This is a genomic window from Candidatus Hepatobacter penaei (assembly GCF_000742475.1).
Taxonomy (GTDB): Bacteria; Pseudomonadota; Alphaproteobacteria; order Holosporales; family Hepatobacteraceae; genus Hepatobacter; species Hepatobacter penaei.
Genome location: NZ_JQAJ01000002.1, coordinates 192692 through 249950 on the forward strand (window position 1 = coordinate 192692; position 57259 = coordinate 249950).

Sequence of the window (57259 nt, forward strand, 5' to 3'; positions counted from 1 at the left end):
ACAACACAAAATTCACACGATCATTAAATTCTTGCACAAAGACGGGGCGATCCCCAACCACAAACACAATGCGGCTCTCAAGGGGCTCTTCCCTGACCTCGTCTTCGCCCTCACTCACAAGTTTCTCTTCTTTGATCTCTGGGGACGCCATCTGTGGGGATTCAGCATGAACCTGCTGCTGAGCTTCCGCGTAAGCGGGCTGGAAAGAAGGCCCCTCCAAGTTCAACACAAGCATCAGGCAAAAGCATAGAATGGACACAAAGAAAGACATAAATGGCAAGCAAGATATGGTGAATAGAGTAGGGAATCATTATAGCGTCATATGGCAACCATATGAAATTAAATATTCTTCAAAGAAAAACCCATAGACTTTCATCCAATCCTGCCATGAGCTTTGCACATGCGTCCTTCAAGATTTTTTCTTGGTGGGGTTTGGATGATCACCGCCCTCAGCGGCTGCCACCAAACACCGAAGCACACAGATGATATTCTCAACAGTGCATGGAGCCCCATCACAGACAGCGCACGAGAAAAGCTTCATACATCCAAACCTCTTTATTGCTATGCAACGCTTGGTGAGCCGGAATGCTACCACATTAAGCAGTATCCCCTTGCGGGTCGCTTACAAGGCGCTTTTGTGCCCCTGACACCATCCTCTACCCCTCAAAAGAATGAGAAGCACCCAAGCGGCGAACATAACAATCACCACACCTCAGACGATCATGATCACAAGGATGTAGGTGCTGCGCAAAATTAAGAAAGTTAAGAGAGGCGTGCGTTGCTGAGAAGCAGGGTTGACCAAAAAGACTCAAGATAACGCCCCTGCTTGAGCAGTTTGGCGATCTCTTCTTCTGAAAAATTCTTTTTTACAAGCTCATCCATATGTTTTTTAAAAATCGTCTCGAGCTGTTTAAAACGCTTTTTTCCTTCATCGGAAAGAGAGATGTAGACCGAGCGCTTATCGCTGGCTGAGGGCTTTTGCTTCACATAACCACTTTTCACCATTTTTTTCAGATTGTAAGAAACGTTGGAGCCAAGATAATATCCACGATTACTGATCTCACCCACGGTGATTTGACGATTACCGATATGACACAAAATAAGGGCCTGCACATTGCTGAGACTATCTTTGCCGGCCTTTGTTTCCTTCTCAAGATTATCTAGCTCTGCCTTTACCACTTCAAGAAATAGGCGGTGCAGCCTCTCGAAGAGCATCACAAGCTCGAGATAAACACTTTGCATAAAAGACCCTTTCTTGGGAGAAGACGTACTCGTACGTTTATCATTCGGACTCATCTGTTTCCTAGTCTAATTTGGAGCATTTAATTTTAGCTTAAATCGTAACAAATAATTTAGATAAGGCTGCGCTGCAGGCTATTGCTTTTTAAAAGCTCTGTTGCTAGGATGAGCTTAGCTTGTTCTTCTTGCGGATCGTAATGGACCAGTCTCGCGCTTGGCGCACTTATTTGTCTGTCCCCTTCAATGTGTGGGTGATTGGCGTTGTTACGTTTCTGAAAAATACATCTTCTGTTGTTTTGGTGATCTTTTGCCCGGTTTACCTTTCTGATGTCTTGTGCGTCACCATGGAAAAGCTAGGTATTCTTGAAGGATTACTTGAGGCCACCTCATTTTTTTCCAGAATTGCCTCAGGTGTTCTGAGCGACATGATCAGAAAACGCAAGCCTGTGCTTATTTTTGGCTATGCCCTCAGCCTGTTGGGTCGCGTGTTTTTGACCCTCTCTTCCTCAAGTATGGGTATCATTTTTTCCAGAGCTTTTGAGCGCCTCGGCAACGGCATTCAGGGAAGCCCCCGAGACGCGCTGGTGGGGGATTTCACCACAGCCAAAAACAGGGGGGCTTGCTTTGGGTTGAGAAACAGCCTCACCGTTTCAGGCTCTATTGTCGGCGCCCTGTTGGCCATGTGGTTTATGTATTGGAGCCACAACAACTATCCTATGCTTTTTTTGCTCACCCTGATCCCCAGCATTTTGGCCATTGTGCTGTTGGCTATGTTTGTTCAAGACTCAAAACTGCCACCACGGGAAGCTAAGAAAGCACCCTTTTCCCTTTATGATGTGATCCGCAACCTGATGGACCTTCCACGCATGTTCTGGTTGTTGATGGGCCTCAGCTCTCTCATCATGCTGGCGAATGTGGGCATGGTTTTTTTGGTGATGACCGCCAAAAAGTTGGGGCTTTCTTCGGCCTATACGCCTGTTGTGATGATCTTACAAAGCTTATCCACATTTATCTTTGCCTTTCCTTTAGGCAAACTGGCGGATGTGTGGCCCAAGCGCTATTTATTGCAACTCGGCATTGTGGTGTTTTTCTTTGCCAACATGGGGATGGCTCTGACAGAAAGCCTTTATGGCGTTCTGTTTTGCGCCCTTTTGTGGGGCATTCAAATGGCAGCCATTCAAAACACCATTCTGGCCATGATGACCGGTGTGATTCCTCAACGTATCCGGGGCACAGGGTTTGGAACCCTTCAACTCTCTAATGGCGTGGCCACCTTGCTTGCCAACACCTTTGGGGGGCTTTTATGGCACAATATTTCTTATAAGATGACGTTTTTCTCGGGGGCTTTTTTGTGCTTTATTGCCCTTATCCTCTCGGCCCTTTTGCTTCCGAAGGAAGCCTAGCTGCATAGGTGCGCAGCACACAGGTAAACGACAATCCATCCACTGTGCGTGATGTCTTAAGAGGCACCCCCCGCCGGGTCATCAAAAACTGACGCCGCTCTGTCGGGGCCAGACGCTCACCTTCTGTTTTTTCCATATAAAACGCTTGAAAAACCGGCCACACTGTCATATTCCGAGGGGAGGGTCGATCTCGCTCAAACCAACGCACCACCCGCGGTTGGCTGGTAAAGCACGATACTGAGGGCAAAAACTTTTGTGTTTTGCCATCAAACATATGGGCTGACAGCGTGTGGGGAAGGCTGTCCATGTCTTGGGTAATTTTGGTAAGCAACCCCATGGGAAACAAAATGTCGTTCACAATATCTACACGACTCTGGCGCGGCTGCTCCCACACCACCGTACCTTTTTTTGACAAAGGATCATACGTGACATGCCCCTGATGATGGCACACCGTCTTTTTTCCCCGCGTCACAATATAATCAAAACGAAAGGATGTACCGTCTTTGGCTTCACGGGTTTGATAGGCCCACCGAAACGGCACCACGCGCCCCGTAGAAGAAGCGAGATAACCCGTCACTTCCTCAGCATAAGACCAGCTATCTTCTTCTTCTTCCAAGATCACCGACATATCTCCATCAAACTGGAAGGCTTGCCCCCCCTCTTCGGGGATGGTCACGCGGTAATTGGCTTCATAAGGTTGAATCACAAACAAGGGAGAGGGTCGCAAATGGGTAGCCAGCTCATCCAAAGCCTTAGCTGCCTCTTTTTCTTGCATCTTGAGGCTGGCACATAAAAACGAAGGCCACAACAGGGCCATCAAAAAAACACAGGCTGCTTGATGCATAAAAATCACGGGTCTCCGCCAATAGGGCTCAATTTGCTTTGTGAGCGCGTTTCTCAAAAAAAGATAACAGCGTTAACCCAGTCACAATAGAAAAAAAACCTAAAAAAATAAAGAAATCGAGATGCTGTGCAAAGAAAAAAAAGCCAATCAGCGCTGTGAATACAAAACGCAGCGAGCCAATAGGCAATAAAAACAATACATCGCTACACACAAGCGAGCGTGTGATGGCCATGTGCGCCAGGGCCGTGAGGCCACCTAAGATAAAAAAGATCCCCACATCGGCCCATGAAGGCATGACCCACACAGGCAAAGAGAGCACACCAAAAAAAGGCGTCATCAACACAATCAATGAAGTCACAATGGCCAAGGGCGCATCAAAAGAGGTGAGACGCTTGTTCAACAGTGTAGAACATGAAAAAGCCAACGCAGAGCCCACCGGTAAAAACACAGCCCAACCACAAGAGGAAAAAGACACGTTTTGAAAAGAGTGAGAAATCAGCATGCCGCCCACAAGCCCCAGCGCAAGGGCCACGAACCGGGTAGACGTAAAGGGCTCTTTCAAAATAAACACAGCCCCCAAAGACGTGGCCATCGGCCCTAAAAACCCCAAAGCCACAGCATGAGCCATGGGCAAATAGTGAAGTGCCTGATACCACAGCATCACCCCCAAGGCAGACAACAACACGCGCCACAGGTGCCAAAGCGGTTTTTCAAGAAACAAACACCGGCGCATATCGAAAAAGACAAAGGGCAAGAGCCACACCATGGCAAAAAGGTGTTCAAAAAAAGCCACCTCTGCAAAGGGAAAGTGCCCGATTAATGACTTGACGATGCCGTTGATGGCTGAAAAACACAAACCCGCCAGCGCCTTCCACGCAGCGCCACGCCAAGACTGATCAGGCAAAGAAAGGCGCATCCACCATCCCACCCTTATTGGTCACCATCATCAGGTTGTGTTTTTTGCAACTCTTGCTGGCGCCACAGTTTGGCATAGGCCCCGTCTTTTTTCAGCAAATCTTCGTGGGTGCCCTGCTCCACCAATTTGCCTTTGTCCAGCACCACAATAGTGTCTGCCTGCACCACCGTCGACAAACGGTGCGCCACCATGATGGTGGTGTGCCCCTTCGCGCAGGAAAACAGGCTTTGTTGAATGTGCTTTTCCGTCCGCGTGTCAAGGGACGATGTCGCTTCATCAAAAATAAAAATTTTAGGATCCTTCAGCACAGCTCGGGCAATGGCCACGCGTTGTTTTTCACCGCCCGAAAGCTTCAGCCCACGCTCGCCCACCATGGTGTCATACCCTTCAGGCAACGCGCGAATAAAGCTATCCAGGGCTGCCCCTTTGCTGGCCTTTTGAATGTCTGTGAACGAAGCTTCAGGGTCACCATAACCAATATTATAGGCCAACGTATCGTTAAACAGCACCGTGTCTTGCGGCACCACGCCAATCAGGGCACGTAAGGTATGCTGGGACAGTGTTGCAATGTTTTGCCCGTCAATCAAAATCTCACCTTCAGAGGGGTCAAAAAAGCGCATCAACAAGCTGACGGTGGTGGACTTTCCGGACCCACTCGCCCCCACAATGGCAAGAAACGAGCCCGCCGGCACCGTGAAAGACAGGTTTTTCAAAAGCGCGCGCTCTGCGTCATAAGAAAAAGACACGTTTTTAAACACAATCTCCCCCCCTTTAAACGTGAAGGGCCGCGTTTTCGGCGCATCCACAATCGCAGGCTTCGCCTCAAGAAGCGTGAAAAAACCTTCCATATCCACCAAGGCTTGCTTTAGCTCACGATAGGCAAACCCCAGGATATAAAGCGGCGCATACACCTGCAGCAAATAGGTGTTAAGTAACACAAAATCCCCCACATTCATGACGCCCGTCTCTAGGCTTGGCAAGGCCACCAACATCACCACCACAATACCCAGCGTTAAAATCACGGCTTGACCAAAATTGAGCAATGCCAGCGATTGCCGGTTGTATATGTTCTCTTTTTCATAGGTGGCTAAAAAGGTGTCATAGCGATTGACTTCAAGTTGCTCGTTCCCAAATTGCTTCACAGTGGCATAATTGAGCAAGCTGTCCACCATGCGGCTGCCCAAGGTATTTTGAGCTTTGTTCATCCGGCGCATAAACTGAAGACGCCACGACGATATTTTGAACGTGAAGGCAATATAAGCAAAAAGCGTCACAAGCACCACAAAACTGAACGTCCACGCATAGAGATAGAACAAAACAACCACAATCATGGTCAGCTCAAAAAACGTGGGCAGCAACGTGAAAACAAAATAGCGAAAAAAGTTTTCAATCGCCCGCCCCCCGCGCTCAAGAATGCGAGTCAATTCCCCCGTTTTACGATTGAGGTGAAAAGACACGTCCATCTTATGCAAATGGGCAAAAATAGCCCGCGACAAGGTGCGAATGGCGCGCTGCTCCACAGGGGCAAAAAACAAGTCACGCACCTCATTAAAAAGCGTAGACGACAAACGCACAAGGCCATAGGCGCCAATCAGCAGCAGCAATACATGATGAACCCGAGGCTCCATACCAATGTGGTCAATAATGCGTTTATAAATGATGGGCACACCCAAGGCCGCCACACGCGCCAGCACAAGACACCCAAAACTGATACACAAAAGCAGGCGCGAGGGAAGCGCACATGACCAAAGGGCGCGCCACAAAGAACGCACGGCCGTACTTTCTGAAGACATAGGCTTTTCAACGCTTTTTTCTTAAGGTAACACGAATCGCCCAAAAGGTGGGCAAAAAAGAAGGGCTAAATTAGGCATTGACACAACATGGCAACCTTTCATACTGACACTGACTGGCAAAAGCGCCCTTAGCTCAGCTGGATAGAGCGTCGGCCTTCTAAGCCGAATGTCGCAGGTTCGAGTCCTGCAGGGCGTGCCATGGGTTGCTCCGTATGTTTTGATGGCGAGCCTTATGATCCAATTCGCTTGTTTTGAACCTGAAATTCCTCAAAATGTGGGCACCTTGATCCGCACAGCCGCGTGTTTAGGGTGTGGCATGCACCTGATTGCCCCTTTGGGTTTTGTGATGAGCGATAAACGCATGAAACGCGCCCACATGGATTATGCTCAAAATGCCCATGTTGTGTTGCATCCTCACTGGGAGGCGTTTATGTCCTATGTGCAGCAGGTGCGCCACCAAGGCGGGCGCCTCTTAGGCCTCAGCCCGCGCGCCAGCCAGCATTACCACGACCTTACTTATCAAAACAACGATATTCTTCTGCTGGGCTCTGAAAGTCAGGGGTTGGGAGAGCATCAAGAAACTAACTGTGACACACTTGTCTCCATTCCCATGAAACCTGGCTATCGTTCGCTGAATATGGCCATCTCAGCCTGTTTTGTGTTGGGAGAAGCCTTGCGTCAAACTCATCTCTTCCCTAAGATACAGTGATTTTTAGCGATGACGTTAAACGATTCTTCACGCCCCTTTGTTGTGATCACCCCTTGTGGAGGTTTTTATGAAGCAGCACACATCCCCCACCATTCAGCATGTCTTTACCGATGTTGCACCCGTTTATGATGCCATGAATGATTGGATGAGCCTTGGGTTTCACCACACCTGGAAGGATGTGTTTGTTCAGCAACTTCCGTGGGACATATTGAAGAAAAAACAAGACCTTCACATTCTCGACATGGCCACAGGCACGGGTGATATTCCTGATCGCCTCGAACGCTATCTTCGCTGCCACCATATCCAAGCCGCCATAACGGTGAGTGACCACAACGAGGATATGCTGGCCAAGGGAAAGCAAAAGCATCCAGACAAACCATGGACATGGCGCTTAGAAGATGCCACCGCACTTTCCTTCAAGGATTCATCGTTTGATCTGTACACCGTCTCCTTTGGTTTGAGAAATATGCCCCCGCTTGACAAAGCATTGAGCGAAGCTTATCGCGTACTGAAAAAGGGGGGAGTTTACTATGTCCTTGAATTTTCGCACCCGCCCTCTGCTTGCCTTCATGGTCTCTATGCGCTTTACACGCATCTGTGGCTCCCGGCTTTGGGTGCTTTTTATGCAAAAAAGCCACAAGCCTATGACTATCTCATCCAAAGCATTAAGAACTTTCCCAAGGCGCCCTTACTGGAAAGCATGATGAAGTATGCAGGCTTTCACAACACGGGGTTTACCCTTGTGTGGGGCGGCATTGTGGCCATCCATTGGGGACAAAAGGTTGATTGTTAACCGGCAAACCCCCTCGTTCCTCTTCTAGGCCCTGGATGCGTGCCTGTTTTCTTCGCATGCCTGTGAACGCTCATATTCGATCAAGGCTGCTTTCATGTCACCCCCCCAGCGATACCCACCCCTATGGCCATCAGACCTTATCACACGATGACACGGGATCAGCACGGGCAGCTCATTGCACCCCAGCGCATGGCCAATCGCGCGTTGTGCGTGCGGCTTGTTGATGTGCGCCGCCAACGCCTGATAGGTGGTGACCGTCCCAGGCGCAATTGACAAAAGAGCATGCCAGGCATGAAGACAAAAAGAGGTTTGCTGCAGAAAAACAGGCCCCTCAAACCTCTGCTCAAGAATAGCATGACCGCACGCGGCCACTGTTTGATCACATCGCCGGCCCCATAAAGCAGGTGCCTCGCCTTGGTGTGCGCCATGAAGCAGGGGGCGCACATGCACCACAACTTTGCCCATCATCACCACACACAGGTGCCCAAAAGGCGCACGAATCAGCCCATACACAGCCGTGGATGGCGTGAGTTTCAACGGTTGCCCCTCAGGCAACACCGGCCCCTCTCGCCATGCGCGCAGAGATGGCAGCAACAAAGAAAAATGGCTTGACGGCATGATGAAAACTTTTTACAGAGAAATAACGCAAGATATAGCATAACCCCCCCCCTCTCAAAGCACACCTTCATGAACACCTTGGATATTTTTGAGCAAGAGCCCTCCATTCAGCATGGGTTTTTTGGCGTGCCTCCCCACGCACCACGGCACTTTGCTTCGCCAGAGGAGGCCATTTCTTATCGGCAACGCAATATGGCCCATGCGCTTGAGATGGGGCATATGGCCAAGGCTCAACCCGTTTTGCTCAATCAAACCCACAGCGCCCACGTGCATGCCGTTGATGGGACCTTCTTGGCCTCTTATCAAGATGACCTGCCTCCTGACGGCGATGGATTGGTGACACACCTTCCCCATGTGGCCTTAGGGGTGCGAACGGCTGACTGTGGCCCCTTGTTGTGGATGGACCCTGTGTCAGGCATCATCGCTGCTTCTCATGCAGGATGGCGCGGCGCAGTGCACGGCATTGTGGAGGCTACGTTAGCAGCAATGATGAAGCTTGGCAGTCAAAAAGAAAACATCCATGTTGTGTTAGGCCCCACCATCAACAAAGCCCACTATGTGGTGGGTGAAGATTTTTATGACCAATGCCTGGCGCAAGATCCCCTCACAGCTGAATCTTTTTCACGCGCTCCCACGCTTGTGTTTGACCTTCCCGGATTTTTGATGAAAAAACTTCATGTCTTAGGCGTTCACAACTGCCATAACTTGGGGCAGGATACATTTTTGAATCCATCGTTTTATAGTCGCAGATCCAGCTTGGCTGTTTCTGGGCACTATGGATCGAACTATGCTTTCATCATGCTGAAAACTAAAAAAATTTGATGATAATTGCTTTTTTCATAAAATTAAGATAGAATCCTGTCATAAAAGACCTAGCAAAATGCCAACAATAAAGGAATATCACATGAACACGAAAAGCGGGTTATCTTTTCTTCTGGTCGGTACGTTGACACTTTTTATGGCGGCGTGTGAGCAAAAGGAAGAAAACACAGAAGATATGACATCTGCTGATGAAGCTACGGAAATTCTTTCTGACTCAGACATGTCGTCTTCTGATGACGCCACAGAAAGCGCCCCCAGTGACGATGCCGTGACAGATGCCTCCTCTGCACCTTCAGGAGAGTCGGAAGGCATGGCTGCCGAAGATTCTGGCGCAGCTGGAGCCGAAGGTGCTTCTACGGACGTGGCTTCAGATAACGGCAATCAAACCACATAAACCCTTTTTTACCACGTGTTAAGCGTGTTTTTCCTTTTTAGGCGAACCATGAGCGGGTTGGGCGCCATCAGCAATAGATGACCACCCTTCCCAAGTAGGCCCGTTGATTTTTTGTTGCGTTTCGTCGTGTCGTGCCTTTTCTTCCCTGCTGATGGTGAACAGGCGCGGCACGTGTTGTTTGGTTTTCTTTGGGTTGATGGGTGCGGCTGCGGCTTTTTCTCTTTCAGCGTGTAAAGAAAGCTGAGGTTGCTTCCCACCCAAAAGCTCAAGATACACAGCCGCCAACAATTGTGCATCTATCAATGCTCCGTGCTTATCTCGCCCTGTATTGTCAATCTGGAAACGACGACACAGCATATCAAGACTGGCCGGCGCGCCGGGATATTTTGTGCGTGCGAGCCTGAGTGTATCCACAACAGGATTAGACAAGGTTTGTTGCCCAACGCCTGCAAATTCTGCAGACAGAAATTTCATATCAAACCCTGCGTTGTGAATCACCAGTGGTGAATCTTCTAAAAAGGTGATCAGCTCTGCGGCAATATCTTCAAAAACGGGAAAATCAGCAAGAAATGTGGCGCTGAGCCCATGAACAGCAAAAGCCGGGTTAGGCATATCGCGCATGGGGTTGATATAGGTGTGATAGGTGCGACCTGTAGGTGTGGCATTGATCAACTCCACACACCCCACCTCTACAATACGGTGCCCTTGAGATGGATCAAGGCCGGTGGTTTCTGTATCTAAGACAATTTCACGTTTCATGATCGCCTTTCAGAGTGAGGTTAATTCGTGTAGCAGCTATCTGCCACAATGCTTACTGCTGAATCAAACACTTTTGATCCGGCAACGCAATGGGCTCTGTTTGCCAAGACAGCGTTTTCTGAGACCAAGACAACACCTCAGGAATGCTCGTGGACGCCAAAAAATCAATGTAGGTAATACTCAACGACCGATCCACCTTTAATAGGTTACCAGGGGTGACCCCACAGCCATAATCTTGATAACGCACCGCAAAATAGGGTTGCACAGCCACAGAAGGAATCACACGAATCAGGTCATCTAAACGCTGCATCTTTTGGCGATCCATGGCATGAATGCGGGCAAAAGATACTGCGGGCCCATTCACAGGAAAAGAAGGAAACACCCTATCAAAAACACTCCCTGGCGTCACCTTAGACACCATCAAAGACCCAAAGGGAATGTTATACAGTGCATAACAAAGCAGGTCTGTCTCATAGAAAAGCGCGCCCCCAAAAAGAACCATTTTTTCGATCACATACGACCACGCATCGTCCAGCATGACGTCCACGTTTATTTTTTTTCCACTCCGAAACACGGTAAGAGACAGCGGTTTTTTGATGGTGTGTGCGGCCATCATGCGCTGACAGGTGGCCAAACTGGGCCCCACCAAAATCCCATTCACTGCCCAGATCACATCCCCAGCTTTAAGGGGGGATTCAGGCATAGCCTGATGAACAATCAGACCCTGCGCCAAGGCTTGAGGATAGTGGGCGAGAAACGTTTGCAATTCCTTTTCAGGGAAATGAGTATATCTAACTGCATCGACAAGAGATGCGGAAATAATATCTACCCCCTTGATGAATACGCGTGCCGGCTTTTTACGTGCCTTCAGGGCCACACACACATCTTTCAGATAATCCACATGCAACACACGGGAGAACGTTTGCCCCGAATCGCAGACAAGCCCCACGCACGTGCCATCCTTGGCGATCACTACACCACCATCTGTGCCACCAGGTGTGCTCAAACTCACGCGAAAAGCCTGAAAGGTAAGAATGCCCCCCGTTTCATAAAGGCTGGCAATAGAACCCCCTTGGACCACCTCTTTTGCGCCATGCTTGCTGAGCAGCGTGACCTCCTCACTCAGCGACATCTGGTCGGCAAAATCAGAGATCTCTTCTAAGGGTTCAAAAACCTTTTGTGGGTCAAAAACCAAAATCTCAATGGGCAACAAAGGGTCACGATAAAGGCTTTTGGCCCCCACTTTTTGCCCCCCCGGAAGCGTGATTTCATAGGTCGCTACAGTGGGGCCTGCATCTTGAACGCCTATGATCGTCACAATCCACCCGCGCTTTTTGTCACACACGAAACCGCCGCGATATACCACATCAGGATTTCTGTAAGCGGCAAGGGAAATGCTTTTTTTCACACTGACCAACGCTTTTTTCGCGCGCTCCACCGGGGCAAGCGGGGTGGCCCCTTTTTCCTGGCTCACACACGGCGATCCCCATAGGCCAACCATAAGGATAAAGGTAATGATCTTAAACACGCGGCTCTCCATGACATAAAATTGATGACACTTTCCATGCTCTTTCTTTCAAAGAGTATTCAATCAGCTCAGGCAGGGTGTTTTGGGATATATGATAGGTGATCCCACACTGGTCCTGAGCATTATTATAAAAAAACAAGCCACTGTATCCCACAGGCAATGGCGGAAACCAACGTACATTGAGAATAAAGTTCTTTTGCTTCACCAGCGCTGGAATGCGACCCACAAGCAACGGGAATGTAAAATCTTCTATTTGGCAATGGCGGAAGCCCAAGTGTTTGGGCGTGTCTCGATAAGCGCTAAAAGAGGGTGTCAGCCCCACATCAAAGGACGAACCCGGGGCCATATACCCCACCAAAAGCGCGCCGGGAGCAACCCCAAACTGCCAACGCATAAAATCATTAGCTTCAAAAAAAGTGGCGCCACCAAACACAAGAAGCTTTTTAATCGTCACATCATGAAGATTATAGAGTGAGACCTTTTTCTGCATACGTTGGCCTTGTCGATAAAAATCAATCATCACAAAGGAACGCTCTGTCTCATTCATCACTTTTTCAAACTGGCTGAGATCTGCCCCCACATCTTTACCATCCACTTTCCATATCACATCCCCAGTCATGAAGATGCCCTCTGCGGGTGACCCCTTTAACGAGCCCACCACCATCAACATGCGGGCATTACTTTGCGGGTGCGCCTTCATATAGGCTCGGGCAACTGCCTCAGGAAATGCACGAAAGCGCATACACTCATCAAGAGACATAAGATGACACACAGCGCCCACATGCTTTCGAGGCGGCGTCTTTCCCTTCAATATGGAGGTAAGCGCTGTGGCAAATGTGCGCGCATGAAGAATAAAAGCTGTCCCCAGATTATCACCTGCATAGTTAAGACCCAAGACATGGAGGTTGTCGTTGACCAAAGGTGAGCCGCTGCTGCCGCCACGAGAGTTCATAATGGCACTAAAGGAAGGCTCGGGCAAAAACCCGGCAATTTGAAAAAGGCTGGTCACAAACCCTTTTTGAAAAGAAAAACCTTGCCCCTCATTATTGCCAACAATATACACAGATTCTCCCATACGTGGCTTCTTAAACACATTCAGGGCACGCACGTTAGGTGGGATATGTGATGGTTTTTCAATCTCCAAAAAAGCAAAATCATGCCAGGGGTCTCTGTAAAGAAGACGGGCAGGAAGCTTTTGTCCGTTGGCAAACGTAATGGTATATGTGGCCACAGACCCATACCCCACCACGTGTTGGTTGGTGAGAATAATGCCGCGACCTTTATGGCATACAAACCCTGTCCCGCTGTGTTTGCCCAAAGAGTCATAGGCCGAACGGGTCACATGCACATGAATGCTGACGACGGCATTTTTAAGGACTGTTTGTTGTTTTTGCGTCAAAGCACGGAGAGGGTGGGTCAGACAAAGCACAGCGCCTAAGGCCAAAAACCACACCAAAAACGAAACGGGGGAAAAACCGTTAAAGACCTTTTTTACCACGCCCTTGCTGCCCCAGGTTTCTGAAAACCTTCTCAAAAGAAATCTCATGATACTCACGGTCCATAGGTGTTATCTCCGCATTCATCACATGCATTTGATGTGCTTTCGTGTCAATCGTCTCAACATGACGCAATCTGTCTTTTTTGTCAAAAACAAGCAAAAAAGCCGTCGCCTCGCCCATCCGGGGCCTCAATAAGGAAACGGAAGATGTGGTTTGATAGTGCACATAATAGATCTGATGCGGGTCAAAGGAAGACACAAGGGTAGGCGCACCTAAGTCATGATCAAGGGACGCTTGTGTTGTTTTGCCCACGCGGACGGAGGTTTTAACATCCTCTGCAGACCCCATCCATCCATGGTCAAGGGATCGCCTTACGCACGCTGATAAAACAAGACAAGATAACGCAAGAAAAACAAACCGCATTGGTCATGGTGAAACACCCACCCCTTTTTGTCAACGTTAAATCCCACTCCCCCCGCTGCGTTTTTGAGAGGCGGCCATCCCCGTTCATGGATCTGGTGATGGCTCTTCCTAAGCGTGATAAAAAAGCCAACGCAAAGCCTGCTAACGAAGATACATCATCAAAAAATTAGCCGCGGAAGGCATTTGATTATCCCCTGTCTTCGGCGTTGCATGTCGTGGGTAAATGTCTTAAACTGGGGACGACCTTTTTGAGAGACTATTTTTTATGAAGAAAGATCTTCACCCCCCCTATCACGAAATCACTGTGATTACCACATCAGGGGAAAAGCGTGTGATGCATTCCACCATGGGCAAACCTGACGATGTTTTGCGTCTGGATATCGATCACCTTTCTCACCCTGCGTGGACAGGTCAGAAGCGCTTTGTGCAAAAAGGTGGGCGTATGGACCGCTTTAAAGATCGCTATGGTGATCTTGGCAAACTTTAACCAAGACAAAGGGGGAGCCTGTGTCTGATGCGCGCAAAGAAAGGCAATCGAAATTTGAAACGCTTGCGACACGTTTCAATGCCTATCCTGCCCGTCGCATTGAGAAAGATACGCACCAAGCCCTAGCCCAAAAGTATGGACATCTGAACCCGGGTGCCAAAACCCAAGACTCATCATGTGTTGCGGGCCGCATCATGGCCATACGTAATTCGGGAATGTTTATTGACCTGCACGATGAAAGTGGCAAGATCCAACTTTTTTGCACCGAAGAGAACCTTGCTGAGCAGGCGCGCGTTGTGCATGCCAACCTTGATTTAGGTGACTGGATCTCTGCACGCGGATGTATCCGCAAAACGCCCCGCGGTGAACTGACCCTAGATGCCTCAGACATCATGCTTTTGGCCAAATGTTTTCACCCCCTTCCTGACAAGTTTCATGGCATGAAGGATCCTGAGGTGCGTTATCGCCAGCGCTATCTTGATATGGTGGCCAATCCAGAAACTCAGCGCACCTTAAAAAGCCGGGCGCGCATTGTGTCTTATATTCGGCGGCATCTTGAAGAGCACGATTTTCTTGAGGTGGAAACACCCATGCTGCACCCCATTGCCGGTGGCGCCATTGCCAAACCGTTTCAAACCCACCACAATGCCCTTCATCGCGATCTTTTTCTGCGCATTGCCCCTGAACTTTATCTCAAACGCCTGGTGATTGGAGGGTTTGAGCGTGTTTTTGAGTTGAATCGATGTTTCCGCAATGAAGGGTTGTCGCCGAAACACAATCCAGAGTTCACATCCCTTGAGGTCTACCAGGCGTTTGCTGACTTTGACGATATGATGACCTTAACCGAAACCCTGGTCTCAGGCGCGTGCAAACTTCTTGAAGGCACCCCCACCGCCACATATGGCGACGTGACCCTTTCTTTTGACACACCGTGGCCACGCAAGACCATGGCCGCCTTGGTGGCAGAAAAAACAGATGTTGATTTTATGACCATCAAAGATGACAGTGGCGCACACGCAGTTGCCCGTGAACACAAGATGGCCTTACCCTCTTATTATGGTTGGGGACGCATTTTGGCAGCTTTTTTCGAGACTTATGTAGAAAAGACGTTGGTTCAACCCACACACGTCACTCATTTTCCCACAGAAATTTCACCGCTGGCTAAACAGTGTGAAGATCAGCTTCACCTGACGGAACGGTTTGAGAGCTATGTAAACGGTTGGGAAATCGCCAACGGTTTTTCAGAGCTCAACGATCCGCGTGAGCAGGCCCAGCGGTTTGAAGACCAAGCCAAAGCCGCCGCCTCAGGCGAAGAGGAAACCCACAGCATTGACCATGACTATGTCCGCGCCCTTGAGTATGGCCTTCCACCCACGGGCGGCCTTGGCATTGGCATTGATCGTCTGGTGATGCTGTTAACAAACGCCCCTTCCATACGTGAAGTGATTGCTTTTCCGACCTTAAAGGAAAAATAATCAAGATAAGGCTCTGCCCTTTTTCTGTGCATCATCTTGGCACCTCAAAGATCCGGCTTTTATGAATATTCGTCCTTTTCTTTGGCGAAGATCTCTTTTTGTTTGCAAATAATTAACTATTTAAGACAAAAATAAGACTCATGAGTTCTTGCCAACGAAGAAAAGCAGGTGGTGATGGTACGTGTCGTTTTTTATTGTGTTTGCTTGATGAGTCTTTTCTGCCACAGCCAGGTTTGGGCAGACGCTAAGCAACCCCCATCTACCCAGGATCATCCTCCAAAAAAAAAGATGCCCGCACAACACAAAGAAAAATCCCACCGCGTTTTTAAACGTCACGGCAAGCCTTTTCCAGCATGCCAGATCCGCCACCAAGCCCTACAACATAATGGCACCACAGAGCACGTGAAAATCATTGAAAATCCGTCATCATGTTGTGCCTTTGTGTGTGAACAGAAAGGGAAAAAATGGAAGCCCACACACGGTGTGGTGCGAAAAGGAGAACCAGGTTCTCATGGTGACACGTTTCTTGAGGAACAGTGTGTGTGCATAAACTAGCGCGCTTTTTTCTTGAACCCCTTCACTTTTTTTGTGCACCCCTTTCATGCCTTAACGTAAAGGTCTTCCTTTTTTAGATCTAGCCCATGTGCCCTCTTTCCTAGCAAGCAAAAAAAAAGAGAGACGCCACAAAAAAATGGTCACCTTTTTGCCTTCAAAGCTGTGTGAAGTATGTGCGATCATTGAGGCGCGTGAACATCTATGTTGGGTATATGGGCTTTTGTGCTTTTTGTAAGCTTGCCTTCCCTCATGCACGGGCGTGAAGTCCCTAAATTGGTGCCCTTTACCCCCCGAGAAACAGATGAATCGCAAGAACACCTGTTAGATGCAGAACAAATGGCGCTGACAGAACAATCGTTCAGAGATTTTCGTCGCAACGGCTTTAACACACCCTTTTTGACATGGAAAGCTGTGCATGTCCTGTCCTCTATGCTGAGAAAGCCTGATTACCTTAGACGCGTTAAGCATATATTGCGCTCTTTTGAAGACGAGAACCTCGCCCTTTTTCAATACAATTATCTATGGACCTTAAGGAAGGTAGCACGTAGAAAACACAGACGCCTCATTGAAACCACCTTGCAACATATTGACACCCAACAATCGCTGTTTGTTATTTTGGCCGACCCCGTTGCCCGCATCTTAGCAAAAGAACAACCGGCCTCTTATCAAGAGTTTCATGCCTTTGAACAAAAAGTAAGACAACAAGCCGCCCAGAAAAAAGTGTTTCTCTATCGGTTGCTCATGCGCCTTCAGGGGGCACGCAAAAAGTCTTGATAATCTTGCTCTGAAATCTGCCGCAGTGCCCCAGGCCATGTTGAGGGTAAGGGCGCGCAAAAATGCATGGGCTCTTGCGTGTGGGGATGATGAAAATAAAGATAGCTTGCATGAAGGGCCTGATAGCTATGAGGCCAATACGTCTGTGTCACCTGCTGACGCGCGGCTGGTAGCGACGTCCGTCCATAAAGGGTGTCCCCCAAAACCGGCACCCCCATGTGTGCAAGATGGACACGAATCTGATGTGTGCGCCCTGTTTCCAAGCGACACACAAGATGGGCAATGTTGTCTTGCAGCAGTGTCCACACCTTATAAAACGTCTTCGCCGGACGCCCCTGAGAGGTGACGGCCTGTTTTTGTCGATTCCGCGGATGGCGACCCAGCGGCGCATCAATCCAGCCAGAAAGGGGTTTGGGCACCCCCCACACCAAAGCCTGATAAAGGCGACCTAAGGTGCGTTTGCGAAATTGCTTTGACAACGCCGCATGCGCCTGATCATGCTTGGCCACCAACAAAAGACCACTGGTGTCTTTATCAAGCCGGTGCACAATGCCCGGACGCTTGACACCCCCAATACCTGAAAGATCCTGGCAATGCGCAAGCAATCCATGCACCAATGTTCCCGTATGGTGACCCGGCGCTGGATGAACCACCAAACCAGCAGGTTTATGAATCACTACAATGTGCTCATCTTCAAAAAGAATATCGAGTGCCATGGGCTCAGACACAAGCGCAAGCGGTTCAGGTTCAGGGACAGACACAATATACGTGGCTGACACATCCATAGGGTCTTTGGGTTTGAGCCGCATCTGAGGATCACCTTCTTTGATCACCGCGTGCTTCGCAAGCAGACGCTGAATCACCGTGCGCGACAACCCAGTTTGACGGGCAAGCACAACATCTGTGCGCCCCGGTTGGTGCGGAGGCTCAACCCGATGGACGGTTTGCATTGTTTGGGTTTCAGGATGATGCCCCTTCATGAACGCACCCTCTCTTGATCTAAAGAAAAAGATGCACCAATAGAAGCCCCTTGCCTGCCTTCATAGGCCAAGGCCCCAGGCATACTCCATAGTGAAAAAAAGCAAGATTCCCTCACGATGTACACACACACAACCCTGTCTTCAGAAGAGGTCCTGGCCCACATTCCTTGGAAGCATTTTCAAAAAAAACACGCTGACCCTCACCTGGTTCATATGAGCAAGATATATTACCTCATCACACACGTTGCGTCCCAAAACGTTTCCACACACCTTTCCCCCACCATAGCACGATATGCACGCGAACGCACCCACACCCTACGCCACCAAAGTTTATGCCTGTTGAGATGGATCTCTTTGGCAGACCCTTCTTTTCACGCCCCTTCGATGCTGCCAATACCCCCGGCGTCTTCACATGCGCATACAGAGACAAAGAAAGCATCTCTCCCAGAACACATCGTGGCAGCGCAGTATCAACATTTTCTCTACCTTTATCTCCACCACCAATCACCTGAACCTTTGCTTTCCCGTCTCGCCATTGTGTTGGCCCATCAAGAGTATCAATATGTGCGCATGCTGCGTGCTTTGCCTCGCCCCTGCCCCCGTACGCATGCGCCCCAGGCATGTGTGAAAAAGACGATCCTCAAGACCCATCAACAAATCCAAAGCATAGGACAATCTCTTCTCAAGCGCCCCCTTCATAAAAAGGGCAGCCACGCTCTTGGTTATCTTCACCCCTACTATCCGCCCTTTTGGCTTAGGTATGGGATGACATGTCTGATGGCTCTCAAAAAAGCACCCTTTACGCCTGAAACCTTCTTGCGCACCCTTTATCAAAAAAAGCCGGGTAAGATCTCAGAAAGAACGCTGGGCTGAAAATGGGGCATAAGGGGTTTGCTTGGACAAGGCGTCAAAAGCTTTGATGGTGTGAAGCAGGGCTTCCATATCCCCTAAAGGCACCATATTGGGACCGTCAGAAAGGGCTTGGTCAGGATGGGGATGGGTTTCTAAAAAAAGACCAGCCACGCCCACGGCCACCGCAGCCCGGACAAGGGTTTCCACAAATTGGCGCTTCCCCCCGCTGGCACTGCCTAATCCCCCGGGCTGTTGTACAGAGTGGGTCCCATCAAACGTCACCGGCACACCCAGAGACTGCATTTCAGGCAACGAACGCAAATCTGACACCAGCGCATTATAGCCAAAGCAAGCCCCACGCTCACATAAAAGCACACGCGTGGCCCCAAAAGAGCGGGCTTTCTCAAGCACAGCCTTCATGTCCCACGGCGCCATAAACTGACCTTTTTTGATATGCAACACAGCGGATGTTTCTGCTGCGGCCTGAATCAAATCTGTTTGGCGGCACAAAAAGGCAGGAATTTGCAACACATCCACCACCAAGGCCACCGTTTGGCATTGATGAGGTTCATGCACATCCGTGACCACAGGAAAACCATAATCACGCTTGAGATCTTCAAAAAGGGCCAAGCCTTTTTCCATGCCCAGTCCACGTGCCCCAGACACAGACGTGCGGTTGGCTTTATCAAAAGAAGCTTTAAAAATAAGGGGAATCCCCAAAGATTGGGTCATCTCATGAAGACGGCCGGCCACCTCATACACAAGATCACGGCTCTCCATCACACACGGCCCCGCCATTAACACAAACGGCGCATGGTTCGCAATGGTTATATCATTGAGGCTGACGGACTGCACGCACCCTCTCTCTTGGGTTTGCCTTGGCTTCATGCCAACACTTTTTTATACAACGAACCAACCCACAAAACAATGGATGCGGCGCCAAAGGCGATGATTTGAATTCAGGATGAAATTGGCTGGCCACAAAAAAGGGATGATCACACCGCTCTACCACTTCTGGCAAACGCCCACAGGGCGAAAGCCCCGTTGTGAGAAGACCCACGCTGGTGAGGGCGTCCCGGTGGCGAATATCCACCTCAAAACGATGCCGATGGCGCTCAGAAATGTTCTCTTGACCATAGAGCGCGTGCACCCGTGATCCCTTAGACAACACACATGGATAAGCCCCCAAACGCATGGTGCCGCCCAGCCCATCATGAGCGTGATAAGATTTTTTCTCCCCTTGTTGATCCCAATCGGTGAGTTGCCGAATCACCAAGGGACCTGAAGAGGTAAATTCTTCAGAATCAGCCTGTTCCCATCCCAAAAGATGACGGGCCGCTTCAATCACAGCAAACTGCATGCCGGCACAAATGCCCAAAAAAGGCGTCTGTGTTTCACGCGCCCACCGGATCATGGATAGAATGCCTTGATGTCCGCGCTCACCAAAGCTGCCAGGCACAAGAACGCCATCAATATCATCTAGCGTTTGAAGAAAGGCATCATCCACCTCATCGGGGTCAATCCAGCGCAGGGTTACCTGTCCCCCCTCATGAAGTCCGGCATGCATCAACGCTTCTAAAAGCGACCGATAGGCATCTTGCAGATGACCATACTTTGCCACAATAGCCAGCGTTCCCACCGGTTCGCTGTCCCGCATACGCGTCTCAAGATCTTTCCACACATCAAGGCGCGGCGCTGGCGCCTTCAAATGGAAATAATCGACCACAGCCTCATCCAACCCCTCTTTGTGATAGGCCAATGGCACAGAGAGCAAATGCGATTGGTTCTGCGCCATTAGCACCCTTGGGATAGGCACATTGGCAAATAATCCAATTTTGTCCACCACCGTTTTGGGCAACGTTCCCTCACAGCGTAATAATAAGATGTCGGGTTGAATCCCTGCACGCTGCAGCTCTTTGACAGAGTGCTGCATGGGCTTGGTCTTGTATTCTCCCGCCGTTGTCATGTAAGGCACCCACCCCATATGAATACAGCATACGCGATCCGGCATGGCATATTTCATTTGCCTCACCGCTTCAAGAAAAGGAAGCCCCTCAATATCCCCCACCGTGCCCCCAATTTCAGCAATCAAGGTCACGTCGGGGTCAAGGTGGTTGTGCATGAAGTCTTTAATAGCTTGCGTCACATGAGGAATCACCTGAACGGTAGCCCCCAGATAATCCCCCCGCCGCTCTGCACGCAACACAGACTGATAAATCTGACCCGTGGTGATATAGTCAAACTTGGTTGTGGGAGTCTGAATAAAGCGCTCATAATGACCAAAATCAAGATCTGTTTCACATCCATCATCGGTCACAAAGACTTCACCATGCTCGTAAGGGCTCATGGTGCCAGGATCAACATTGAGATACGGGTCTAATTTGCGCAAACGCACAGGCAACCCCCGCGCTTTAAGCAAGGCACCCAACACAGATGCACCAATTCCTTTGCCCAAAGACGAAAGGACGCCACCTGTTAAAAAAACAAATCGCGGCTGCATAGACAACAAAAGCTAAGACGTTTTTTGATTGCCAGAAGGAGACGGCGCTGGCACCTCTTTTGTTGAGGCAACACCTGCGTGAGAAGACGGTGCTTCTTTTTTCTCCAAAGGCACGGCCGAAGGCGTCTTTTCAACCACCGCCGCTGTGATGATTTTTGAAGCCTGCACCTCTTTCTTCGTTAAATACACCAGCCAAAGATTGAGCACAATAAACAACCCTGCAAGAAAGGCTGTTAACCGCGTGAGAAGGTTCGCCGTGCCACGCACGGTCATCATGCCGCCCATGGTGCCGCCCCCAATACCCAGGCCTGATTCACTCTTCTGGAACAAAATCACCACAATCAGCAACATGGTGACAAAAAGCTGACACAAAAGAATAAAAAGACGCATATTGGCAAACCCCTATCTATGATCCCACGTTATCACGGGCGCACCTCCTTGTAAACCAGCTTCAGCGCCTTGTGGCTTCAGGCACCGAGATCACAGCTGCCACCTGTTGACGCAACACCTCCACGGCTTGCGGCTCTTTGATCGACACAGCCAGCAGATCAGCATGATGGTGATATTCACGCAACAAAGCCGTCCATAAGGCTTGATGTTCTTCAAGGCGCTGAGAAGATATTTTGTCCTTTTTCGTCATCACAAGGGTGAACGGTCGCTTCCCGTGCACCAGCCACACCACTGTTTTCACATCTGCTTTTTGCGGTGGATGACGGGCGTCAATAAGCACAAAAATATGCACAAGGCTCTCGCGCGTTTGCAGATAGGCAGGCAAAAATTTTTCCCATGCGCGTTTCACAGACTTGTCCACCCGGGCATAACCATAACCAGGCAAATCTACACACATGAACACATCATCCACACAAAAGAAATTGGCCTCCGCCGTTTTCCCGGGTGTTTTGGAGACATAAGCCATGGCACGACGCTTCCACAACGCATTTAACAGAGAGGATTTTCCCACATTAGAGCGCCCCACAAACGCAACCTCTGGCAACCCCGGCGGCGGGCACTGGGCAAGGGCACGCGCCCCCGTTAAAAATGTTACCTGTGAAAAATCCACATCATCCTCTGGAGAAAACGCTTCTCTGGTTGCCTTGGTATGGTTGTATCAAAAACCGCGCGCAAAAGAACGAAAATAGCGAAAAGCCTAAAAAAAATCCGGGCACAAAGCCCGGCAGTCTAACAGGGAGGCTTCACGTCTAGGGGACGCAAGGTCGTGAAAACACAACCTTATGGCTCCGCAAAGGAGCCAAACCCGAGATAAAGACAATCGTCCTTATCTATGTTATTTAATATCGAAAAATATGGCAAAAATCAAGAGGGCATTGCAAAAAAGCACAATTGGTTCGTTATATTCACAACCAAAAAGCATATAAAAGACTTTAATATCAATGCGTTAAGAAGAAAAGAGCGTCTGCTGCATTTTTAAAAAAACCACACCCCCTCAGCACATTGTCAGGCCGTAAAGGCCTAATCCGTTCTTGCGGTTGATGATGTTTTTTTCATCACAAGCATACCCCCCACACAAAAGCGCCACGAAGTATTTTGTGCATCTTAGAACCTTTTCTCCCAGGGCAACGTGCCTATCATAAGAAGACGTGGCGAACACAGAAAGTGTCAGGCAAAAAGCGCTTCAGATTTCAAAAAAAGAAGGTGCAGGTTTCGCCTATGTCAAAGCACAGGTCTCCAAAGGCAAAACAGAAGATGTCTTACCGTTAGCGTTGCGCTTTTTGAGACAAAGGCACTTCACTGTCACCGGACAGGATGCGCACAGGCCCAATAATGTCTTGATCACCGTCCTCTCTGAGGCGCCCCTCTCCGTCCCAGACAGCTTTCAAAAAGTGAAACACATTGCGGGCATAGAAAAAAGAGGCCGACACAGGATGCATGCTGCACAAGTTTTGAGGACCCACAATGTGGACGCCCTGATGAACCAGCACCTCACCTGGCTTTGTGAGCTCGCAATTCCCCCCTTGAGACGCCGCGGCGTCCACCACCACAGATCCAGGCGCAAGACGATCCACAAGGCTTTGGGGCATCAAGCACGGCGCTTTTTTTCCCATGGTCAGGGCAGCAGTAATCACCAGGTCCATGGAGCCTACGGCCTCAGCCATGGCCTCTTTTTGCCGTTGTTGATCTTCCTCAGAAAGGGCTTGGGCATACCCCCCCTCACTAGAGCCAGCGCGTTCGCTCAAGGTGATATCAAGAAAGCGCCCCCCCAAACTTTCCACCTGTTCACGCACCTCAGGACGCACATCATAGCCCCACACGCGGGCCCCCAATCGAGCCGCCGTCGCCACAGCTTGCAAGCCCAAAACACCCGCACCCAAAACAAGAACCCGCGCTGGCTTGATGGTGCCTGCCGCCGTCATCAATAAAGGCGCCAAGCGAGGAAGAGATGACATCCCCAAAAGAACAGCCGCATAGCCCGCCACTGTGTTTTGAGAGGATAAAACATCCATATTTTGCGCGCGGCTGATGCGCGGCAACTTTTCAAGGCAATAGGCCGTCATCTTTTTTTTCTCAAGCAAGGCTTTGGATGCCCCCTCAAGGCTGCCCAGCATCCCCACAAGAGACGCCCCTTCCGGAAAATGCTTGATTGTCTCTCTAGCAGGACAGCCAATCGTCACCACAATCTGCCCCCCTGTAAACAAGGACGGGCCAGAAGAGCGAACCTCTGCCCCTTGTGCCGTAAAGGCTTCGTCAGTAAAAAAAGCGCCCTCACCGGCACCTTTCTCCACCACCACATGAAAGCCCGCTGCTTTGATCTTTGCCACCATATCAGGCGTGATGGCCACGCGCTTTTCAAGAGGATCAGACTCTTTGGGAACAATGATATGCATAAAAGGGTTTCCTTACGTTCATCACCACTAGATTAAGGTTTTTTGGGCGTCTTTCTACCCTTTTTTTGATAAGCCTGGGGGGAAAAGAGATACTCTGCCCACCCACCCAGCAAATGAACATAAACATCCAGTGTTTGTTGAAAGGTGGCTTGTGCTCTCAGGTGATAGGCACTCATTTTACCGTACAGCATCACCCACAATGGACTAATGGCCAACGAGATCGCCGTGAGTGTGATCAACATTTGCTGCGCAAAGGGAGAAAGAACACGGCTATCCCAACCAATAGAGATGAGCAAAAAAGCAAATTCACCCATTTGTGACAGCATGACCCCTGCCAAAAATGTTGTGGGCCAAGGTTGGCGGAGCGCACGCAACAGACCAAAATTAATCAGGGTTTTAAACACAATAATCCCCAAAGACAAGGCTAAAATCAGCCACAGATGCGCCCAAATGAAGGATATATTGATAAACAGGCCCACAGACAGAAAGAAGGTCATCACCAACACGCTATAGATCGGCATAATCACCTGCAGCATGATGGCCCGCTCTTTTAAGTTCCCTAAAATGAGGCCCGCCAAAAAGGCACCATAGGCCACCGACAAACCAATAAACCCAGAAACCGTGGCAAACCCAAAACAAAAAGACAGGCTCACCAATGAAGGCAGCTCTGGCCGCTCTGCTGAAAAATTCACAAAAAGAGGCACCTTGCGAGGCCGTGAAAGCCACCACACAAACGCAGAGAGAATGCCTAAGGCCACAAAAATCTTAAGGCTCAAACTCACCCACTGAATGCCGTGATCCAGGTCACGCAAAATCAAAATCATGGGGACAATGGCAAGATCTTGTGCAATCAACACACCTAAGGTTAAACGCCCCACATCGGTGTTCAGTTCTTGGCTGGCCTCCAACATTTTGACCGCCACTGCCGTGCTGCTCAGCGCCAAAACAAACGCTAAGAGAAGAGAAAAGCCCAACGACCACTGCATAAAAGCATTCAAGGTAAACGCAATGCAAAAACTGATGACAATTTGCCCACACACCACGCTTAAGGAGATGCCCATGGTCCTTTTGAAGCTGCGCAAATCAAGGCTAAGCCCCACCACAAAGAGGACCATCAAAATGCCAAAATCTGCGAAAAGTTGGATAATGCTGACGTCTTCAATATAGGCAATGCCTGAGGGTCCCAAGATAACCCCGGCAAGGATATATCCTAAAATAGCTGGCTGACGAAACCGCTCTAATAAAAGACCACAAAACAAGGCCGCTGTGATGACAAGGGCAATTTCTTGAAGACCTAAGACTGTATGCATACTCCCTCCCTCGCTTCCTATTGTAAGCACAATACACCTATAACAACAAGAAATAACAAAGGACCGTGCGTCTCTATAAAGAAAAACCGTCAAGGTTCATGATGAAAGAAGGATAGATTCATCACACATAAACGACAGTCTTCTTGACATAAATGCATAAAGAACCGAGTATTTCTGGGAAAGGCGGAGTAGCTCAGCTGGTTAGAGCAGCGGAATCATAATCCGCGTGTCGGGGGTTCGAGTCCCTCCTCCGCTACCATGATCATTCAAGAACGGTGGATAAAATGGTAAAAATAAGTGCGAACGAGCTCAGGCCAGGCAATGTGATTGAACACAAAAATCGTTTTTGGACGATTGTGAAAATGCAACACGTCAAGCCTGGTAAGGGTGGGGCCTTCATGCAAGTTGAGCTTAAAGAGCTTAAAACAGGCACCAAACTGAATGAGCGGTTTCGTTCAGATGAAAACCTCGAACGTGCCCATACAGAAGAACGAACCCACCAGTTTTTGTATAAAAATGAAAACGCGTTAACCTTCATGAACACACAAACCTATGACCAGATCGTACTTCCTGAAGAACTGTTGGGCGAGGCGGCACCTTTTTTGCAAGAAAGTATGGAAGTCACCATTTCCTTTTGTGATGACAAGGCCATTTCCATCAACCTCCCCAAAACAGTGACTCTTCAAGTCGTGGAAGCGGATCCTTTTGTGAAAGGTCAGACTGCCACATCTTCTTTCAAACCTGCTAAACTGGCGAATGGATGCAAGATTATGGTGCCACAATACGTGGAAAAAGACACAGATGTCATGGTGAACACAGAAGACGGTACCTATGTTGGGCGTGCGAAGTGACACCTGAATAACCGCATGTCCTACCGAACGTTTTATACACCCTGTCCCTTTGTGAACATCATGGCTCGTACGGCTTTTTCTGCTGCCAAGGGCCTCTTGAGAGATTTTGGCGAAGTTGAAAATTTGCAAGTCTCAGCCAAAAGCACCAAAGATTTTGTCTCTGTGGCGGACCGGCGCTCAGAAAAAACCATTTTTAAAGAACTCAAAAAAGCCTATCCCGATTTTGGTTTTATCATGGAAGAACAAGGCGTGATTGAGGGTGAAAAGCCCATGACCTTTGTGATAGACCCCCTCGATGGCACCCTCAATTTTTTGAACGGTCTTCCCCATTTTGCCATTTCTATTGGCCTTTTATTAAACGACACACCTCTTGCAGGCGTCATTCTTGACCCTGTCCGTGATGAATTGTTTTGGGCCTCAAAGGGTGTGGGGGCCTTTGTCAATAAAAGGCGTTTGCGCGCAAGCACCACCACCAAACAACGCACACACCTCATAAGCGCCAGCCACATCAGCTTACCCACCGCCCAAAAAAACTATCTAGAAACCTTTGCTAACTTTCGCTTATCCGGTTCCACAGCGTTAGATCTGGCGTATGTTGCTGCTGGACGTTTGGATGGATTTTTAGCCTATAACTTGCCGCTTTGGGATCAAGCCGCGGCGGCAATCATCATTGAAGAAGCCCGTGGGCGCATCCACACCCACCCGTCACAGCTTCGCCAAGGCTCTTACACCGTGGCCTGCTCCCCTTCCCTGGATGAAAAGTTAATGAAGATGATTGTCGAGGTGGACACGCATGGTGGTAACTAGCAGTATTTTTGGCACAGACGGGGTTCGTGGTCGTTTTGGCAGCTTTCCGTTGACGCCCGATGTGTTGACAAAGCTGGCCCAAGCCATCGCCTCTTTTTTATATGCACAAGACAAACACCCTGCCTCCATTCTGATTGCCCGGGATACACGCATATCTGGGCCCGACATTGAGCAACACATGATCACAACGCTCAATACGTGCGGCATCAACACCGCTTCTTTGGGCGTTGTTCCCACCCCTGCGCTTGTCTATGCCATGCATACAGGTGAAGCGTGTTTAGGGATGATGATTTCTGCGTCCCACAACCCATGGCACGACAATGGGATTAAACTTTTTGATGCCAAGGGGCGCAAACTCACGCCCACGCAAGAGGCCGCCCTTGAAACCTTCATGACCTCAGAAGCGCTCACACACAAACCTGTGGGCGCCCATGGCCATCAAGACATCATCCCGTCCTACAAAGCGTTTATCAAGCAAACAGTAGACCCCTTATCCTTAACAGGCCAACGTCTTGTGGTAGACACCGCCCATGGCGCCTTCACTCACATCGCACCTGCTGTTTTTAAGGACCTGAACGCCGACGTCATCACCATAGGGCACGATCCTGACGGCAAGAATATTAACGATGACTGTGGCACCACCCACCCTCGCGCCTTACAGGAGGCGGTTAAGAAGCATCGTGCCTCTTTTGGTGTGGCTTTTGATGGCGATGGTGACCGTGTTCTCTTGTGTCATGATGACGGTACACTGCTTGATGGTGATCAGATTCTTGCCTTGCTCGCGTTAACCCATCAGGCTCAGGGACGCCTTGACCCACCTGTGGTGGTATCTACCGTTATGGCTAACCAAGCCATGGAAGATTGCTTGACAGCGAAGGGCATCACCTTGTTGAGGACACCTGTGGGAGATCGCTTTATTGCCGAAACCATGGCAAAAACCGGCAGCCTTCTAGGCGGCGAAGCGTCTGGTCATATGATTGTGGGGCAACATAGCTTCACAGGCGATGGCCTTCTGGCTGCGCTTCACGCGCTGAAGGTGCTTATGGACCCACAAAGCCCCCGCAGGGCCTTTACCCCCTATCCCCATCACCTTGAGAACCTTCCCATGGCGCAGATGGACCCCAAGACCCTGGCTAACCTTGATGCCATTCAACAGGCCATGACAAAGACATTACGTAAGGGGGAGCGTTTTTTGCTACGCAAATCAGGCACTGAACCTTTGGTGCGGGTGATGATTGAAGCACCTTCCCAAGAAAAAATCAGTGCCATTAAAGCCCGCGCTATAGAGCATCTGCTGGGTCTTCGCGCGTCTACAGCGACGCTCTAACTTCGTGCAACCCTCCTCCTCTGGCCCGATCACATGGCGCTCCCATTACCTCTTTTGGTAAAGGGGCAGATGGCACACATAAGACAAAGGGCAGCCTTCAAACAAGGCACCACGCTTTTCTCCCTCAATCGCCAACACAGCCACAGCTCTCACGGTTCCCCCCACCTGGGTGATAAGCTTTTTAGCCGCTTTGAGCGTCTCTCCCGTAGAGAGCACATCATCCACAAGCAAAACCTTTTTATGAGCCAAGCCTAACGCCTGATCTTCACGCACATAAAGGGTTTTGGCCGTGGTGCTTGTGATGGGTTGCTAAGTCACCGCCGCCGCGCACCCGCCCTTATTCGTCCCGCGCAGCACATAAAAAAACACATGAGGATACTTTTGTTGAAGATAACGCACCAAAAAGGCCGCCCACACATTGGCCTTGTCACCGGGCACCACCACCCCATCGATCTCATGCCACCACGAAGCTTGCTCAAGGGCAGCCCCCAGCACACTGACAGAAGCCTGCATAAGGTCTAGATTATCCGCCATATCATATAAATAGACATAAGATAGATCCGTGCCCCGAATAGGTTTGAGAGGATAGTCTTTATGAAAAGACCCCACATGGACCCGGTGAATCTGCGGGGTTTGCGCTGGCAACGCCCACCATCCACCCACAAACACAAAAAACACCGCCAACCTTAACAAACAGGACATCCGGTTGCTCCGTCATAAAAATAAATAAATTCAATAGGTTATTATCATATGACCACCGTCTTTGATACAATTGCGTACCCCTTTTTTATCCCCATAAGCTATTACCCACCACACCTGTCTCACCCTTTCTCTCTTGCTCTCCACCATGTCCCCTATCACCCTTTACCTCTCAAAGCCGCCTGACTTTTCTGCTGATGTCTCCGTCGTGGTGGGGTTTCTGGCTGTTAAGGATCACTACCTTTGCCTGCAAAAAAGCGCCCACGAGAAGGAAGCTTTTTTATGGGGCATCCCTGGCGGCAAAAAGAACCCCCATGAATCGCCTCCCCAAGCCCTTGTGCGAGAAATGGTCGAAGAAACGGGCATCACACTCAGCGAAGCATACCTCAGGCACGTCACGGACTGTTATGTCATGAAGCCCTCGTGGCGCTATACATGCCATATATTTTTTCAAGGTTTACCTGCAAGACCTTTGGTACGTCTTTCCCCCGAACATGTGTCTTATGCTTGGGTAACCCTTGCAGATATGAAAACAATGCCTTTGATAGGAGGTAGCCATGACGTCCTCGAGCTTTTTCAACAAAAAGTCTACAATACCTGATAAAGAAGAAGATAATTATAGGCAAATAAGGCAAGTATTAATTTTTTCTTTTTTTTGACATATTAGCATGCCTGTGTTAAGGCATTTTTAATTCTTTTTCCCCTTAAAAACAAATGATTAAGAGGTTTATTGTCTTTTTGTGCCTGTTAAGTCACGCCCTTTATGGCGTGGATGTCATAAACATGAGCATCCTAGGAGAAGACGCGCCCTTCACCAAAGCCATCCGAGAAGCAGGCTTTGAAGAAGAGGCCTACCCCTCTCTTCATGCGGACGCAGATACGCTGTTATACCTAGGCGCACGCTCAGGTAAGCATAGCCTTTTTACACACCCAAGTTTTGAAAAAGCGCAGCGTTATCTTCAACAAAATCCTAGCATTGTGGGAGACGCACTTTTTGGGGCCATTGTAGGTGTCAGTGCCGCGCGCTCGTGGGCCATCTTTTTTGGCAACGCCACCAACTTGCTTTTGATTCCCAACTCTGCCGACCCGCGTCCTATGTATTGGGGTGTGATGGCAGCGATTTTGTTACCTGAAGTCTTTAATAATGCCCGCGTTATGCATACCTTACACACCCGAAATCCGCATACATCTTTATGTGAGGGACGGTTAACGCCCAGTCACAAGGCAATGAACGTCTTGAACTATACCTTATGCACCCTCTTTTTGGCTAAGTATTTTAAAGTGTATTACACAGCTGCCTGGGGAGACAAGCTAAGTCATGGTGAGCGGCGTTCAGCAGATTGGGACTATTTCTTTGTGCTGTGCTATTTGTGGTCGAACTGGTGGAAAAAACACGCAATCCTTGACCATAAGATCCACATTATTAAAGATAAGTTTTTTGCCACGGAGCAAGATGAGCATCACGATCGCCACGTGATCCAAAAGCGTCTGGCAGACAGTTATCGCAAACTGCAACAAGGTTCAGACGTTCGTATGCTCACCTTCGCAACGAAGGTGACCAATATCAACCACCACGCCGACAGCATCGAAAAACAACAGAAAGCCACGTTGGCACTCTTGGCGTATTTGTATCACTATGGACACAAACATGAAGAGATCAGCAAAAGTCAGCGTCAAGACAAGCCCGATTCATTAAAAGCTGCTGAGTTCATGGGTCGTGTGGCGGGCACCTTGCTTATGCCCGCCTCAACGTTAGGCGCCTATTATGCCATGGACAGCATTTTGTCTTTGGTAGGCTTAAGAGAAGAGCACTATCACCATGATGATCACGATATGCAGGATCCCTTGGCGTGGACCTATGCCATCATCACATCGCTCTACTCAGGATTTGCTGGTTATCACGCAGGACCTGATTTTGCGCGCCATCTGTGGTGTCGCCATCATGGCAAAGACCCTAACTTATATACTGATCATCTTTCTTATTGGCCACAAAATTTTCGCGGCATTCGCGCCGTTATGGGGGGAGGCACGTCCTACCTTATCTCGTCTTTTCTGATGCTGCCCATTGCCGAGCTCTTGGCCAAACAGGTCCACGTGTTAGGAGGACCTTTGAGTTTGCGAAAAGCGCTGCTGCTCACCACAGCGCAATGGGGCATTATCATGGATACATCCTTTGTAGGGCCTCAATATCAAAACCTAATTGGCTATTTGGGGCGCGCTGCAGGTGGTGATAAATTAGGCACCATTAAAGATCACAGCCTCAAGATGATTGTCAATCTTCACCAAGGCATTGAGCGCCTGGATGATGAAAAAATCACCATGCTCAAAAAAGCCCTTGATGCATGGGTACCTGATAATGCAGAAGCGCCCCCTACATCAGAAAACCCTCACACACCCCTTGCACCCGAACCTTCGCCCTTAGCAGAAACATGGATAGGCAGCAAGCCAGCAGAGGACACAGATAGCATCCATGCCCCCCTGTTGTCTGGTGACGATGAAGCTGAATCCGAGGCGAGTGAATTCTCTGGTGACGATCTTGATGAAGAATATAATCCTAGACCGAGGCGCTCATCTTCAGTATCAAGCCGCATTTATGAACAAATTTATGGGCGTGCCTATGGATTCTGGCAAAAAACCTATCACTGGTTTTTAGGCAGGCCTGTCCCCACGCGTCTAGCAAACAGGGTGAGGCACATCATGAAAGATCCACACGCGCCTGATAACGAATCAACCGAATGAACACCTCTCCATGAGAAGGCACGGGTAAAAGATGAACGTGGCGGAGAGAGAGGGATTCGAACCCTCGATACGTTGCCGTATACACGATTTCCAATCGTGCGCCTTCGACCGCTCGGCCACCTCTCCTTACTCTTAAGGGTAATCTCTGTGACCAAGAAACACAAGAACACATCTTCATGCCTCATCGTTCGCGCCCCAAGAAGAGGACATCCTAAAACAGGACCTTGAGAGGCTAAGACGTCCCCTTGGCTGGTGTTTTGTCAAAAGCAAGGCGATTGTCTTTTATGACGCCCACAAAGTGGTCACCCTCTTTCAGCTCCCCTTGCAGCACCATTTCTGAAAAAGGGTTACGCACATGCACCTGCAACGCACGTTTGAGAGGTCGGGCCCCATAGGCCGGCTCATACCCTTGATCAGCAATCCATGTGCGTGCTTCGGGTGACAGCTCGAGGGTGACGCCCTTGTCTTTCAAAAGCGTCACGATGTGCTGAAGCTGGATATCCACCACAGCGTCCATATCTTTCCGTTGGAGACGATGGAAGATCAAAATATCATCTAACCGATTCAAAAACTCGGGCCTGAATGTTTGGCGCACACTCTCCATCACACCTTTACGTATGGCTTCAGAAATGGCATCCCCTTCAGGCACATCAGCCAGCAAGTGACTACCAAGGTTTGAGGTGAGTAAAATCACCGTGTTTTTAAAATCCACCACATGACCTTGGCTGTCTGTCAGGCGCCCGTCATCAAGCACCTGCAACAAAATATTAAACACATCAGGATGTGCTTTTTCCACCTCATCAAACAAAATCACCTGATAGGGGCGTCGACGCACGGCCTCTGTTAACGTGCCGCCTTCTTCATACCCCACATACCCTGGTGGCGCGCCCACCAAGCGAGATGCTGCATGCTTTTCCATGTATTCCGACATATCCACCCGCAACAAGGCCCCTTCATCATTAAAAAGAAAGGCGGCTAACGCTTTGGCAAGCTCGGTCTTTCCCACCCCGGTGGGGCCTAAAAACAAAAAGGAGCCAAGGGGACGGTTCGGATCTGCCAGGCCTGCACGCGACCTTCGGATGGCCTGACTAACTGCCACAATGGCCTCGTCTTGACCCACCACACGTTTTTTCAATGTGTCTTCCATGGTTAACAGCTTGTCTTGCTCGCCAGAAAGCATTTTGTCCACAGGAATGCCCGTCCATTTGGACACCACAGCCGCAATATCACGAGGGTGGATGACCTCTTTCAACAGAGCCGTCTCTTGCTCACGTTCAGAGTTTTTGAGTTTGGCCTCAAGATCAGGAATGGTGCTATACAAAAGCTCGCTGGCTTTGGTCAAATCCCCCTCCCGCTGCACCCGTGCTAAATCGTAACGCGCTTTCTCCAGTGACTCCTTCAGGGACTGAATCTGACCAATCTGCGCTTTTTCTTCTTGCCATTCAGCGGTCATTTTTTTGATCTTAGGCTCGAGATCTGCAATGTCGTCATTTAACGCAGCCAACCTCTTTTCAGATGCAACATCTTTTTCCTTTTTCAGGGCCTCATGTTCAATTTTGAGGTGAATCAGCTGACGCTCAAGGCGATCCAGGGCCTCAGGCTTTGAGTGCACCGACATTTTCAAACGAGATGCTGCTTCGTCCATAAGATCAATAGCCTTGTCAGGCAAAAAGCGGCCTTGAATATAACGCGCTGAAAGACGCGCAGCAGCCACAAGGGCACTGTCGGAAATGCGCACGCCGTGATGAAGCTCATATTTTTCTTTTAGCCCCCGCAAAATGGAAATCGCCGCCTCAATGCTGGGCTCATCCACATACACAGTCTGAAAGCGCCTAGCCAGGGCGGCATCTTTTTCGATATATTGCCTATATTCATCCAAGGTTGTGGCGCCAATACAATGGAGCTCACCCCGGGCCAGCGATGGCTTAAGCATATTGGACGCATCCATGGCCCCATCTGTTTTACCTGCTCCAATCAACGTGTGCAATTCATCAATAAAGAGAATCATCGTACCATCGCTTTTTTTGATCGCCGTCAACACCGCCTTAAGACGCTCTTCAAATTCACCACGAAATTTGGCCCCCGCAATCAATGCCCCCATATCAAGAGAAACCAGCGTGATGTCACGCAACGTGTCAGGCACATCGCCCTGCACAATTCTCTGGGCCAACCCTTCCACAATCGCCGTTTTCCCCACACCAGGATCACCAATAAGAACGGGGTTATTTTTGGTGCGCCGCAATAACACCTGAATGGTGCGCCTGATTTCCTCATCCCGGCCAATAACAGGATCCAAACGCCCCTCACGGGCCATATCTGTGAGATTGGTTCCGTATTTGTTGAGTGCATCATAGGTTGACTCTGCATTTTCTGACGACACGTTCGCACCTCCTCTCATTTGCTTTAGGAATGTTTCTGTTTTTTCCGGCGTCAACCCCACGCGCTGCAACACCTCTTGCGCAGGGCTCGGCACACACAAAAGCGCCAAAAACAGGGTATCAAGACTGATATAGTCATCACCATTTTTTTTAGCCAGCACCCCTGCCTCTTTCAACACATGGGCAAGCGAGGATGACATATACACGGTGTCGCCCTCACCCTGAACAGAGGGCAAGGCGTTAAGCTCTTTTTGCGTAAGCTTGGATAGATGAGTCACATATGCCGACTCATGATGACACAAAGAACCCACTAAGGCGTCTTCACTGTCTATGAAGGATTGGAGGAGGTGAATAGGCACAAGATGCTGGTGCTTCAAACGAGAGGCGATCAGATGTGCACCTTCCACAATAGCACGGGCCCTTGATGTCATCGGCTCCACAGACAATTATCCTTTAACGCACAAGACTACGTTGATTTTAATCGATTTCTTGTTTCTTTTTAAAGGTTTTTTTCACCACTCGCTTCGCAGGAGGGCCCATCTTTGCCGCGGGTGATCTATCTGCTTTTTCTTGATCTCCTGTGTCTGACGCAGCCGCGTCCCCTGTCACAAAGGACGGCAGGGTATCCGAAGCTTTTTCCTCCTCATGAGAGGAGGCTTCAAATGAAGCGTGTTCCTCTTTCTCTTGAGAAGCCATGCCCTGATCACCACCATGAGAGTTTCGCACTTGGGGTTTTGGACCCCTTAAACTGGCACTCAACCGCCTGTAATGTTCGGCATATTGAAAAAATGTCTCGGCTTCGATCAGATCTCGCTGCGAAAGGGCATCTTTGCCCAAAGACATATACCGATCTGTCAACTGTTGCGCACTGCCCCGCATTTTGCCGTTTGGACCGACGCTTTCCAAAACACTGTCCCGAGAAAAACGTCCGCTACGATGACTTTGTCCACTCCTACGCATAGACACACACTACTCCAGATAATTTTGAGAAATCCCAACCGCAGCGGTCAGTGTAACAGAAAAACCGCAATCAAGAAACCCCTCCGCGCAAAGCCGCGCCCACCATATTTATGCATCAAACTCAACCCCTTTCAAGCAATTCATGACTTTATGCGCTGTTTTTGCTATGTATGAAACATAATATAAAAAATAGATGAATAGGGAGCATTTGGTGTACTATTTTTTTACGCTTGCCTTACTGGCTTTTTCATTGCACGCCACGTTTTTGTGGGCGGCCCCCAAAAAGGCGTGTCCTGCTAACTGTCACAATCATTGCTTAGAGCACAATATCGCTTGTCGCACCTCTGGCGGCACACACTGTGGACCAGATTATCAACACTGCGTGAAAGAGTGTGAAGCTTGTCATCGCCATCAAGAAACACAAAAACCTAAAAAATCCTTTTAAGATGCTCTGTCCTTTGCTATAGAACCCTCATGGTTGATCACATTGACGTTGCCATTATTGGGGGTGGCCCTGGCGGTTACAGTGCCGCCATCAGGGCTGCAGAGCTGGGTTTGAGCGCGCTGTGCGTTGAGCGTGAGGCGTGGGGAGGTACGTGCCTTCATCGTGGATGCATTCCGTCCAAAGCCTTGTTGCATCAGGCCCACGTTTTTTCTGAAGCACGCAGCCTCTCTGCCCATGGCGTCAAGGTGGAAGGGACGCCGACGCCCTCATCGCTACACAACGCCAAAAAGAAAGATATTGAGAACCTCCATAAGGGGCTCCACAGCCTTATGACAAGCAAAGGGGTCACCCTGATGCACGGTGAAGGGCGCATTGAGAGGGCACAAAAACTGTGTGTCATCGCAAATGAAAAAAAAACATCCATTCGGGTCAATAAAGCCATCATCCTGGCCACAGGCTCAACGCCTTTTGTGCCTAAAAATGTGAGCCTTGGAGACCACGTTTTATCCTCTGACGAGCTTTTATCTTTGGATCAAACCCCTCCCAGCCTCGTGATTGTGGGTGGCGGCTATATTGGCCTTGAGTTGGGCCTTTTTTGGGCGCGCATGGGGTCTTCGGTCACAATTTTAGAGGCGCAGTCCCGCCTTCTCCCCACATTTGATGACGAGATTGTGCACGTGTTAACCCAATCACTTCTGGCCGAGGGCCTCCGCCTTGTGTTTGACACATCCATGGTATCCATAGAAAGAACAAAGAAAGGCGCATGCGTCCATGCCCAGTGCCGCGGCAACCCTGTGATGTATGAGGCGCATGATGTGGCGCTCGCGCTGGGACGTAAACCTTTGCTTGAGGACAGCACATGTGGCCCGCTCTCCCTCACCCGTGATGAACAGGGGCGCGTTATGGTCAATGACACTTTTGAAACCAGCTGCCCCGGTGTGTATGCCATTGGCGATCTTATTCGAGGGCCCATGCTGGCTCACAAGGCTGAAAAAGAAGGACGCACCCTCATAGAAAGACTGTGTGGCCAGCCCAGCCAAATCAATGAAGCGCTGATCCCTTCCGTCATCTATACAGACCCGCAAATTGCTTCCGTCGGGTTGACGGCGCAAGAGCTCAAAAAGCTCGGGATCCCCTTTGTGCGTGGCAAAGCTTTTTTTGCGGCCAATGGGCGTGCGTTGGCAACAGGTCATCGTGATGGGTTGCTGATGATGTTGGCACACCCTCAAACCCACCATATTCTTGGCATTCATATTGTGGGCGCGCATGCGGAAACCCTGATCGGGGAAGGCATCCTGGCCATGAGCATGCAGGCAGGGGTGGGCGATATGGCCACCGCTCTTCACGCACACCCTACATTCAGTGAACTATATAAGGACGCAGCGCGCCACCTGTCTTCACAGCACCTATCTTGATCACATGTCCCCAGACATGCCCAGTACAAGACGTGCCATGTTTCAGATGACCACCAGCATGGTGTTCGCCCCTTTTGTCATCTTTATCTTGTCAAAGGCCGCAATTTTTTCGACAATGCTTTTCAAAAGAAGGATAAGCACGCTTTATGTTCGGCAAGCACCATCACAAAACGGCCTTGCAGGGGTTCATCATCGGTGTAGCCTTTCTCTCTTCTGTGCAGTGTTTTGCCCACTTTTTTCCCCCTTTTCATACCCAGGCCAAGCAAGCCATTTTGTATGATATGGCGTCAGACATGGTGTTGTTTGAAAAGAAGGCTGATGAACGCATGGTGCCCTCTTCCATGACAAAGGCCCTTTTTGTCTATATTGTGTTTGAGAAAATGGCACAAGGCGACCTCTCTCCCCACACCTCTTTTCGTGTAAGCAAGCGCGCCCGCAGTATGCAAGGCTCACGCATGTTTCTTGAAAAAGGAAGCGCAATCCAGGCCTCGGATCTTGTGCGCGGCATCATTGTCACTTCAGGAAACGATGCCTGCATCACCCTGGAGGAAGGGTTGTTTCCCATCCCTGAGTTAGCTGTCCAATTCATGAATCAGACGGCGCAAAAATTGGGCCTTCAGCAAAGCTTTTTTGTCAACACAACGGGCTGGCCTGATCAACGCCACTATTCCACTGCGCGGGACATCCTAACCGTCGGCATTCGCACCATTCGTGACTTCCCAGGCTATTATGCAGAGTATTATGGTCAAAAACGTCTCAAACATAACAAAATCACCCAATATAACCGCAACCCCCTTGTGCATAGAGACATGGGGGATGGTCTCAAAACCGGCCTTACCGAAAAGGGAGGCTATGGCCTTTTAGGATCATCCAAACAAAAAGGACGACGCCTTGTGTTTGTTGTCAATGGCCTCAAAAGTGAAACAGCCCGAGCGCTCACCTCTTTTTCTTTGATCAAATGGGGCTTTGAGCATTTTCGGATCAAACGTATTTTTTCGGCCGGTGATGTTGTGGGGAAGGTCTTTATTCCTCAAGCCCGACAGGACGCCATTCCTGTCATGACCAACAAAGATATTAATGTTACCTATCCCAAAGGTTTTGAAAAGGAAATCAAAACAAAAATAGAAACCCATGATGTCAAAGCCCCCCTCACAAAGGGCACCCAGGTGGCTTCGCTCGTGATTTATTCTCCGGGATTAACACCCGCACGCACGCCCCTCTTTTGTCAGCATGATGTGCGCGAAATCTCTTTTTTCCAAAAAACCTTGCAGGCCATCAAAACCTTTTTGCTGTCTTGGTTTAAGGTGTAAAAGGTGATCGACATGCGCCCCTCACGCACAAAAGGATGCTTCATCACCTTTGAAGGCGTGGATGGCAGCGGCAAAACCACACAAATTCATGCCCTCAGTCAACGCCTTCGTGAGCGCACCATCGACCACCTCTGCACGCGCGAGCCCGGAGGCACTCTTTTGGGCGAATCCTTAAGGGAAAAGCTTTTACATCACCCCCAAACAGCGCCTCTCACCCAAGCCTTGTTGATGGCTGCCGCGCGCCATGAGCATATTCAACACGTCATCCAGCCTGCACTTGCCAAAGGAACGTGGGTGCTTTCGGATCGCTTTATGGACTCCACCACTGTCTATCAAGGTCATGTACAAGGTGTGGATGTAGGGTTTTTAAGCGCACTCCATCAAGCCACAGTGGGAAGCGTAATCCCCGATATAACGTTTTTGATCACCCTACCCCTGACGCACCTTGAAACGCGACTCAACGCGCGTCACAAAAATCACTATGATGATCAACCTCTGGCTTTTCACGCGCGCATTCAAGAAGGCTTTGTAGCCCTGGCAGAAAAACACCTACAAAGATTTTACACCATCGATGGCAACCAACCCCCTGACCGCATAACACAAGACATATGGTGCGCTATCCAACAGCGCTTTTCCCTGAAAGAAAGTTCCTAAAAAACGTTTCCCCCAAAAGATCGGTGTAAAAAAAAGGAGGCCAAAGCCCCCCTCATTTTTGGTAACCCATCAGCTTTGCTTACGACTATTTATCTTGTAGGTTCTTATGATCTGATCTCTTTTGGATTATTCCTTGTATTGTTGTGTGTAGGTTCTCAGCCCAATTGTCTTGTACAGAGTTGACACCTCGCACACCCTCTCTCACCGTAACCCAGTTGCTGTGTACAAAATCTGCCGTCAACGCTTCTCGGTTTTGACCATAGTAAACGAGCAAATTGTTATACAGCTTCTTATGATTCGTCCACGCATTTCTAGCATGGGCATTATTATCAAAGTTAGTCTTGATCTTTTGTGCCATACGCCCTTCTAGCTTTTCTGCTGTGAAATAGTCCGTCTTATTCTTATTTTGTTTTGTAAACCCTGACTTGATGTATTCACGCACAAGCCGCTCCACATTATAAGGCATGGATTTGAGCTTCCACATGCCTACCACCTTATTACCTGAAACGGCATAGATGACGCGTCCTTCCGTGTCTTCTAATGGCTCTACAGTGGAAACCAACTTTTTATACGCTTCTGATGTTATGTGACCACCTTGAAAATCCAATTCAGATGAAGAAAGTGTCATAGGACGGTCCATTTCTGTAACATCCAGACCAAAACTTTTCAGCGTTTCTAAAGCCTCTTTGGGGGCCAGTGCAGAAAGACCTTCTGTTGAAGGTTTTTGCGCGGTCATGCCCACAAATTTAAAATAATCTCCTGCTTTCTCTTGCTTTTCAAGGTGCTCATCACCTTCTAAAATAGCTTCTGCAACCAAAGCACACTTGGATTTGCGTAAATAAGCTTTGATATCCTCCTTTTTTGTCTCTTTTCGGCCAAGAAGAGCTTCCCACATCTTGGCATACCTTTGAAGGTAGCCATAAAGAGGAAATTCACCTTGAGCATTTTTTTCCATAACGTTGTAGGCCGTATTATTACAGTCTTCTGTTATATATCCGTCGCGCACGATGAACGATTTCTTTTTTGTGGAAAAACACCAAAAAAGCTGATCATCCTTTTCAAAAGCACTGATATGTGCTGAACTTCCTCCCTCTTTTTTCATGGGATAGATCTCAACATCACCGTCAACTGGAGACAGATAGTCATTCCAATGATAGGTAAACTTTCGGAAAGATGAGGCTTGATGCAAAACCTTACCGTCTTTATCCTTGATCTCCACAAAGCCACGCGGCATATCTTCCCAGAGGCTTTTGTTCAAGTACAGATCATCTTCGCCAAATTCAATTTTAGCTGACGTCTTATCATGTGAGTAAGACAATGCTAATTTTCTTTGAGGGTTGACATTCACAATAAAAAATGTATTTTCACCGAATGTCACTTCTACATAACTCGTTTTCTTGAGTAAAGTTTGATTAAGATCTCCCATATGTGCACGTGCTTCTTTCTTCATATCTTCACGCACTAACTCTTTGAACGTGTCTTTTAAGATTTTTTGCGTTTCTGAACTTTGCCCTTGCATTGAGGCGCTTAAGCAAGAAGCTGCTTCCATATATTTCTTTTGATCTTCAACCCTGGTCCTTTTGGCCCCTATCTCAACAAGCTTTGCTTCCAATCTCTTCTTGTCTTTCTCTGAAAGAGACGTAAGCTTTTTACCACTTGTTAGATAGTGATTTTGAAAGTCTTCTTTAGACAGTCCTGGGTTACCCAAAGCGATGTGTACACCGCACGGAGCTGTCAAAAAAAGGGAGCACCCCAACAGAACCCACAGGTTTTTTTTTGTATGAAACGTTTTCTTTAAAACCATCAAAACAACCTTTCGAAAAATATGCATAGTACAATAAAAACAATGTGTAATTGTGACTTTTTTTTAACAATTTTTTACAGATATTCGTTAAGGTCTTGTTTTTTAATTTTTATCTAAAACAGATCTTTGTCAGCCGAAGGCATAAAGCATCTTGGTGATCCAAAAATAAAACGGGATGCCCGCAATGATGTTAAATGGGAAAGTCACGCCCAAGCTTAGGGGCATGTAAAGAGAAGGGCTAGCTTCGGGCAGCGCGATTTTAAGGCACGCCGGCACCGCAATATAAGACGAGCTGGCGCATAAAATACCAAACAAAAAGGCCGTGCCTTGATCAAACCCCATCAGCCAACATAATGTAATGCCCACACACGCCCCCACAACAGGCATATAGATGCCAAAGGCAAAAAGAGAGGGGGTGATTTTCTTCATTTCATGAAATTTATGTGCCACTGACAAGCCCATTTCCAGCAGAAAAAGTGACAAAACGCCTTGAAAAGGATCCCCGTAAAAAGCTTTGATCTTGGTAAACCCCGCCGAGCCCGTGATCGACCCAATCAAAAAAGAGCCCAACAACAGCACAATAGGCCCACTGGAGAACACTTCCCGCAAAAGCTTTTTGTTCATCGACGTCGAAAAGGTTTTGGTGTGATCTTTCCGCGCCATAAAGAGGCCTGAGAAAATTGCCGGCGCCTCCATCAGCGACAACACCGCCACAAGACTGGTGGCATAAGGGATATGATAGCGCTCACAAAACGAAGCTGCGGTGATAAACGTCACCACACTGACAGAGCCATAGTGGGCAGAAACAGCCGCCGCATCTTTTTGCGACAAATGGGTGGTCAAACGCAACAGATGAAAACTGAGAAACGGCCAGAAAGCGCTCATCCCCACGCCCATAAAAATGAGCATAAAAGCCCCCGGATTAAGGGGATTTTCCACAAAAGCCGCGCCGCCTTTCAAGCCAATGGCCACCATCAAATAAACGGATAATCCAAAAACCATGCCTTTGGGAAACTGAAAGTCTGCACGAACAAGCCCCACGCCCACACCCAGGAAGAACAGCAGCGAAACCGGCGTCAAAAGGTTATTCAACAACGTCCATTCAAACACCATGCATCAAGCTCCTTACATTCAACGGCCGCGGCAAAGACCTACCGTGTCTAGGGCGCGCTCCCTTGGCTATCCCGTCTTTTTACCACGAGTTGTCTGCGGTGACTATCCCTAGGTGCTGGCCCCTTAGGTGCTGCCCTCTTTACCGCCACAAGCCTTCCCTTGGTGAAACTCTTTCAGATGTTGTGAAATCATGCCACCCATCAGATCTCTTAAAAGATGACGCGTATGAGAAGCTGGCACGACATTGCCATCTTTGCCATGGGCAACAGGCAAGGTCAGAGGGGGTGAAGCCCCTGCCACATGCAGCACACGGTGGCTCCCTTTCATGCATTCTTTCATATCTATATGAGGACTGCTTTGCAAAAGGGTGTTTACCAGCGTGATGGTGTCTTTGTATTTTACGGTTGTGCGGTTTTCCAGTTTTTTGAGTAACGCACGACCGGTGCCCTTAATGGCCGCAATTTTTGCCTGAAGCTCTTTTCCTGCCTCAGTTTCACCAGGTGGCACATCCTGAGTTTCGGCAAGCTTTGGCACAGCAGCTTTTTTGCCCTTTTTACCGCCTCTTTTCTTTTTGCCAGGCTTGCCCGACACCTGGCCACCAACAACGGCCTCTCTCCGTTTTTCTTGCTCCTCACGGATGCGCTGTGCATAGTCTGCACGAAGGCGTGCTTCTTCTTGATCTGCAAGCTCTTCGATAAGCTCTGCCTCCAATGCACCTATGGTCTCTTCAACCGTTGTTCTGGTTTCTGCTTCAAGCCATGTCAGCATAGGATGCAGTTTTTCGTTACGCGACGCCTCTTCTTGCCATGCACGTAACAACAACAATTGAACCATCTTGTCTTCTTGAGGATTGTGGATCTTGAGAGGAATCACCATCTCCCCCATACTGATAGACGGCCCATCCAAGGTGCCCTCCCCATGTTCAAATATAAACCTTGCGAAAGGATTTGTTGGAAGTTCATGCACAGACAGGGTCTCACGCATCACTTTGTGGGTGGCTTGAAAGGGTTGATAACCTTGCGCTAATAAAAGGTCTGGCACCTCAGCCCCCAGATAAAAGGTGTAACGCAGCGCATAGGGAAGACTTTTGTCTGCGTGATAGGCAGGATCTTTTTGTAAATCTTCTAAACGCAAATGAAGGCAAAAATCTTCTGTCAGCTGGTCATCATGAAGATGGTATGTCTTCATTTTGCTTGTGTCGCCTTGGGGCGCCCATGTGCTGTCTATATACACAGGGGCATCTGGTTTGAAACAATAGGTATCGTATCCATCCTGATCTTTGAAAAAAGACAATGGGTCTGTCCATCAGAACGCTTCACGATCTGCCAAGAGGCGGCTGGATCCATTTTTTCGTGCCTCGCAAGTGCGATTGCCACTTGATTCGCCAACACACGCATAGGCACCTCAACATTTTCTTGATCTCTCTTCCATGCGTCTTGCCTTTTTTGAACCTCAGATGCAGACAAGCCCGTGACACCCTTGTGGACAACTCTGCGCAGTATTTGGTGTGCTGCACGTATTGTGATGAAAGGTTTGAAAATATGCTGTTCAGGGTCTAGCGACATGATCTTTTTTGGTTTTTTGAGGCAATCTACAAGAATGTTCACACTATTAAAAATGGCTTTGATGGTCTCAGGATCATGAGGGATCTCGGAAAGCAAGGTGTCATCATGGAAAAATGTTCTCAAACTTGCCTTCATCGCTTCTGTCAAGCGCTCGGGTAATGGAGATCTATGAGAGGCACCCTCACCAGAACATAATGGCACCACAGCTGTGTCCGCGCGGGCCGGATCTTGATAGGGGGGATCAGAGGCCTTAAGGACCGATATGACCGGGCCCATACACATCAGCAAACAAAGCGACAGGGGAAGAGAAAAAAAGCGAAGGGGATGCGCATGCATGGCCAGCATAAGATCACCTTAAAAGAAAGATTATTGCGATATTAAACAACGATTATGTCTATTTGTCAAGTTTTGCTGGTTTATCAACGGGTTCGGAACGAAAGGCCGCAGGCCTTTTTCATGCAAAACGTGTGGTGCCCCCAGGGAGACTCGAACTCCCACATCCGAAGATAACAGATTTTGAGTCTGCCGCGTCTACCAGTTCCGCCACAGGGGCTCCTTTTTTGAGTTCACCAGAACTGCGTCTAAAGGTCAAGAATGGAAGGGGCGCCCCACAAATTTTTCTCTCGTTAAGGCCGCAGCAAACAAAGGGGGAAATAATGGAGGGCACCAAAGGAGGGGGTCATGCAAACAACACAAAACATGCAAGGCAGACAGTCTTTGCAAAATGTGATGACACCTCAACTGCAAGAAGCTATTCGCATTTTGCAACTGTCTTATGAAGAGTTGGTGCCCTTTATCGACCAACAACTGACCCTCAACCCATTCTTGTCAGAGCCTGAGGAAGATGCCTTTCTTGAAGACAGCTATGATGATATGGCAGATCCTTTCTCGCACAAAACCTCAGACAATAACCTTGAACCTTATGATACGATTCCTCTCCCACCCAAAAATCTGCATACCCACCTGACCAGCCAGATCAATATTATGTTTTCTGACGAAACAGAGAAAGATGTGGCCCTTTATATTGTGGCCATCTTAGAGCCAACGGGTTATCTCAAAAAAGAACCTTCAGAAATTGCACACGCCATGCACAAACCGCTCAAAGTGGTTCATCATGTGATTGAGAAAATGAAAAAGTGTGACCCAACAGGCATTTGCGCCGCTACGCTCGAAGAATGTCTCAAATTGCAGCTCATCGAAAGAGAACTTTTTACGCCCGCGTTTGAAACGCTCCTCAACAAAATTGCCTCGTTTACGTCAGGCAAAATCAAGCAAGGCGCCCTTGAAAAGGCCTGTGGCGTCGATACACAAACATTATCCGAAATGTTGCATGTGATGCGCACGCTTGATCCCTATCCTGGCTCTCAGTTCCACCATGAATCCACGCCTTATATTGTGCCTGAAGTGTATGTATACATGAACAAAAAAACCAATACATGGGATGTTAATTTTGTGCCCCATCTGAGGCGTCAAGTTCTCTTTGACAGTCAGTATTATAAAAAAATCAAAAGTCAAACCAAAGGATCACAGGACAGGCGCTATCTTTCCCAACAACTCAATCACGCGACCTGGCTTTGTAAGGCGTTGTCACAAAGAAGCCAAACGCTTCTTTCGGTCAGTCAAGAAATTGTGAGAAGGCAGCAAAACTTTTTTTACCATGGCGTCACGTCACTGACACCCCTTACCCTCAAAGACATTGCACAGCCTGTGGGCATTCACGAAAGCACCGTGAGTCGGATTACCTCAGGAAAATATATGTCAACGCCCCACGGTATTTTTGAACTCAAATACTTCTTTACCTCTAGTTTTGAAAATGTGCGCGGCCGAGCCATTTCTTCGGAAAGTCTCAAAAACACGATTCATCAACTGATTCTCAACGAAAATCCTGAAAAACCACTCTCTGACCTTGTGATCACAGAAATTTTGAACACCCAAAGCATTCCCATTGCAAGGCGTACGGTGGCAAAATATAGAGAAGCGCTTAACGTGCCGCCCTCTTTTCAGCGCAAGCGCAACCGTCACTTTAAGGCATTGAGCCCTGACACACGAAAAAAAAGAGGCACCACCTGTAGCGGCGACGTGTGAAACGTTTGCGCCTCTTCCACGGCCTGACGGCACTGCGCCAAAAATAGCGCCCACCCTTCAGGCGACAAACGACCCGCAATCGCTTGCGCAGAGGCATCTGTGTTGTCTTGGGTGTGCACACCAATCAACAGAGAGGAAAGGAAATGCTCAAAATGCTCAAACAGCCACGATAGCTCTTGAGATAACCAAAATCCTTGATGAGCCGGTAAAAATGGTGACTCAAAATCTGGGTGATCCGGCGGCAAAAGGCCCTTTTTCAAGAGCGCATGATAAAAAACAACATGGCGGATCTGATCATCCTCCAACAAGGCAAGGGCTTTGCCTAAACACCCCTTCGACAAACGATAGAGATTTTTCACATCTACATCAGGCATTTTGACGTGATGCACACGACACACATCTGGCCACGTTTGCAAAAACACATCCTCAGACAGGGGGCGCAGATGTATTTTCTGACACCTGGAAAGGAGCGGCGCTGACAAAGGACCCAGAGTGTGAGCGGTGAGAAAAAAAACAGTGCGCGAAGGTGGTTCTTCAATAATTTTTAAAAGCGCACTTTGTGCCGCATAAGAGAGGCTATCCATGCGCGGCATCAACACAAATTGCCAGGCTTGGGGCACAACGCGCACAGATCTTAAATGTGCATGCATAAGCTGCACGGCCTTCATGGTTTGTCCCGCGGCCACAAAAAAAGAAGGCAAAACGCCTTGGTGCATTTGATGGGCATGCTGAAACCAAGACTGCGAATCTGTTGTGGCCTTGATGTGCTCCCACACACACTGCCGCACCCACGTTTTTTTGCCCACACCTTGCGGCCCTAACACCAAAAAAGCACCCCTGTCCTTGGGTGAGCGCAAAAAACACTTCATCATCTCAAGATGTGTTTCATGCCCCACGCAAAAAGGAAAGATGTTGTCTTGCATGCTATGCTTAACGGGCGCGACCTTTGTACTAGCTTACCCTGTTTTTGGGTGATCACAAAGAAAAGCTTTGTAGGCACTATGGGCCATAAGCGCATCATGGCTGCCCACATAGGCTCTTTGTTTATGTAAGAAAACCACATGATCCATGGCCTCAAGCCAGGCTGCATCCCGCGTCACAAGAAAAACTGTCTTGTGTGAAGTGGGACCAAGAAATTGTTGCCTGATGATCAACGGACAATAGGACGTGAAGGTGCCATCATCAAGAAACAACAGATGAGGATCTTTGATTAAGACACGCGTCCAGAAGATAAACAGTTTTTGCGTGTAAGATAAATTAGACCCCCCGGGCAACAAAACCGTATCTAGCCCCTTATCAAAAGAAAGAAGCAATGCTGGATCCAGCGCATTCACTATCCCATGCAAGACGTTTTCACCAAACGCAGCATCAAAAAGCATATTTTCTTTCAGCGTGCCTGAAAAAAGGGGGATATCGTCATTTAAAAAGCTTACGCATGAACGCCACACCACATCCTTGTGCAAAAGACAAGGATCATACCCACCCACATTCACAATGCCTGACGAAGGCCTGTAGCTGCCTGCCATCAGATGAAGCAGCGTTGTTTTCCCTGAAATGGGGGGGCCCACAATCCCCACTTTATCTCCTGCCCGGAAAGAGGCATTGAGATTATCAAGAATGAGATGGTCACCTGAGCGAAAGGATACCTGCTGCCATGTCACATGGCCATTGCCCACAAACAGGGATGGCTGAATCTTGATTTGCGGCATATTGAGGAGCTTGACCAACCGTTTGAGTGCACCTGATGATTGAATCATTTCAATAAAATTTTCTGTCAAACTGGTGACATACCCCATCACCGTGGTGGCATAGAAAAAATAGGACGCCAGCTGCCCGTAGGATAATTTTTTTTCATAAATTTCCTCAAACCCAAAGGCAAAGGAAGAAGCAATGGCCAAAAACCCGATAAATGAGGTGAGGGCAATACTTTTCAAACGTCCCACCACTTGAACAATGCCGACATGAAGAGAGTTTTGTGAAATATGGGTAAATCGCTGGGTTAAGGTGGCCAACGAAAAAAATTTGAGCGAAAAACCATAGCGCACAAAGAGCTCCATGTGTGAGCCTATATCTGTCAGCGTTTTTTGATAAGCTTGAAAAATAGCCGACAACATGGGGCGAAAATAAATTGACACCACCACCATTACGACAATCCAAAACATAAAAAAGAGGGTGAGGTCTTTGTTAATAAGAAACAAAAAAAAGGTGGATCCAGCAGTAATAAAGATGTTACGAAGCGCCAGGGGCAAGCCGTTGCTTAGCGCTGTCTCTAAAATGGCCTTATCATTGTTAAACCGCGTATTAAAATCTGAGGCGCTGAGTTTGCGGATGTGCAACGCAGGGCAATGCAAAAATTTTTCAAAAATATGCACACGGACATCTGAGAACACTTTTTCACTCACCCACGTCAACAAATAAATACGCACATAGCTCGCCACAAAAAAAACAAAGGCAAGGGAAATCAGCAGCACAAAAATATCAAAGACAAGAAAACCAACATGCGCATCAGCCTCTTGGTAATGATCCATCATCACACGCAATCCATAACCAAAATAAAGAAAACTCACGGCAGACAAAAAAATCATACCCAACACATAAAAACAGGTTCGTTTATAAGGTTGCCATAAAAACCGCGCAAGAAATCTGGGAACCGTTAACGATGGTTTGCCAAGGGTGTGCACACAGAAAACCGGCAACAAGGATCAGACGTCTCTATGCAAAAAGGTTTCCACTTTTGATTCTCAACAACAGCGCAAAAAGGGGGAAGGAGGCAAGCCATACAAACGCCCACCCCTGCAAACAACGTGACACACAACTGGTGATGTGGAGAAGGGTATAAACCGCGTTTGGTGGAGCCAAGCGGGATCGAACCGCTGACCTCTACAATGCCATTGTAGCGCTCTCCCAGCTGAGCTATGGCCCCACGCTCCTTCCAAGGCTACAAAAGGGCTGTGGGATTTGCAAGGAAAATCCTTAGACGCCCGCCTTGGGACTTGCCATGGCCTCTACCTGGATCCAACGGTTAAAATCTTTTTCAGAAACATAACCCAGCTGACGATTGGCCTCTTGGAGAGAACAGTTATGGTCAAAGGCATAGCGGGCCATACGCGCAGCTTTATCATACCCAATATGCGGTGTGAGGGCGGTCACCAGCATCAGTGAATTGTGCACATGACGATTGATTTGATCTTGCTGCAAGGTGATCCCCTCAAGGCAATACTGGCGCAGATTGTTCATGCCATTGGCCAACAGGGTGATCATGTCAAACATGTGAGATACGATAAGCGGCTTCATCACATTGAGCTGAAGCTGCCCTGACGCGCCTGCTTGTGCGACAATAGAAGACAGGCCTTGCACGTGCACACAAATCATCAGCAAAGATTCAATGTGTGTGGGGTTGACCTTACCGGGCATGATGGATGATCCGGGTTCATTTTGTGGCAACACAAACTCACCCAAACCCGCCCGCGGCCCTGAAGATAATAAACGAAGATCCTGCCCCATTTTCAATAAATCCCCCGCCAGCAAAGAAAAAGCGTGCCCCAAAAAAACAATGGCGTCATGCATAGACATCAGAGAAAAAGGCGCTGGGTGCGTTGTGAAAGAGGTGTGTAGGAGACGAGATAGATGGTCCGCAAAAAGGGAAGCAAACTGAGGGTGCGCGTTAAGCCCCGTCCCCACGGCCGTGCCGCCCTGAGGCAAACAGGTAAGATCTTGAACACAATGCATGATGCGCTTTTGAGACACTTCACACGTGTCCACAAACGCACCCCACTCATCACCCACCATCAACGGTGCTGCGTCTTGCAGGTGCGTGCGCCCCATTTTGACCACAGATGCTCCTTTGTTTTGCTGATCCTTCAACGCATGAATCAGCGATGCAAGCGCAGGCAGCAAGATGTCATGCACACCCCCCCAAAGGGCCACATGCATGGCTGTGCCAAAGGTATCGTTGGTGGATTGACCCATGTTGACATGATCGTTGGGGTGCACAGGCGCTTTTTGCCCCAAGGCCTGACCGCACTTTTCACTGGCTCTGTTGGCAATCACCTCGTTCACATTCATGTGTGTGGCGGTGCCAGAACCTGTTTGCCATATGCCCAAAGGAAAATGATCATCCCATGTACCCTCAGCCACTTCAGAGGCCGCCTCTATGATCACCTTGGCCAGCTGAGGATCAAGCCATCCAAGCTCTTGATGGGCAAGGGCTGCGGCCTTCTTAATCCATCCAAACGCATGAATCACTTGCAAAGGCATGACCTTGTCATCAACATGAAACTGCGTGAGACATCGCTGCGTGCTGGCCCCCCAATAGCGAGAGGCGGGCACTTCTTGGGACCCGAAGCTGTCCGATTCTGTGCGCGTTGCTTCTGTTGTCTTCACCTGCAGGTCCTTTCTTGATAGAATGCTTATCGATGGTAACGAACTTCTGATGTCAAGCCTAGAGCCTTTTATGAGCACCCTTGTGATCATCCCCGCGCGCTTAGGGGCCACCCGATTGCCGCGCAAACCCCTGGCCCTTTTGGATGGCAAGCCCTTGATTCATCACGTGATCGAACAAGCGCACAAAGCCAACATTGGCCCTGTGGTGGTGGCAGTGGATAGTGATGAGCTCAAAACATGCGTGGAACAGGTCGGCGGGCACGCCATCCTCACAGATCCCTATTTACCTTCAGGGTCAGACCGAATCTATCAAGCACTGGAAATCTTTGACCCGCAAGAAACCTTCACCCACATTGTGAACATACAGGGGGATATGGCTGTGTTTCCTGCCCACAGGATCAAAGAGCTTGTAAACACAACGCATTTTGAAATCACCACGGCCGTAATTCCCCTGGACAAGGAAGAGCAGAATAACCCACACCATGTAAAAGCCGTCCTTGCGCCCGCCTCTGTGCCGGGGTGGCACCATGCATGCTATTTCAGCCGTGCACCTGTGCCTTATGGGGCCGCACCCATGTGGCACCACATGGGTGTGTATGTGTTTCGCCGCCCGATCCTTAAACGCTTTGTCTCCTTGCCGCCTTCATCCCTTGAACAGACAGAAAAGCTTGAGCAACTGCGGGCCTTAGCGCAAGGGTGGCGCATTGGGGTCAAAACCTTGCCGAAAGAACCCTGGCTCAGCATTGACACCCCCCAAGATATCCATAACGCTGAGGCTTTTTTGCAACCAAACACCCAAACCACGCCTCACACAGCTGCCCAAACGGTGGGTTAACCTGAAGCTCTGCCTATCTCACAGCGAACGCATGCGCGCCCGTTTTTCCCGTTTGTTTCTCACATATTTCTGCCAATAGCTTGGCATGTCTTGAAATAGGCCCTGACGACATAGCTCATGCAAAATTGCACGATAAGCCCCCTTAGATTCAAGATAGTCAAACGCCTCATGACGAGAGGCTGCAGAACCTGAATGCCGGCACGTCACCAACAACAAGCCATATGCTTCAGCCGTGCGACCCAAAGCCACGACGTCTTTGTAAAAGGCATGAACTCGCTTTTGCACCATCCTTTTTTGACGGGGCGAAAGACCTGGATAACGCTCTTGCACCATCAACAATAAAAAATCTCTTGCCTGCCGTGAAAACAGCAAGGCTTCGCGAATCATCAACGCAAAGGCTTTGTCAACATCGCGATCCTGTAAGACAGGCGCTGGAGATCTACCCGCAGTCTTGCCCTCTTGACCTGACATCAGCGAACACAGTAACCCTGCTCCCACCGACCCCATCTGCTGACTGACCTTGGTTAGGCGTGGATAGTCTTGCGCCAACCGCCGCCGCATTTTCTTAGCCAAAAACAGAACGTCCGATGACTGATTTCTTGCATAAGCACCCTGTGCTTCCCCGCCTTGCGTATCTCGTTCCTCTTTGCTTTGCACCCATAACGTGGACAACAAATGGGCCAGGGCTGCCTCTTCACGCACATCCACGGGCCCCTTTTTTAACACATACAGATGAACGCGCTTAAAAAGATCTTGGCTGTCCCCACCTTTGGCCCCAGACACCACACTTATCAAAACCAATAAGGAAGAAAAAAACCTTAAGATCAGCATAGATCCATGGGATTTGCTAACACTAAACACAAATCTTTTCCTTTTCGACGATAAAAGCCTCTTAACACTCTATAAAAGTTAAATTTTAATTTTTGTCAAACTTTTTTGACAAAAATGAAAAACAAAAAAGAGAAAAAATGTGAAGATCCTTTATATGAAAACAAAAAGAGCCCACGCGCGAGCTCTCTTTTTTCTTAAGAAGTCAAAACTATCTCTTCTCATTCCTGCGTAAAGACTTTATCTATAAAAAGAAGGATCTCCCATATTTTATATGTCTTCTTCTATGTCATGCACCTCTCGCACAACACCACGTTCGGCCTTATGAATCTCTCGCCCAAGTGCACGAAACAAAGACTTTTTGTGGGGATGAGGCAACTTTTTTATGGCGGCCTTCAAGGTTTTGTCGACCTCGTGTAAGCCATGGCTGACTCCATGGTGCACCTGCCCCGCAAGCTTACCTACCTCATGTTGGGCAGCACTGTACAGTTTCTTGCCCGTATGCTGAGCCTGCCTTTGCGTCTTGTCGTAAAAATGACTCGCCTTACGCTGTGCTACGTCCCACCCATGCTGAGCTTCTTTCAAAAACATGTGATGTACATGTTGCGCATTCTGCGCAAAATCAGAGGCTGTGTGACGCATAGCCGCCATCATATGGGGAGCTGCTTTTTCACCTGTTCGAAGGGCATGACGCGCTCCTGCAGCAGCAGCTCCTATCATATCAGCATGACCTTCTGTCCTACCGTGCATCCGTCCCAGCGCATGCACCTTTGTTGCAAAAGCTTTATTGAGCGCTGGCATAACATGCTGTGTCCCTTGAGAACTGCCATAAAGGCCACTTGTACTCAGCAAAAAAGCACCAACCATCCACCCTAAATAACGTGTTGTTTTCATGATGTTTCCTTCTTTCTTCATCCTTTTTATTATGACAATCCTAAAAATGCCCTTATAAGATAATTTTCTGTTTGCAAGATAAAAAAAATCTTTAATATCAATGTTTTATTTTGTTTTTTTGGCATGCTTGTGCCTTGAGGTCATAGATTTTTGTTTTTTTTGCGCTTGTCGCGCCCAGGCGGCTTTGGCTTTTGCGATGTCTTCGTGAACCCCTTGGGAAATGGGTTTATGCGCTGCCTGCTCTCGCGCAACGCGCGCTGCCAGCTCTTTTTCCACCGCTTGATAGACCGCCTCTCTTCTTTTCTGGGCCTCACTCTTGGCGGTAGGGTGCCTGGTCGAGATGTGCCCCTTCCCATAATGCGTAGTATGGCCACCAAACCATGCCACCCGATAAAGCGAGACACCGTCGGCCACCAAAGGGCCACACGCGCCCATACAAAAAATCCAAAAAAAGCATGTGATGTGTGGCATCATCCCTGTTCCTTTCATATGCTCTTGAACCTCCAGCTTTGGTGATCATCTTTTACTCACCCTCACCCGTGACACTTACGTTTTCGATTGTGGCGTGCCATGCACGTTACACTTGCGCCCCCACATCATTGTTGTTGATGCTGATGTTCTTTGATCCACCGCTTTTTCTTTTCTTCAATCCACTGCTTTTCCTTTTTCCGATCATTTCTTCTGCTTTTGCGTGACTCCAAACCATAGGGAACCTTCTTAAACAAACCGCGCCGCGCCCAATAAAGCTTGGCTTGGGGCGATTCAGGGGTCAGCACACTTGGCATATAGGGCATCTGTTGTGCAGAGGGCATTAACTCTTCCGCCCCACCTTCTGAAGGCGACATGTTCGGGGACATCGTGTGGGCACACCCATCGTGTGGCACCCAAGCATACACAGAGCCCATCATCAAAGCGCCCATGACGCCATATAACAACCGTTGATACATGATTTCTCTCCTTTGTTGATCTTTAGGCTTTATGACCCGCATGACCATGGTTAGCAGAGGCTATGTGGCCGGTCGCGGCTTCTTCGCGGGCCTCACGCGTATTGCCTTTAGACAACGATTCCGCCAGATCCAACAGCGCACCATATTTTTCTTGCAGGCCATCCATTTTTTTCTTGGCCGCACTGTATTCTTTGATCACTTTTTCCCCACCCGGCACATGAGCCAGTGACATGGCCACTGTGCCTTTGAATTTGTCTACTTTTGCCAAGATTTTCTGACTTTTCTTCAGCTTTTGCGAAAGGTCGTACGAGGTCTCAAGTGCTTTTTTGAGCTTTGGTGAATGTTCCAACTTCTTCATCAACTTGTTACCAAATTTTTTGCTCAAGCCTGATCGCTCTGCCACCATAACGCCCACTTTGGCAATGGCCATGGGGTCACCCGACTTCACGCCCTCATAAAGGGCATGAAATTCGATCAGTTTATCCACATAAGGCTTGGCCAAAGCGCCACCCGCATTTTCGAGATAGTGGGGATTGCCTGTTTCAATGGCTTTCACCACATAAGCGCCGGCCTTGATTTGACTGGTGTAATCTTCCGTCAAAATGCCTAAGGTCACACCAGCCACACCGTGGGTGAGGTTGTTAAATTGGTCAAAAGCCTCATGAACATCTTGGGTCATTTTTTTGGCCAAGCGGATATCATGATGAATATTTTTTAATTTCACAGCCTCTTTTAGGGCCTTCACCTGGGCTTCTTGTATTTTTTGTCTGGCCGTTTTGATGCCTTTTGTTGCGTTATGTGTGGCAGCAGTGATTTGACCTTTGAGGCTTTGGAATTGATCCCCAAGATCTTCAAACCCCCCTTTCACTGCGGAAACGCCCTGATCAAAGCCTTTTTGTGTTTCATGAAACCCATGCTTAAAAGCATCACCAGTTTTGGTGAGAAACTTGGAAGTGCGGGCCCATCCATCGCTTCCATTCATTAACAACGCCGCCGTGATCATCCAATAATATGTTTTCATTGCTTCTCTCCTATCTTATCCCCCCTTCGTTCTATGCCTTGTGTGTTTTTCTTTTGCCTTTGGTGAAACGACCATCATCCCTCATCATTTTTATGCACATGCGCAAAACGACAGATCGGCCCCCGATGTATTGAGTGTGTTTTGTCTTTAAGCAGCTCCAACAAAACTGCCAGCCTTTTGGCGTCATAGTTGGGAAAAATGCTGTGCATTTTGAAGCCATGCTCCCCTTTGCGAAGCATATTGATGGTCAACGCCTTCTCATCCACCACAAGGTTGTTGGCATCTTTGGCTAACAAAGAAAAAAAATGTTTGATTTTGGCAACCTGTGGATTGTTTTTTTTGCCTTGATCTGTGGACCTCCCATAGCGAAGGCCCCGAGCCTCACCTCTAATGCCGCCATAGCCATATTTCTTATAGGCCTTATCCACTTGCTGTTGAATGCTGTCGCGCACCATAGGGTCGTTTTGGCAATACACCATGCTGACATAATAGGCCGCACTAGGGATCAACACGTCTAGATAATCTTTCTGCAGCGCTGACTGCATAAGACGTGGGTTGTTTTCCACGCTGTGTGCATGTTTTTTGGCTTTGCCTCGAAAAAGGACCACTTTTTTTGCCACCTGGTGCTCAAGGTGTTCAATATAATTGGCCGGCTTGCTAAACCCTGCAGCCCGCAATGCCTTGACAGTAATATACCCGCCCGGCCCAACCACCAACAGCTCAGGATTGCCATGTTTGAATTCATGCTTAATATGATGCAGGGCCGAGGTGGTGCCTTTGTGGACGTCTTTTGTCGTTTTCTTAGCACCATGCTTGATTGTATGTGTGATGTGACGTGTATGGTCTACCAATGAGTCAAAGGCTTTTTGGGTTTTATGGGCCCAGTGGCGTAGGTGGCCAAAGGGGTGGTGCTTGCCGTAACATGTCTGAATACCGACTCCCCCCATCAATAAACACATGATCATGAGGGCCGTTTTTTTGCTATGCATAACCGTAACAACTGACAATATATCTATATAAGACAATAATGATGTCAAGTTATTGAATTTATATTAATTTTTGACAGAAAGAATGAGGAAGAAGAGACGTCGACTATGATCTCATGAGACGATTTTATGGAAAAAAAACAATACGAATAAAAATCAATATTTTTTATCTTTATAAGACGAATTAAGGTCGGGGGGTATTCTTGTTGCCTTCCTTGTTTGTCCTAGAAAGGCGTGGGATAGCGACGTGTTTTGAGATGATAGTAGATGTGAGACGATACACCCTTCATCAGAAAAACATGTTCCTATCTTTGGTAAGTCTTGTTTCTTTGTTTTGTTCACCTGTCTTACATTTATTCATCCTTGATGGAGGAAATACTTTATGCGCAAACATACATTCCTGATGACGGCTTTGATCAGCTTATCTCTTTATAGCAATCATGCTTTGGCTCAAAACAAAAACAACCCTTTAGATGAGACCGCCATCAAAACGCTTGCCGCCAAACCTTACCAAATGGCTTGCGAAATTATTGATGCCAATGCAAAGAAAAACACACCTCACAATCCCACAGCACTCATGGACAAAGTGAGACGTGCAGGCAAAACGGATAAAGAAAAATCTGTTGCCGAATGTTTATTTGCTTACGCAGTTACACGTAGTGAAGAGATAAATTTGTTTATCAAAAATGAGGATCTTCATCTTCACCTATCCCAAAAAGGAATTTGGTTTAGCTTAAATGCGGATAGCCTGCAGCAGAAAAAGGTCATCCAAGCCTTGCAACCCATCCTTAAAAAAGGTGCATTAAAGGGGTTAGTGAGAAACAAAAAAACTTTCCTAGGATTGCGCATCAGACGATCCCCACAAAAACGAGAAGGCGATCATATCGCTTATAATGATTTGCCCAAGGCCATGGCTGTATTCCTTCACTTTGCTCAAGTAGGGAAGAATGAGCAGCTTACCTTTGAAGAAAAGCTAAGCATTGGCAAATACATGTACAGCTTTAAGGAAGAAAACCTGCCAAACGATGCCGCGTGGAGAAATATCTGCACACGCCCCACAAATGAAGGCATTTTCTCTAAGGACAGCACCAATGCCACGCCCGAAAAAATACAGGGCATGCTTAGGGATCAAAGGGGTGGGAATCAAAAAACACCTGACCAAAACACAGCTCTTGAAAACGTGAAAGATGCCCTTGTGTTTATGCAGGCACTCAGAAACCTTGAAAGAAATGGAGCTATTCAATAAAAGCGTGGCTTTCTTTCTGTGCGCCATGCGCAAGAAATCGTATCACGCTATTAAGACACAGGCGTCCCTGAGAGGTCACTTTCAGGGCGTCTTTTGTCAAAAGGATCAGCCCATGCTGTTCAAGGGTCTGGATTTTTTCATCAGATAAATCGTGATGAAACTCTTTGATTTTGATGCCTTCTGTGAGACGCAGGCCCATCATGAGTTTTTCTAAGTCATATTCCTCACACGAAAGTGGCGTCGATGTTTCTGTGCCATGACCATGCTTTTCCACAGCCTCAAGCCAGGTTTGAGGATGGCGGTATGTCACCTCACGATAACGCCCTTGCTTATAGTGTGGGCGACCATGGCTGCCTGGACCTATGCCCAATGTCGGCTGAAAGCGCCAATAGGCAAGGTTGTGCCGACTTTCTTCACCGGGGCAAGCATAATTAGAAACCTCATAACGGTT

At 48.6% G+C, this 57259-nt stretch carries 56 protein-coding genes and 5 tRNA genes (2 of these 61 cut by a window edge); 23 read left to right on the forward strand and 38 right to left on the reverse strand.

Going from position 1 to position 57259, the window contains the following annotated elements:
- Positions 1-235 carry the 5' end (the start) of a peptidylprolyl isomerase gene (locus tag IG82_RS0103040; protein ID WP_031934151.1) on the reverse strand. The gene continues 797 nt to the left of window position 1, outside the view, so only the first 235 of its 1032 coding nucleotides appear in the window; the start codon lies at positions 233-235; the stop codon falls past the left edge of the window.
- A 165-nt stretch (positions 236-400) separates the two neighbouring features.
- Here IG82_RS0103040 and IG82_RS0103045 point away from each other — a divergent pair, with 165 nt between their 5' ends.
- Positions 401-757: a hypothetical protein gene (locus IG82_RS0103045; RefSeq protein ID WP_156095337.1), complete on the forward strand. Its 357-nt coding sequence runs from the start codon at positions 401-403 to the stop codon at positions 755-757.
- A 5-nt stretch (positions 758-762) separates the two neighbouring features.
- Here IG82_RS0103045 and IG82_RS0103050 read toward each other — a convergent pair whose 3' ends face one another.
- The gene (locus tag IG82_RS0103050) at positions 763-1296 is read right to left on the reverse strand and encodes a MarR family winged helix-turn-helix transcriptional regulator (RefSeq protein WP_031934153.1); all 534 of its coding nucleotides are present in this window, start codon (positions 1294-1296) and stop codon (positions 763-765) included.
- A gap of 140 nt (positions 1297-1436) precedes the next feature.
- Between IG82_RS0103050 and IG82_RS0103055 the strand changes: the two genes are divergently transcribed.
- The gene (locus tag IG82_RS0103055; protein WP_031934154.1) at positions 1437-2642 is read left to right on the forward strand and encodes an MFS transporter; all 1206 of its coding nucleotides are present in this window, start codon (positions 1437-1439) and stop codon (positions 2640-2642) included.
- Here IG82_RS0103055 and IG82_RS0103060 read toward each other — a convergent pair.
- From IG82_RS0103060 to IG82_RS0103070, 3 genes are read right to left on the reverse strand one after another with little or no spacing between them, the layout of a single operon-like run.
- Positions 2605-3459, reverse strand: coding sequence for an EipB family protein (locus IG82_RS0103060; protein WP_172642870.1), 855 nt, complete (start codon positions 3457-3459; stop codon positions 2605-2607). The genes IG82_RS0103055 and IG82_RS0103060 overlap by 38 nt on opposite strands.
- A gap of 55 nt (positions 3460-3514) precedes the next feature.
- Positions 3515-4402, reverse strand: coding sequence for a DMT family transporter (locus IG82_RS0103065; RefSeq protein WP_156095339.1), 888 nt, complete (start codon positions 4400-4402; stop codon positions 3515-3517).
- 14 nt (positions 4403-4416) lie between these two features.
- Positions 4417-6195, reverse strand: a complete 1779-nt coding sequence (locus IG82_RS0103070) for an ABCB family ABC transporter ATP-binding protein/permease (protein WP_052545643.1) — start codon at positions 6193-6195, stop codon at positions 4417-4419.
- Between the two features lie 122 nt (positions 6196-6317).
- On the opposite strand from IG82_RS0103070, the gene IG82_RS0103075 reads away from it, so the two are divergent.
- The 3 genes from IG82_RS0103075 to IG82_RS0103085 all read left to right on the forward strand — a co-directional run bounded on the left by IG82_RS0103075 (position 6318) and on the right by IG82_RS0103085 (position 7697).
- Positions 6318-6394 (forward strand) — tRNA-Arg (locus tag IG82_RS0103075).
- Positions 6395-6427: 33 nt separating this feature from the next.
- Complete coding sequence (locus IG82_RS0103080; RefSeq protein WP_168338491.1) at positions 6428-6904, forward strand: tRNA (cytidine(34)-2'-O)-methyltransferase; 477 nt, start codon at positions 6428-6430, stop codon at positions 6902-6904.
- A 67-nt stretch (positions 6905-6971) separates the two neighbouring features.
- Positions 6972-7697 carry a ubiquinone/menaquinone biosynthesis methyltransferase gene (locus tag IG82_RS0103085; RefSeq protein ID WP_031934159.1) on the forward strand — a complete coding sequence of 242 codons (726 nt, stop codon included), beginning with the start codon at positions 6972-6974 and terminating at the stop codon, positions 7695-7697.
- A gap of 24 nt (positions 7698-7721) precedes the next feature.
- Here the strand turns inward: IG82_RS0103085 and IG82_RS06930 are convergent, their stop codons facing one another.
- A complete protein-coding gene (locus tag IG82_RS06930; protein WP_052545645.1) occupies positions 7722-8315 on the reverse strand; it encodes a methylated-DNA--[protein]-cysteine S-methyltransferase in 594 nt (197 codons plus the stop codon).
- Positions 8316-8384: 69 nt separating this feature from the next.
- Between IG82_RS06930 and IG82_RS0103095 the strand changes: the two genes are divergently transcribed.
- On the forward strand, positions 8385-9137 hold the full coding sequence (locus IG82_RS0103095; protein WP_052545646.1) for a purine nucleoside phosphorylase YfiH/LACC1 family protein: 753 nt from the start codon (positions 8385-8387) through the stop codon (positions 9135-9137).
- An 82-nt stretch (positions 9138-9219) separates the two neighbouring features.
- Positions 9220-9531, forward strand: coding sequence for a hypothetical protein (locus IG82_RS0103100; RefSeq protein ID WP_135957909.1), 312 nt, complete (start codon positions 9220-9222; stop codon positions 9529-9531).
- Positions 9532-9549: 18 nt separating this feature from the next.
- Here the strand turns inward: IG82_RS0103100 and dnaQ are convergent, their stop codons facing one another.
- Genes dnaQ through bamE form a run of 4 tightly spaced genes read right to left on the reverse strand, consistent with a single transcriptional unit; the run spans position 9550 to position 13665 of the window.
- On the reverse strand, positions 9550-10290 hold the full coding sequence (dnaQ, locus tag IG82_RS0103105; RefSeq protein WP_082192030.1) for a DNA polymerase III subunit epsilon: 741 nt from the start codon (positions 10288-10290) through the stop codon (positions 9550-9552).
- Positions 10291-10342: 52 nt separating this feature from the next.
- Positions 10343-11818: a S1C family serine protease gene (locus tag IG82_RS0103110; RefSeq protein WP_172642871.1), complete on the reverse strand. Its 1476-nt coding sequence runs from the start codon at positions 11816-11818 to the stop codon at positions 10343-10345.
- Positions 11811-13316 carry a S1C family serine protease gene (locus tag IG82_RS0103115; RefSeq protein ID WP_031934165.1) on the reverse strand — a complete coding sequence of 502 codons (1506 nt, stop codon included), beginning with the start codon at positions 13314-13316 and terminating at the stop codon, positions 11811-11813. The genes IG82_RS0103110 and IG82_RS0103115 overlap by 8 nt, the downstream gene beginning before the upstream one ends.
- Positions 13297-13665, reverse strand: coding sequence for an outer membrane protein assembly factor BamE domain-containing protein (gene bamE, locus IG82_RS0103120; protein WP_031934166.1), 369 nt, complete (start codon positions 13663-13665; stop codon positions 13297-13299). The genes IG82_RS0103115 and bamE overlap by 20 nt, the downstream gene beginning before the upstream one ends.
- Positions 13666-14005: 340 nt before the next feature.
- Between bamE and rpmE the strand changes: the two genes are divergently transcribed.
- The 3 genes from rpmE to IG82_RS0103160 all read left to right on the forward strand — a co-directional run bounded on the left by rpmE (position 14006) and on the right by IG82_RS0103160 (position 17031).
- On the forward strand, positions 14006-14227 hold the full coding sequence (gene rpmE / locus IG82_RS0103135) for a 50S ribosomal protein L31 (RefSeq protein WP_031934167.1): 222 nt from the start codon (positions 14006-14008) through the stop codon (positions 14225-14227).
- Positions 14228-14247: 20 nt separating this feature from the next.
- Complete coding sequence (lysS, locus tag IG82_RS0103140) at positions 14248-15702, forward strand: lysine--tRNA ligase (RefSeq protein ID WP_031934168.1); 1455 nt, start codon at positions 14248-14250, stop codon at positions 15700-15702.
- A gap of 756 nt (positions 15703-16458) precedes the next feature.
- The gene (locus IG82_RS0103160) at positions 16459-17031 is read left to right on the forward strand and encodes a hypothetical protein (protein WP_156095340.1); all 573 of its coding nucleotides are present in this window, start codon (positions 16459-16461) and stop codon (positions 17029-17031) included.
- Here the strand turns inward: IG82_RS0103160 and IG82_RS0103165 are convergent.
- Complete coding sequence (locus tag IG82_RS0103165) at positions 17007-18011, reverse strand: RluA family pseudouridine synthase (RefSeq protein ID WP_216476134.1); 1005 nt, start codon at positions 18009-18011, stop codon at positions 17007-17009. The genes IG82_RS0103160 and IG82_RS0103165 overlap by 25 nt on opposite strands.
- Positions 18012-18224: 213 nt before the next feature.
- On the opposite strand from IG82_RS0103165, the gene IG82_RS0103175 reads away from it, so the two are divergent.
- On the forward strand, positions 18225-18884 hold the full coding sequence (locus IG82_RS0103175) for a hypothetical protein (RefSeq protein WP_172642872.1): 660 nt from the start codon (positions 18225-18227) through the stop codon (positions 18882-18884).
- On the opposite strand, the gene kdsA is transcribed toward IG82_RS0103175, so the two are convergent.
- From kdsA to IG82_RS0103215, 6 genes are all read right to left on the reverse strand, one after another.
- Positions 18864-19661: a 3-deoxy-8-phosphooctulonate synthase gene (kdsA, locus tag IG82_RS0103180; protein ID WP_408605314.1), complete on the reverse strand. Its 798-nt coding sequence runs from the start codon at positions 19659-19661 to the stop codon at positions 18864-18866. The genes IG82_RS0103175 and kdsA overlap by 21 nt on opposite strands.
- Before the next feature lie 34 nt (positions 19662-19695).
- Entirely contained in the window at positions 19696-21363 is a 1668-nt protein-coding gene (gene pyrG / locus IG82_RS0103185) for a CTP synthase (protein ID WP_082192033.1), read from the reverse strand.
- Positions 21364-21375: 12 nt separating this feature from the next.
- The gene (gene secG, locus IG82_RS0103190; RefSeq protein ID WP_031934175.1) at positions 21376-21753 is read right to left on the reverse strand and encodes a preprotein translocase subunit SecG; all 378 of its coding nucleotides are present in this window, start codon (positions 21751-21753) and stop codon (positions 21376-21378) included.
- Positions 21754-21814: 61 nt separating this feature from the next.
- The gene (gene yihA / locus IG82_RS0103195) at positions 21815-22423 is read right to left on the reverse strand and encodes a ribosome biogenesis GTP-binding protein YihA/YsxC (protein ID WP_052545648.1); all 609 of its coding nucleotides are present in this window, start codon (positions 22421-22423) and stop codon (positions 21815-21817) included.
- Between the two features lie 655 nt (positions 22424-23078).
- On the reverse strand, positions 23079-24206 hold the full coding sequence (locus IG82_RS0103210; protein WP_031934177.1) for an NAD(P) transhydrogenase subunit alpha: 1128 nt from the start codon (positions 24204-24206) through the stop codon (positions 23079-23081).
- Positions 24207-24238: 32 nt separating this feature from the next.
- Positions 24239-25516 (reverse strand): cation:proton antiporter domain-containing protein, encoded by a 1278-nt coding sequence (locus tag IG82_RS0103215; RefSeq protein ID WP_052545649.1) that lies wholly within the window; start codon positions 25514-25516, stop codon positions 24239-24241.
- A gap of 182 nt (positions 25517-25698) precedes the next feature.
- Here IG82_RS0103215 and IG82_RS0103220 point away from each other — a divergent pair.
- The 4 genes from IG82_RS0103220 (at position 25699) to IG82_RS0103235 (ending at position 28501) form a co-directional block, all read left to right on the forward strand.
- A tRNA-Met gene (locus IG82_RS0103220) sits at positions 25699-25775 on the forward strand.
- 25 nt (positions 25776-25800) lie between these two features.
- Positions 25801-26367, forward strand: a complete 567-nt coding sequence (gene efp / locus IG82_RS0103225; protein ID WP_031934179.1) for an elongation factor P — start codon at positions 25801-25803, stop codon at positions 26365-26367.
- A 60-nt stretch (positions 26368-26427) separates the two neighbouring features.
- Positions 26428-27174: an inositol monophosphatase family protein gene (locus tag IG82_RS0103230; protein ID WP_216476135.1), complete on the forward strand. Its 747-nt coding sequence runs from the start codon at positions 26428-26430 to the stop codon at positions 27172-27174.
- Positions 27161-28501 carry a phosphohexomutase domain-containing protein gene (locus IG82_RS0103235; protein ID WP_082192034.1) on the forward strand — a complete coding sequence of 447 codons (1341 nt, stop codon included), beginning with the start codon at positions 27161-27163 and terminating at the stop codon, positions 28499-28501. The genes IG82_RS0103230 and IG82_RS0103235 overlap by 14 nt, the downstream gene beginning before the upstream one ends.
- Before the next feature lie 45 nt (positions 28502-28546).
- Here the strand turns inward: IG82_RS0103235 and IG82_RS0103240 are convergent, their stop codons facing one another.
- Both IG82_RS0103240 and IG82_RS0103245 read right to left on the reverse strand, forming a co-directional pair.
- Complete coding sequence (locus tag IG82_RS0103240) at positions 28547-28774, reverse strand: phosphoribosyltransferase family protein (protein ID WP_031934182.1); 228 nt, start codon at positions 28772-28774, stop codon at positions 28547-28549.
- 36 nt (positions 28775-28810) lie between these two features.
- A complete protein-coding gene (locus IG82_RS0103245; protein WP_031934183.1) occupies positions 28811-29203 on the reverse strand; it encodes a hypothetical protein in 393 nt (130 codons plus the stop codon).
- 145 nt (positions 29204-29348) lie between these two features.
- Between IG82_RS0103245 and IG82_RS06625 the strand changes: the two genes are divergently transcribed.
- Both IG82_RS06625 and IG82_RS0103260 read left to right on the forward strand, forming a co-directional pair.
- On the forward strand, positions 29349-29801 hold the full coding sequence (locus tag IG82_RS06625) for an NUDIX hydrolase (RefSeq protein ID WP_040333111.1): 453 nt from the start codon (positions 29349-29351) through the stop codon (positions 29799-29801).
- A gap of 182 nt (positions 29802-29983) precedes the next feature.
- The gene (locus IG82_RS0103260) at positions 29984-31939 is read left to right on the forward strand and encodes a hypothetical protein (RefSeq protein ID WP_216476136.1); all 1956 of its coding nucleotides are present in this window, start codon (positions 29984-29986) and stop codon (positions 31937-31939) included.
- Positions 31940-31977: 38 nt separating this feature from the next.
- On the opposite strand, the gene IG82_RS0103265 is transcribed toward IG82_RS0103260, so the two are convergent.
- From IG82_RS0103265 to IG82_RS06630, 3 genes are all read right to left on the reverse strand, one after another.
- Positions 31978-32065: transfer RNA gene (locus IG82_RS0103265), tRNA-Ser, on the reverse strand.
- Positions 32066-32171: 106 nt separating this feature from the next.
- Positions 32172-34748 (reverse strand): ATP-dependent chaperone ClpB, encoded by a 2577-nt coding sequence (clpB, locus tag IG82_RS0103270; protein WP_172642889.1) that lies wholly within the window; start codon positions 34746-34748, stop codon positions 32172-32174.
- 46 nt (positions 34749-34794) lie between these two features.
- Positions 34795-35277, reverse strand: a complete 483-nt coding sequence (locus IG82_RS06630) for a DUF4167 domain-containing protein (protein ID WP_082192036.1) — start codon at positions 35275-35277, stop codon at positions 34795-34797.
- Between the two features lie 474 nt (positions 35278-35751).
- On the opposite strand from IG82_RS06630, the gene lpdA reads away from it, so the two are divergent.
- The 3 genes from lpdA (at position 35752) to tmk (ending at position 39101) form a co-directional block, all read left to right on the forward strand.
- Positions 35752-37137, forward strand: a complete 1386-nt coding sequence (gene lpdA, locus IG82_RS0103285; RefSeq protein WP_031934187.1) for a dihydrolipoyl dehydrogenase — start codon at positions 35752-35754, stop codon at positions 37135-37137.
- Positions 37138-37283: 146 nt separating this feature from the next.
- Positions 37284-38447: a D-alanyl-D-alanine carboxypeptidase family protein gene (locus IG82_RS0103295; protein WP_052545652.1), complete on the forward strand. Its 1164-nt coding sequence runs from the start codon at positions 37284-37286 to the stop codon at positions 38445-38447.
- Positions 38448-38459: 12 nt separating this feature from the next.
- A complete protein-coding gene (gene tmk, locus IG82_RS0103300; protein WP_031934189.1) occupies positions 38460-39101 on the forward strand; it encodes a dTMP kinase in 642 nt (213 codons plus the stop codon).
- Between the two features lie 85 nt (positions 39102-39186).
- On the opposite strand, the gene IG82_RS0103305 is transcribed toward tmk, so the two are convergent.
- The 5 genes from IG82_RS0103305 to IG82_RS0103325 form a co-directional block, all read right to left on the reverse strand.
- Positions 39187-40713 (reverse strand): hypothetical protein, encoded by a 1527-nt coding sequence (locus IG82_RS0103305; RefSeq protein WP_156095341.1) that lies wholly within the window; start codon positions 40711-40713, stop codon positions 39187-39189.
- Positions 40714-41034: 321 nt separating this feature from the next.
- On the reverse strand, positions 41035-42018 hold the full coding sequence (locus tag IG82_RS0103310) for a sodium-dependent bicarbonate transport family permease (RefSeq protein WP_031934191.1): 984 nt from the start codon (positions 42016-42018) through the stop codon (positions 41035-41037).
- A gap of 123 nt (positions 42019-42141) precedes the next feature.
- Complete coding sequence (locus IG82_RS0103315) at positions 42142-43206, reverse strand: hypothetical protein (protein WP_156095342.1); 1065 nt, start codon at positions 43204-43206, stop codon at positions 42142-42144.
- 35 nt (positions 43207-43241) lie between these two features.
- Positions 43242-43928, reverse strand: coding sequence for a hypothetical protein (locus IG82_RS0103320; protein WP_031934193.1), 687 nt, complete (start codon positions 43926-43928; stop codon positions 43242-43244).
- Between the two features lie 123 nt (positions 43929-44051).
- A tRNA-Leu gene (locus IG82_RS0103325) sits at positions 44052-44136 on the reverse strand.
- 128 nt (positions 44137-44264) lie between these two features.
- Here IG82_RS0103325 and rpoN point away from each other — a divergent pair.
- Positions 44265-45668 (forward strand): RNA polymerase factor sigma-54, encoded by a 1404-nt coding sequence (rpoN, locus tag IG82_RS0103330; RefSeq protein WP_082192037.1) that lies wholly within the window; start codon positions 44265-44267, stop codon positions 45666-45668.
- Here the strand turns inward: rpoN and IG82_RS0103335 are convergent.
- The 4 genes from IG82_RS0103335 to IG82_RS0103355 all read right to left on the reverse strand — a co-directional run bounded on the left by IG82_RS0103335 (position 45602) and on the right by IG82_RS0103355 (position 50051).
- Complete coding sequence (locus tag IG82_RS0103335; RefSeq protein ID WP_031934195.1) at positions 45602-46591, reverse strand: DNA polymerase III delta subunit-related protein; 990 nt, start codon at positions 46589-46591, stop codon at positions 45602-45604. The genes rpoN and IG82_RS0103335 overlap by 67 nt on opposite strands.
- A gap of 33 nt (positions 46592-46624) precedes the next feature.
- Positions 46625-48364, reverse strand: a complete 1740-nt coding sequence (locus tag IG82_RS0103340) for an ABC transporter transmembrane domain-containing protein (RefSeq protein WP_216476137.1) — start codon at positions 48362-48364, stop codon at positions 46625-46627.
- A gap of 151 nt (positions 48365-48515) precedes the next feature.
- Positions 48516-48591, reverse strand: a tRNA-Ala gene (locus tag IG82_RS0103350).
- A 50-nt stretch (positions 48592-48641) separates the two neighbouring features.
- Complete coding sequence (locus IG82_RS0103355) at positions 48642-50051, reverse strand: class II fumarate hydratase (protein ID WP_052545653.1); 1410 nt, start codon at positions 50049-50051, stop codon at positions 48642-48644.
- Between the two features lie 70 nt (positions 50052-50121).
- On the opposite strand from IG82_RS0103355, the gene IG82_RS0103360 reads away from it, so the two are divergent.
- Complete coding sequence (locus IG82_RS0103360; protein WP_216476138.1) at positions 50122-50886, forward strand: 3-deoxy-manno-octulosonate cytidylyltransferase; 765 nt, start codon at positions 50122-50124, stop codon at positions 50884-50886.
- A gap of 18 nt (positions 50887-50904) precedes the next feature.
- Here IG82_RS0103360 and IG82_RS0103365 read toward each other — a convergent pair whose 3' ends face one another.
- The 6 genes from IG82_RS0103365 to IG82_RS0103395 form a co-directional block, all read right to left on the reverse strand.
- A complete protein-coding gene (locus IG82_RS0103365) occupies positions 50905-51747 on the reverse strand; it encodes a hypothetical protein (RefSeq protein ID WP_156095344.1) in 843 nt (280 codons plus the stop codon).
- A 237-nt stretch (positions 51748-51984) separates the two neighbouring features.
- Positions 51985-52608 (reverse strand): hypothetical protein, encoded by a 624-nt coding sequence (locus IG82_RS0103375; protein WP_156095345.1) that lies wholly within the window; start codon positions 52606-52608, stop codon positions 51985-51987.
- 105 nt (positions 52609-52713) lie between these two features.
- Positions 52714-53082 carry a hypothetical protein gene (locus tag IG82_RS0103380; RefSeq protein WP_156095346.1) on the reverse strand — a complete coding sequence of 123 codons (369 nt, stop codon included), beginning with the start codon at positions 53080-53082 and terminating at the stop codon, positions 52714-52716.
- 122 nt (positions 53083-53204) lie between these two features.
- On the reverse strand, positions 53205-53555 hold the full coding sequence (locus IG82_RS0103385; RefSeq protein WP_031934202.1) for a hypothetical protein: 351 nt from the start codon (positions 53553-53555) through the stop codon (positions 53205-53207).
- A gap of 22 nt (positions 53556-53577) precedes the next feature.
- Entirely contained in the window at positions 53578-54576 is a 999-nt protein-coding gene (locus IG82_RS0103390; RefSeq protein ID WP_156095347.1) for a hypothetical protein, read from the reverse strand.
- 74 nt (positions 54577-54650) lie between these two features.
- On the reverse strand, positions 54651-55541 hold the full coding sequence (locus IG82_RS0103395) for a hypothetical protein (protein ID WP_156095348.1): 891 nt from the start codon (positions 55539-55541) through the stop codon (positions 54651-54653).
- A gap of 403 nt (positions 55542-55944) precedes the next feature.
- Here IG82_RS0103395 and IG82_RS0103400 point away from each other — a divergent pair, with 403 nt between their 5' ends.
- Complete coding sequence (locus tag IG82_RS0103400; protein ID WP_031934205.1) at positions 55945-56808, forward strand: hypothetical protein; 864 nt, start codon at positions 55945-55947, stop codon at positions 56806-56808.
- On the opposite strand, the gene hemW is transcribed toward IG82_RS0103400, so the two are convergent.
- Positions 56798-57259: the end of a radical SAM family heme chaperone HemW gene (hemW, locus tag IG82_RS0103405; RefSeq protein ID WP_172642874.1), read on the reverse strand. The gene runs 696 nt beyond the window's last position; 462 of the gene's 1158 nt are visible here — the last part of the coding sequence; its start codon lies beyond the right edge, outside the window — the gene reads right to left on this strand; it ends in the stop codon at positions 56798-56800. The genes IG82_RS0103400 and hemW overlap by 11 nt on opposite strands.

Excerpts from the sequence above, each read along its gene's own strand:
- IG82_RS06630 (WP_082192036.1), bottom strand. The coding sequence starts at position 35,277 with ATGCGTAGGAGTGGACAAAGTCATCGTAGCGGACGTTTTTCTCGGGAC.
- IG82_RS0103360 (WP_216476138.1), top strand. The coding sequence starts at position 50,122 with ATGAGCACCCTTGTGATCATCCCCGCGCGCTTAGGGGCCACCCGATTG.
- IG82_RS0103380 (WP_156095346.1), bottom strand. The coding sequence starts at position 53,082 with ATGATGCCACACATCACATGCTTTTTTTGGATTTTTTGTATGGGCGCG.
- tmk (WP_031934189.1), top strand. The coding sequence starts at position 38,460 with ATGCGCCCCTCACGCACAAAAGGATGCTTCATCACCTTTGAAGGCGTG.
- IG82_RS0103215 (WP_052545649.1), bottom strand. The coding sequence starts at position 25,516 with ATGCATACAGTCTTAGGTCTTCAAGAAATTGCCCTTGTCATCACAGCG.
- dnaQ (WP_082192030.1), bottom strand. The coding sequence starts at position 10,290 with ATGAAACGTGAAATTGTCTTAGATACAGAAACCACCGGCCTTGATCCA.
- rpoN (WP_082192037.1), top strand. The coding sequence starts at position 44,265 with ATGCAAACAACACAAAACATGCAAGGCAGACAGTCTTTGCAAAATGTG.
- IG82_RS0103175 (WP_172642872.1), top strand. The coding sequence starts at position 18,225 with ATGAGCAAGATATATTACCTCATCACACACGTTGCGTCCCAAAACGTT.
- lpdA (WP_031934187.1), top strand. The coding sequence starts at position 35,752 with ATGGTTGATCACATTGACGTTGCCATTATTGGGGGTGGCCCTGGCGGT.
- IG82_RS0103335 (WP_031934195.1), bottom strand. The coding sequence starts at position 46,591 with ATGCAAGACAACATCTTTCCTTTTTGCGTGGGGCATGAAACACATCTT.
- pyrG (WP_082192033.1), bottom strand. The coding sequence starts at position 21,363 with ATGCAGCCGCGATTTGTTTTTTTAACAGGTGGCGTCCTTTCGTCTTTG.
- rpmE (WP_031934167.1), top strand. The coding sequence starts at position 14,006 with ATGAAGAAAGATCTTCACCCCCCCTATCACGAAATCACTGTGATTACC.
- efp (WP_031934179.1), top strand. The coding sequence starts at position 25,801 with ATGGTAAAAATAAGTGCGAACGAGCTCAGGCCAGGCAATGTGATTGAA.
- IG82_RS0103315 (WP_156095342.1), bottom strand. The coding sequence starts at position 43,206 with ATGAAGACATACCATCTTCATGATGACCAGCTGACAGAAGATTTTTGC.
- bamE (WP_031934166.1), bottom strand. The coding sequence starts at position 13,665 with ATGGGGTCTGCAGAGGATGTTAAAACCTCCGTCCGCGTGGGCAAAACA.
- secG (WP_031934175.1), bottom strand. The coding sequence starts at position 21,753 with ATGCGTCTTTTTATTCTTTTGTGTCAGCTTTTTGTCACCATGTTGCTG.
- IG82_RS0103385 (WP_031934202.1), bottom strand. The coding sequence starts at position 53,555 with ATGTATCAACGGTTGTTATATGGCGTCATGGGCGCTTTGATGATGGGC.
- IG82_RS0103310 (WP_031934191.1), bottom strand. The coding sequence starts at position 42,018 with ATGGTGTTTGAATGGACGTTGTTGAATAACCTTTTGACGCCGGTTTCG.
- clpB (WP_172642889.1), bottom strand. The coding sequence starts at position 34,748 with ATGACATCAAGGGCCCGTGCTATTGTGGAAGGTGCACATCTGATCGCC.
- IG82_RS0103390 (WP_156095347.1), bottom strand. The coding sequence starts at position 54,576 with ATGAAAACATATTATTGGATGATCACGGCGGCGTTGTTAATGAATGGA.
- IG82_RS0103085 (WP_031934159.1), top strand. The coding sequence starts at position 6,972 with ATGAAGCAGCACACATCCCCCACCATTCAGCATGTCTTTACCGATGTT.
- IG82_RS0103080 (WP_168338491.1), top strand. The coding sequence starts at position 6,428 with ATGATCCAATTCGCTTGTTTTGAACCTGAAATTCCTCAAAATGTGGGC.
- IG82_RS0103210 (WP_031934177.1), bottom strand. The coding sequence starts at position 24,206 with ATGCATATCATTGTTCCCAAAGAGTCTGATCCTCTTGAAAAGCGCGTG.
- IG82_RS0103260 (WP_216476136.1), top strand. The coding sequence starts at position 29,984 with ATGAGCATCCTAGGAGAAGACGCGCCCTTCACCAAAGCCATCCGAGAA.
- IG82_RS0103050 (WP_031934153.1), bottom strand. The coding sequence starts at position 1,296 with ATGAGTCCGAATGATAAACGTACGAGTACGTCTTCTCCCAAGAAAGGG.
- IG82_RS0103045 (WP_156095337.1), top strand. The coding sequence starts at position 401 with ATGCGTCCTTCAAGATTTTTTCTTGGTGGGGTTTGGATGATCACCGCC.
- IG82_RS0103160 (WP_156095340.1), top strand. The coding sequence starts at position 16,459 with ATGTTGGGTATATGGGCTTTTGTGCTTTTTGTAAGCTTGCCTTCCCTC.
- IG82_RS0103065 (WP_156095339.1), bottom strand. The coding sequence starts at position 4,402 with ATGCGCCTTTCTTTGCCTGATCAGTCTTGGCGTGGCGCTGCGTGGAAG.
- IG82_RS0103395 (WP_156095348.1), bottom strand. The coding sequence starts at position 55,541 with ATGATCATGTGTTTATTGATGGGGGGAGTCGGTATTCAGACATGTTAC.
- IG82_RS0103055 (WP_031934154.1), top strand. The coding sequence starts at position 1,437 with ATGGACCAGTCTCGCGCTTGGCGCACTTATTTGTCTGTCCCCTTCAAT.
- IG82_RS0103070 (WP_052545643.1), bottom strand. The coding sequence starts at position 6,195 with ATGTCTTCAGAAAGTACGGCCGTGCGTTCTTTGTGGCGCGCCCTTTGG.
- IG82_RS0103295 (WP_052545652.1), top strand. The coding sequence starts at position 37,284 with ATGTTCGGCAAGCACCATCACAAAACGGCCTTGCAGGGGTTCATCATC.
- IG82_RS0103095 (WP_052545646.1), top strand. The coding sequence starts at position 8,385 with ATGAACACCTTGGATATTTTTGAGCAAGAGCCCTCCATTCAGCATGGG.
- IG82_RS06930 (WP_052545645.1), bottom strand. The coding sequence starts at position 8,315 with ATGCCGTCAAGCCATTTTTCTTTGTTGCTGCCATCTCTGCGCGCATGG.
- IG82_RS0103400 (WP_031934205.1), top strand. The coding sequence starts at position 55,945 with ATGCGCAAACATACATTCCTGATGACGGCTTTGATCAGCTTATCTCTT.
- IG82_RS0103245 (WP_031934183.1), bottom strand. The coding sequence starts at position 29,203 with ATGTCCTGTTTGTTAAGGTTGGCGGTGTTTTTTGTGTTTGTGGGTGGA.
- IG82_RS0103235 (WP_082192034.1), top strand. The coding sequence starts at position 27,161 with ATGGTGGTAACTAGCAGTATTTTTGGCACAGACGGGGTTCGTGGTCGT.
- IG82_RS0103165 (WP_216476134.1), bottom strand. The coding sequence starts at position 18,011 with ATGAAGGGGCATCATCCTGAAACCCAAACAATGCAAACCGTCCATCGG.
- IG82_RS0103060 (WP_172642870.1), bottom strand. The coding sequence starts at position 3,459 with ATGGCCCTGTTGTGGCCTTCGTTTTTATGTGCCAGCCTCAAGATGCAA.
- IG82_RS0103320 (WP_031934193.1), bottom strand. The coding sequence starts at position 43,928 with ATGCTGGCCATGCATGCGCATCCCCTTCGCTTTTTTTCTCTTCCCCTG.
- IG82_RS0103375 (WP_156095345.1), bottom strand. The coding sequence starts at position 52,608 with ATGAAAACAACACGTTATTTAGGGTGGATGGTTGGTGCTTTTTTGCTG.
- IG82_RS0103230 (WP_216476135.1), top strand. The coding sequence starts at position 26,428 with ATGGCTCGTACGGCTTTTTCTGCTGCCAAGGGCCTCTTGAGAGATTTT.
- IG82_RS06625 (WP_040333111.1), top strand. The coding sequence starts at position 29,349 with ATGTCCCCTATCACCCTTTACCTCTCAAAGCCGCCTGACTTTTCTGCT.
- kdsA (WP_408605314.1), bottom strand. The coding sequence starts at position 19,661 with ATGGCGGGGCCGTGTGTGATGGAGAGCCGTGATCTTGTGTATGAGGTG.
- IG82_RS0103100 (WP_135957909.1), top strand. The coding sequence starts at position 9,220 with ATGAACACGAAAAGCGGGTTATCTTTTCTTCTGGTCGGTACGTTGACA.